Annotated in this window: 49 protein-coding genes and 5 tRNA genes (1 of these 54 only partly in view); 33 read left to right on the top strand and 21 right to left on the bottom strand. The window is 71.8% G+C overall.

Annotated elements, in window-relative coordinates:
- The 7 genes from ACGF5U_RS06790 to ACGF5U_RS06760 all read left to right on the top strand — a co-directional run.
- Positions 1–613 carry the 3' portion of a proline dehydrogenase family protein gene (locus ACGF5U_RS06790; protein WP_392710893.1) on the top strand. 314 nt of this gene lie to the left of the window's left edge, so 613 of the gene's 927 nt are visible here — the last part of the coding sequence; its start codon lies off the left edge, out of view; its stop codon occupies positions 611–613.
- 35 nt (positions 614–648) lie between these two features.
- Complete coding sequence (gene pruA, locus ACGF5U_RS06785; RefSeq protein ID WP_392710892.1) at positions 649–2,280, top strand: L-glutamate gamma-semialdehyde dehydrogenase; 1,632 nt, start codon at positions 649–651, stop codon at positions 2,278–2,280.
- Positions 2,281–2,530: 250 nt separating this feature from the next.
- Positions 2,531–3,598 carry a S1 family peptidase gene (locus ACGF5U_RS06780; protein WP_392710890.1) on the top strand — a complete coding sequence of 356 codons (1,068 nt, stop codon included), beginning with the start codon at positions 2,531–2,533 and terminating at the stop codon, positions 3,596–3,598.
- Positions 3,599–3,672: 74 nt separating this feature from the next.
- A complete protein-coding gene (locus ACGF5U_RS06775; RefSeq protein ID WP_392710889.1) occupies positions 3,673–4,218 on the top strand; it encodes a GNAT family N-acetyltransferase in 546 nt (181 codons plus the stop codon).
- A gap of 258 nt (positions 4,219–4,476) precedes the next feature.
- Positions 4,477–4,611, top strand: coding sequence for a hypothetical protein (locus tag ACGF5U_RS06770; protein ID WP_392710888.1), 135 nt, complete (start codon positions 4,477–4,479; stop codon positions 4,609–4,611).
- A 157-nt stretch (positions 4,612–4,768) separates the two neighbouring features.
- Entirely contained in the window at positions 4,769–5,812 is a 1,044-nt protein-coding gene (locus ACGF5U_RS06765; protein WP_392710886.1) for a 3-isopropylmalate dehydrogenase, read from the top strand.
- 267 nt (positions 5,813–6,079) lie between these two features.
- Positions 6,080–7,171: a branched-chain amino acid aminotransferase gene (locus ACGF5U_RS06760; RefSeq protein ID WP_392710885.1), complete on the top strand. Its 1,092-nt coding sequence runs from the start codon at positions 6,080–6,082 to the stop codon at positions 7,169–7,171.
- Between the two features lie 93 nt (positions 7,172–7,264).
- Here the strand turns inward: ACGF5U_RS06760 and ACGF5U_RS06755 are convergent, their stop codons facing one another.
- On the bottom strand, positions 7,265–8,704 hold the full coding sequence (locus ACGF5U_RS06755; RefSeq protein ID WP_392710883.1) for a cytosine permease: 1,440 nt from the start codon (positions 8,702–8,704) through the stop codon (positions 7,265–7,267).
- A 157-nt stretch (positions 8,705–8,861) separates the two neighbouring features.
- Between ACGF5U_RS06755 and ureA the strand changes: the two genes are divergently transcribed.
- The 6 genes from ureA (at position 8,862) to ACGF5U_RS06725 (ending at position 16,540) form a co-directional block, all read left to right on the top strand.
- Entirely contained in the window at positions 8,862–9,599 is a 738-nt protein-coding gene (gene ureA / locus ACGF5U_RS06750) for an urease subunit gamma (RefSeq protein WP_392710881.1), read from the top strand.
- Entirely contained in the window at positions 9,596–11,317 is a 1,722-nt protein-coding gene (locus ACGF5U_RS06745; protein WP_392710880.1) for an urease subunit alpha, read from the top strand. Before ureA ends, ACGF5U_RS06745 begins: the two co-directional genes overlap by 4 nt.
- A 10-nt stretch (positions 11,318–11,327) precedes the next feature.
- Positions 11,328–12,359 (top strand): agmatine/peptidylarginine deiminase, encoded by a 1,032-nt coding sequence (locus ACGF5U_RS06740; RefSeq protein ID WP_392710879.1) that lies wholly within the window; start codon positions 11,328–11,330, stop codon positions 12,357–12,359.
- 134 nt (positions 12,360–12,493) lie between these two features.
- Entirely contained in the window at positions 12,494–13,036 is a 543-nt protein-coding gene (locus ACGF5U_RS06735; protein ID WP_392711284.1) for a TetR/AcrR family transcriptional regulator, read from the top strand.
- Between the two features lie 430 nt (positions 13,037–13,466).
- Entirely contained in the window at positions 13,467–15,107 is a 1,641-nt protein-coding gene (cimA, locus tag ACGF5U_RS06730; protein WP_392710878.1) for a citramalate synthase, read from the top strand.
- An 86-nt stretch (positions 15,108–15,193) separates the two neighbouring features.
- Positions 15,194–16,540, top strand: coding sequence for a hypothetical protein (locus tag ACGF5U_RS06725; RefSeq protein ID WP_392710877.1), 1,347 nt, complete (start codon positions 15,194–15,196; stop codon positions 16,538–16,540).
- A gap of 56 nt (positions 16,541–16,596) precedes the next feature.
- On the opposite strand, the gene ACGF5U_RS06720 is transcribed toward ACGF5U_RS06725, so the two are convergent.
- The 7 genes from ACGF5U_RS06720 to ACGF5U_RS06690 form a co-directional block, all read right to left on the bottom strand.
- Positions 16,597–17,205 (bottom strand): YceI family protein, encoded by a 609-nt coding sequence (locus ACGF5U_RS06720; protein ID WP_392710876.1) that lies wholly within the window; start codon positions 17,203–17,205, stop codon positions 16,597–16,599.
- Between the two features lie 134 nt (positions 17,206–17,339).
- Entirely contained in the window at positions 17,340–18,320 is a 981-nt protein-coding gene (locus ACGF5U_RS06715) for a hydroxyacid dehydrogenase (protein ID WP_392710874.1), read from the bottom strand.
- A gap of 143 nt (positions 18,321–18,463) precedes the next feature.
- Complete coding sequence (locus ACGF5U_RS06710) at positions 18,464–19,366, bottom strand: carbohydrate ABC transporter permease (RefSeq protein WP_392710873.1); 903 nt, start codon at positions 19,364–19,366, stop codon at positions 18,464–18,466.
- Positions 19,367–19,368: 2 nt separating this feature from the next.
- On the bottom strand, positions 19,369–20,220 hold the full coding sequence (locus tag ACGF5U_RS06705) for a carbohydrate ABC transporter permease (protein WP_392711282.1): 852 nt from the start codon (positions 20,218–20,220) through the stop codon (positions 19,369–19,371).
- 533 nt (positions 20,221–20,753) lie between these two features.
- Positions 20,754–22,091: an ABC transporter substrate-binding protein gene (locus tag ACGF5U_RS06700; RefSeq protein WP_392710872.1), complete on the bottom strand. Its 1,338-nt coding sequence runs from the start codon at positions 22,089–22,091 to the stop codon at positions 20,754–20,756.
- Positions 22,092–22,209: 118 nt separating this feature from the next.
- The gene (locus tag ACGF5U_RS06695) at positions 22,210–24,048 is read right to left on the bottom strand and encodes a beta-galactosidase family protein (protein WP_392710871.1); all 1,839 of its coding nucleotides are present in this window, start codon (positions 24,046–24,048) and stop codon (positions 22,210–22,212) included.
- A gap of 53 nt (positions 24,049–24,101) precedes the next feature.
- Positions 24,102–25,322, bottom strand: coding sequence for a substrate-binding domain-containing protein (locus tag ACGF5U_RS06690; RefSeq protein WP_392710869.1), 1,221 nt, complete (start codon positions 25,320–25,322; stop codon positions 24,102–24,104).
- Positions 25,323–25,526: 204 nt separating this feature from the next.
- On the opposite strand from ACGF5U_RS06690, the gene ACGF5U_RS06685 reads away from it, so the two are divergent.
- The 4 genes from ACGF5U_RS06685 to ACGF5U_RS06670 all read left to right on the top strand — a co-directional run bounded on the left by ACGF5U_RS06685 (position 25,527) and on the right by ACGF5U_RS06670 (position 32,477).
- Entirely contained in the window at positions 25,527–28,010 is a 2,484-nt protein-coding gene (locus ACGF5U_RS06685; RefSeq protein ID WP_392710868.1) for a polysaccharide lyase 8 family protein, read from the top strand.
- A gap of 86 nt (positions 28,011–28,096) precedes the next feature.
- Positions 28,097–30,511: a polysaccharide lyase 8 family protein gene (locus ACGF5U_RS06680; RefSeq protein ID WP_392710867.1), complete on the top strand. Its 2,415-nt coding sequence runs from the start codon at positions 28,097–28,099 to the stop codon at positions 30,509–30,511.
- Between the two features lie 163 nt (positions 30,512–30,674).
- Positions 30,675–32,258 carry an acyl-CoA carboxylase subunit beta gene (locus ACGF5U_RS06675; protein WP_392710866.1) on the top strand — a complete coding sequence of 528 codons (1,584 nt, stop codon included), beginning with the start codon at positions 30,675–30,677 and terminating at the stop codon, positions 32,256–32,258.
- A 12-nt stretch (positions 32,259–32,270) separates the two neighbouring features.
- Positions 32,271–32,477 (top strand): acyl-CoA carboxylase subunit epsilon, encoded by a 207-nt coding sequence (locus tag ACGF5U_RS06670; protein WP_392710865.1) that lies wholly within the window; start codon positions 32,271–32,273, stop codon positions 32,475–32,477.
- Between the two features lie 172 nt (positions 32,478–32,649).
- Here the strand turns inward: ACGF5U_RS06670 and ACGF5U_RS06665 are convergent, their stop codons facing one another.
- The 8 genes from ACGF5U_RS06665 to ACGF5U_RS06630 all read right to left on the bottom strand — a co-directional run bounded on the left by ACGF5U_RS06665 (position 32,650) and on the right by ACGF5U_RS06630 (position 43,264).
- The gene (locus ACGF5U_RS06665) at positions 32,650–33,231 is read right to left on the bottom strand and encodes an ATP/GTP-binding protein (protein ID WP_069978110.1); all 582 of its coding nucleotides are present in this window, start codon (positions 33,229–33,231) and stop codon (positions 32,650–32,652) included.
- Positions 33,212–33,790 carry a DUF742 domain-containing protein gene (locus ACGF5U_RS06660; RefSeq protein ID WP_392710864.1) on the bottom strand — a complete coding sequence of 193 codons (579 nt, stop codon included), beginning with the start codon at positions 33,788–33,790 and terminating at the stop codon, positions 33,212–33,214. Before ACGF5U_RS06660 ends, ACGF5U_RS06665 begins: the two co-directional genes overlap by 20 nt.
- 96 nt (positions 33,791–33,886) lie before the next feature.
- Positions 33,887–34,300, bottom strand: coding sequence for a roadblock/LC7 domain-containing protein (locus tag ACGF5U_RS06655; protein WP_006127847.1), 414 nt, complete (start codon positions 34,298–34,300; stop codon positions 33,887–33,889).
- A gap of 10 nt (positions 34,301–34,310) precedes the next feature.
- A complete protein-coding gene (locus ACGF5U_RS06650; protein ID WP_392710863.1) occupies positions 34,311–37,673 on the bottom strand; it encodes a nitrate- and nitrite sensing domain-containing protein in 3,363 nt (1,120 codons plus the stop codon).
- Between the two features lie 336 nt (positions 37,674–38,009).
- Positions 38,010–38,591: an ATP/GTP-binding protein gene (locus ACGF5U_RS06645; protein WP_392710862.1), complete on the bottom strand. Its 582-nt coding sequence runs from the start codon at positions 38,589–38,591 to the stop codon at positions 38,010–38,012.
- Positions 38,572–38,982: a DUF742 domain-containing protein gene (locus tag ACGF5U_RS06640; RefSeq protein ID WP_392710861.1), complete on the bottom strand. Its 411-nt coding sequence runs from the start codon at positions 38,980–38,982 to the stop codon at positions 38,572–38,574. Before ACGF5U_RS06640 ends, ACGF5U_RS06645 begins: the two co-directional genes overlap by 20 nt.
- A 121-nt stretch (positions 38,983–39,103) precedes the next feature.
- Positions 39,104–39,517 (bottom strand): roadblock/LC7 domain-containing protein, encoded by a 414-nt coding sequence (locus ACGF5U_RS06635; protein ID WP_392711280.1) that lies wholly within the window; start codon positions 39,515–39,517, stop codon positions 39,104–39,106.
- Positions 39,518–39,526: 9 nt separating this feature from the next.
- Positions 39,527–43,264 carry a nitrate- and nitrite sensing domain-containing protein gene (locus ACGF5U_RS06630; RefSeq protein ID WP_392710860.1) on the bottom strand — a complete coding sequence of 1,246 codons (3,738 nt, stop codon included), beginning with the start codon at positions 43,262–43,264 and terminating at the stop codon, positions 39,527–39,529.
- A gap of 574 nt (positions 43,265–43,838) precedes the next feature.
- On the opposite strand from ACGF5U_RS06630, the gene ACGF5U_RS06625 reads away from it, so the two are divergent.
- The 9 genes from ACGF5U_RS06625 to ACGF5U_RS06585 all read left to right on the top strand — a co-directional run bounded on the left by ACGF5U_RS06625 (position 43,839) and on the right by ACGF5U_RS06585 (position 47,880).
- Positions 43,839–44,021 (top strand): hypothetical protein, encoded by a 183-nt coding sequence (locus ACGF5U_RS06625; protein ID WP_392710859.1) that lies wholly within the window; start codon positions 43,839–43,841, stop codon positions 44,019–44,021.
- A gap of 125 nt (positions 44,022–44,146) precedes the next feature.
- A complete protein-coding gene (locus tag ACGF5U_RS06620) occupies positions 44,147–44,923 on the top strand; it encodes a fumarylacetoacetate hydrolase family protein (protein WP_392710858.1) in 777 nt (258 codons plus the stop codon).
- A complete protein-coding gene (gene gltX / locus ACGF5U_RS06615) occupies positions 44,916–46,400 on the top strand; it encodes a glutamate--tRNA ligase (RefSeq protein WP_392710857.1) in 1,485 nt (494 codons plus the stop codon). The genes ACGF5U_RS06620 and gltX overlap by 8 nt, the downstream gene beginning before the upstream one ends.
- Before the next feature lie 158 nt (positions 46,401–46,558).
- On the top strand, positions 46,559–47,278 hold the full coding sequence (locus ACGF5U_RS06610; protein ID WP_392710856.1) for an HAD family hydrolase: 720 nt from the start codon (positions 46,559–46,561) through the stop codon (positions 47,276–47,278).
- A gap of 90 nt (positions 47,279–47,368) precedes the next feature.
- A tRNA-Gln gene (locus tag ACGF5U_RS06605) sits at positions 47,369–47,440 on the top strand.
- Positions 47,441–47,461: 21 nt separating this feature from the next.
- Positions 47,462–47,534, top strand: a tRNA-Glu gene (locus ACGF5U_RS06600).
- Positions 47,535–47,619: 85 nt separating this feature from the next.
- Positions 47,620–47,695, top strand: a tRNA-Glu gene (locus ACGF5U_RS06595).
- An 18-nt stretch (positions 47,696–47,713) separates the two neighbouring features.
- A tRNA-Gln gene (locus tag ACGF5U_RS06590) sits at positions 47,714–47,785 on the top strand.
- A gap of 22 nt (positions 47,786–47,807) precedes the next feature.
- Positions 47,808–47,880: transfer RNA gene (locus ACGF5U_RS06585), tRNA-Glu, on the top strand.
- Positions 47,881–48,018: 138 nt separating this feature from the next.
- On the opposite strand, the gene ndgR is transcribed toward ACGF5U_RS06585, so the two are convergent.
- Positions 48,019–48,735 carry an IclR family transcriptional regulator NdgR gene (gene ndgR, locus ACGF5U_RS06580; RefSeq protein WP_031074615.1) on the bottom strand — a complete coding sequence of 239 codons (717 nt, stop codon included), beginning with the start codon at positions 48,733–48,735 and terminating at the stop codon, positions 48,019–48,021.
- A 198-nt stretch (positions 48,736–48,933) separates the two neighbouring features.
- Between ndgR and leuC the strand changes: the two genes are divergently transcribed.
- From leuC to ACGF5U_RS06560, 4 genes are all read left to right on the top strand, one after another.
- Complete coding sequence (gene leuC, locus ACGF5U_RS06575; protein ID WP_392710855.1) at positions 48,934–50,364, top strand: 3-isopropylmalate dehydratase large subunit; 1,431 nt, start codon at positions 48,934–48,936, stop codon at positions 50,362–50,364.
- 6 nt (positions 50,365–50,370) lie between these two features.
- Entirely contained in the window at positions 50,371–50,964 is a 594-nt protein-coding gene (gene leuD / locus ACGF5U_RS06570; RefSeq protein ID WP_392710854.1) for a 3-isopropylmalate dehydratase small subunit, read from the top strand.
- Positions 50,965–51,487: 523 nt separating this feature from the next.
- On the top strand, positions 51,488–51,715 hold the full coding sequence (locus ACGF5U_RS06565; protein ID WP_392710853.1) for a hypothetical protein: 228 nt from the start codon (positions 51,488–51,490) through the stop codon (positions 51,713–51,715).
- 142 nt (positions 51,716–51,857) lie between these two features.
- Positions 51,858–52,526, top strand: a complete 669-nt coding sequence (locus ACGF5U_RS06560) for an HU family DNA-binding protein (RefSeq protein ID WP_392710852.1) — start codon at positions 51,858–51,860, stop codon at positions 52,524–52,526.
- 109 nt (positions 52,527–52,635) lie between these two features.
- Here the strand turns inward: ACGF5U_RS06560 and ACGF5U_RS06555 are convergent, their stop codons facing one another.
- Together ACGF5U_RS06555 and cofC are read right to left on the bottom strand one after the other, a co-directional pair.
- On the bottom strand, positions 52,636–52,839 hold the full coding sequence (locus tag ACGF5U_RS06555) for a hypothetical protein (protein WP_392710851.1): 204 nt from the start codon (positions 52,837–52,839) through the stop codon (positions 52,636–52,638).
- 10 nt (positions 52,840–52,849) lie between these two features.
- On the bottom strand, positions 52,850–53,572 hold the full coding sequence (gene cofC / locus ACGF5U_RS06550) for a 2-phospho-L-lactate guanylyltransferase (protein ID WP_392710850.1): 723 nt from the start codon (positions 53,570–53,572) through the stop codon (positions 52,850–52,852).
- A 148-nt stretch (positions 53,573–53,720) separates the two neighbouring features.
- Here cofC and ACGF5U_RS06545 point away from each other — a divergent pair, with 148 nt between their 5' ends.
- Genes ACGF5U_RS06545 through ACGF5U_RS06535 form a run of 3 tightly spaced genes read left to right on the top strand, consistent with a single transcriptional unit; the run spans position 53,721 to position 56,663 of the window.
- Entirely contained in the window at positions 53,721–54,473 is a 753-nt protein-coding gene (locus ACGF5U_RS06545; RefSeq protein WP_392710849.1) for a lysophospholipid acyltransferase family protein, read from the top strand.
- Complete coding sequence (locus ACGF5U_RS06540; protein WP_392710848.1) at positions 54,470–55,480, top strand: NAD(P)H-dependent glycerol-3-phosphate dehydrogenase; 1,011 nt, start codon at positions 54,470–54,472, stop codon at positions 55,478–55,480. Before ACGF5U_RS06545 ends, ACGF5U_RS06540 begins: the two co-directional genes overlap by 4 nt.
- A gap of 34 nt (positions 55,481–55,514) precedes the next feature.
- Positions 55,515–56,663 (top strand): D-alanine--D-alanine ligase family protein, encoded by a 1,149-nt coding sequence (locus tag ACGF5U_RS06535; protein WP_392710847.1) that lies wholly within the window; start codon positions 55,515–55,517, stop codon positions 56,661–56,663.
- Positions 56,664–56,776: 113 nt separating this feature from the next.
- Here the strand turns inward: ACGF5U_RS06535 and ACGF5U_RS06530 are convergent, their stop codons facing one another.
- Entirely contained in the window at positions 56,777–57,259 is a 483-nt protein-coding gene (locus tag ACGF5U_RS06530) for a DUF3515 domain-containing protein (protein WP_392711279.1), read from the bottom strand.
- Positions 57,260–57,282: 23 nt separating this feature from the next.
- Complete coding sequence (locus tag ACGF5U_RS06525) at positions 57,283–57,516, bottom strand: Lrp/AsnC family transcriptional regulator (RefSeq protein ID WP_392710845.1); 234 nt, start codon at positions 57,514–57,516, stop codon at positions 57,283–57,285.
- Positions 57,517–57,671 lie beyond the last annotated feature (155 nt).

Genomic DNA, 57,671 nt, shown 5'->3' with positions numbered 1-57,671 from the left:
CCTGGAGGGCGGCCACGAGCTGGCGCTCGCCAATGTGCGCTGGGTCGTGGAGGCGGCCGCCGCGATCGGCACCACGGTCACCCTGGACGCCGAGGACCACACCACCCTCGACTCGATGTTCGCCATCCACGAGGAGCTGCGGAAGGACTTCCCGCAGACCGGCTGCGTCATCCAGGCGTACCTGTTCCGCACCGAGGACGACGCCCGCCGCCTGGCGGCGAACGGCAGCCGCGTCCGTATCGTGAAGGGCGCCTACAAGGAGCCCGCCTCCGTCGCGTACCAGGACAAGGCCGAGATCGACAAGGCGTACGTCCGCGTCCTGAGGATCCTCATGGAGGGCGAGGGCTATCCGATGATCGGGTCCCACGACCCGAGGCTCATCGCCATCACCCAGGAGCTCGCCCGGCGCGCGGGGCGCAAACTGGATGAGTACGAGTTCCAGATGCTGTACGGCATCCGCAGCGACGAGCACGTCCGGCTGGCCGCCGAGGGGCACCGGATGCGCGTCTACACGGCGTACGGCACCGACTGGTACGGCTACTTCATGCGCCGCCTGGCGGAGAAGCCGGCCAACCTGCTGTTCTTCCTCCGCTCGATGATCACCAAGGGCTGAGCCCTCCACCCCTCTCATAAGGAGTTACGGAACTCATGGACGCTGTGACCCAGGTCCCCGCCCCGGTCAACGAGCCGGTGCACGGCTACGCCCCCGGTTCGCCGGAGCGCGCGCGCCTCGAGGCCAAGCTCAAGGAGCTGGCCGAGAACCCCATCGACCTCCCGATGACCATCAACGGCGTCAAGCGCATGGGCGGCGGCGAGCGGGTGAACGTCGTCCAGCCGCACAACCACGGGGCCGTCATCGGCACCTTCGCGGGCGCCACGGAGCAGGACGCCCGGGACGCCGTCGACGCCGCACTCGCCGCCGCCCCGGCGTGGCGTGCGATGTCCTTCGACGACCGCGCCGCGATCATCCTGCGCGCCGCCGAGCTGCTGGCCGGCCCCTGGCGCGAGACGCTGGCCGCCTCCACCATGCTCGGCCAGTCGAAGACCGCCCAGCAGGCCGAGATCGACACCCCGTGCGAGCTCGTCGACTTCTGGCGCTTCAACGTCAAGTACGCCCGCGACCTGCTCGCCGAGCAGCCCCCGGCGAACTCGCCCGGCGTGTGGAACCGCCTCGACCACCGCCCGCTGGAGGGCTTCGTCTACGCGATCACGCCGTTCAACTTCACGGCCATCGCCGGCAACCTGCCCACCGCGCCCGCGCTGATGGGCAACGTGGTCGTCTGGAAGCCGTCGCCGACGCAGACCCACTCCGCCGTGCTGCTCATGGAGCTGCTGGAGGAGGCCGGCCTGCCGAAGGGCGTCATCAACCTGGTGACGGGCGACGGCATCGCCGTCTCCGAGGTGGCCCTGAACCACCCGATGCTGGCGGGCATCCACTTCACCGGCTCGACCAGGACCTTCCAGCACCTGTGGAAGACGGTCGGCAACAACATCGAGAAGTACCGCTCCTACCCGCGGATCGTCGGCGAGACGGGCGGCAAGGACTTCGTCGTGGCGCACCCGAGCGCCGACCGCGCGGTCCTGAAGACGGCGCTGACCCGTGGCTCCTTCGAGTTCCAGGGGCAGAAGTGCTCGGCGTCCTCGCGCGCGTACATCCCGGCCTCGATCTGGAACTCCGGCTTCAAGGAGGAGTTCGCGACGGAGGTCGACGGCATCAGGATGGGTGACGTCACCGACCTGTCGAACTTCATCGGCGCGGTCATCGACGAGCGGGCGTTCGCCAAGAACAAGGCGGCGATCGACCGGGCGAAGCAGGACCCGTCGTGCACGATCGTCGCGGGCGGCACGTACGACGACTCGGTGGGCTACTTCGTCCGCCCGACGGTCATCGAGTGCTCGGACCCCGAGAACGAGGTCTTCACGACGGAGTACTTCGGCCCGATCCTCGCGGTGCACGTGTACGAGGACGACCAGTACGACGCGATGCTGGAGCAGATGGAGTCGGTGTCGGCGTACGCGCTGACCGGCTCGGTCATCGCGGGTGACCGTGCCGCCGCCGCGTACACGATGGAGAAGCTGCGGTACGCCGCGGGCAACTTCTACATCAACGACAAGTCGACCGGCGCCGTCGTCGGCCAGCAGCCCTTCGGCGGCGGCCGCGCCTCGGGTACCAACGACAAGGCGGGCGCCCCGCAGAACCTGATGCGCTGGACGCTGACCCGTTCGATCAAGGAGACGCTGGTCCCGCCGACCGAGTACGGCTACCCGCACATGGGCTGACGCCCGCGCGGCCGTACGGCCGCCCCGGCCCGTTGCCCGCCCCGGCCCGCACGGGCCACCTGGCCCGTACGGCCGCCCCGGCCCGTACGGGCCGGCTCCCGGCACCGCCCCCCTCCGGCCTCCTCGCCGGTCGGGGGCGGTTCTCATGACGGCGCCGCCGCGCCCCGGCACTCTTGTGCTCATGAAGTGGTCATGCCAAGTTTCTTCGTCGGTACGTCCCCACCCGTCACCGACGAAGGAGACCCCCCGCATGAGACGCACCACCCGTGCGCGCATAGGTCTGTCCGCCCTGCTCGTCGCCGCCTCGCTCGGCATCGGCGCCACCCCCGCCGGAGCGGCGGACGCCCGGGACGCGGAAGCCGCGACCGCGTTGTCCGCGAACGTCTACGCCCTCGACGCCGCCGTCGAGCGCGAACTCGGCGCCGACAGCGCCGGCACCTACCTCGACGCCGAGACCGGCTCGCTCGTCGTCACCGTCACCAGCGAGGCGGCCGCCGAGCGCGTCCGCGCCGCCGGGGCGACCCCCCGGCGCGTCCAGCGCAGCGCCGCCCAGCTGGACGCCGCCATGGCCACCCTGGAGGCCGAGGCGAAGATCACCGGCACCTCCTGGGGCCTGGACCCGCGCACCAACCAGATCGCCGTGGAGGCCGACCAGTCCGTCTCCGCCCGCGACATGGCGAAGCTGCGCAAGGTCGCGGCCTCGCTCGACGGCGCGGTGCGCGTCAGCCGCGTACCGGGCGTCTTCCAGCGCGAGGTCGCGGGCGGCGACGCCATCTACGGCGGCGGGTCGCGCTGTTCGGCCGCCTTCAACGTCACCAAGAACGGCGTCCGGTACTTCCTGACGGCCGGGCACTGCACCAACATCTCATCGACCTGGTCGGCCACCTCCGGCGGCGCCTCCATCGGCGTGCGCGAGGGCACCAGCTTCCCGACCAACGACTACGGCATCGTCCGCTACACCACCAGCGACAACACGGGCGGCCGGGTCAACCTCTACACCGGCAGCTACCAGGACATCGCCTCGGCCGCCGACGCGGTCGTCGGCCAGTCCATCAACAAGAGCGGCTCCACCACCAGGGTGACCAGCGGCCGGGTCACCGCCGTGAACGTCACGGTCAACTACAGCAGCGGCCCGGTCTACGGCATGGTCCGTACGACGGCGTGCTCGGCCGGCGGTGACAGCGGCGGCGCCCACTTCCTGGGCTCGGTCGCGCTCGGCATCCACTCGGGCAGCTCCGGCTGCACCGGCACCGAGGGCTCGGCCATCCACCAGCCGGTACGGGAGGCGCTCGCCGCGTACGGCGTCGCCGTGTACTGAGCCGGTGGTCCGCCCGTACCCGGTCCGGCCGAATCCGGTACCCGGTACGGGCGGTCCCTGCCACAGTGGGCGGTATGACCGATCGTCTGCGTACCGCCCACACCTATGAGTTGACCCCCGCCATACTCCGGCGGATCCGCGCCTCCCTTGAAGCCGCCTTCGACGGGGACTTCGGCGACACGGACTGGGAGCACGGTCTCGGCGGCATCCACGCCTTCGTCGAGGACGACGACGGCGTCGCGGCCCACGGCAGCGTCATCATGCGCCGGGTCGTGCACGCGGGCCACGCCCACCGCGTCGGCTACGTCGAGGCCGTGGGCGTCCGTCCGGACCGCCGCCGCCAGGGCCTGGGCGGCCGCGTGATGGCGGCGCTGGAGGAAGTCGTCGACGGCGCCTACGACTTCGGCGCCCTGTCCGCGTCCGACGAGGGGGCGGCGCTGTACCGTTCGCGCGGCTGGCAGCTGTGGAACGGGCGCGTCGAGGGGTACGGCCCTGCGGGCACGCTGCACCTGCCGGACGAGGAGGACTGCACCTTCCTGCGCCCCGCGGCCGGGCGGCCGCTGCCCCGCGCCGAAGCCGGCGCCCTGCGCTTCGACTGGCGGGACGGGGATCTGCTGTGACGCCGCCGGCCCGCGGGGCCATCGTCGCGCGGTGACTCTGCGCGAACCTCGGGCCAACGTCCCGTCTCAGATAGTAGGAAGTCCGAGTAATTGTGGAGACAGAGCGGTCCGGCTCGCTTAGCTTTGTAGAAGCCGAACGTCCCGCTCGATCGAGCGAATGGCGGTCGTGAGCGCAGTGCCCCGTGCAGGCAACCCCTGCGGCCCGCTCCCCGCCCCTTCCGGCACCTTCACCTCCCCTCATTGAAGGAGTCGATCGTCATGGCCACTGCCACCGCCGTTCGCCGCGTCCGCCACACCGCCGCCCGCCCCAGCGAGACCGAGCGCAAGAACGCCGCCGCCGCCCTGCAGCGGGCCCTCGACCGCCGCGACAACGGCGGAGCCACGGGCCACTGAAGCCCCCGTCCGGCCGTCGCCGGTCCACCGCCCGGCAGCCGCCCGGCCGGCACCGGTTCCTCGCCCGCCGCGCGCCCGTACCTGCCGGTCCGGCTCTGGCGGTCCATATGGTGGACGGTGACGTGTCAGGCAATGGGACGGGGAGTAGGGTGCCGTCATGTCTCGCAGCATCGATCTCGCAGTGATCCCCGGTGACGGCATCGGCCAGGAAGTCGTGGCCCAGGGCCTCAAGGTCCTCCGCTCGGTCCTCCCGGAGGACGTGAAGCTGGAGACCAGGGAGTACGACCTCGGCGCCACGCGCTGGCACCGCACCGGGGAGACCCTCCCCGACGCGGAGCTCGACTCCCTGAAAAGCCATGACGCGATCCTGCTCGGCGCGATCGGCGACCCCTCCGTGCCGTCCGGCGTCCTGGAGCGCGGCCTGCTGCTGAAGTTGCGCTTCGCCTTCGACCACTACGTCAACCTGCGCCCCTCGAAGCTGTTCCCCAACACGGCGACGCCGCTCGCGGGCCGCCCGGACATCGACTTCGTCGTCGTCCGCGAGGGCACCGAGGGCCCGTACACCGGCAACGGCGGATCGCTGCGCACCGGCACGCCCGCCGAGGTCGCCACCGAGGTCAGCGTCAACACCGCGTACGGCGTCGAGCGGGTCGTCCGGGACGCCTACGAGCGTGCCAGCGCCCGCCCGCGCAAGAAGCTGACGCTGGTCCACAAGAACAACGTCCTGGTCTACGCCGGCCACCTGTGGAAGAACATCTTCGACCGGGTGGGCCAGGAGTACCCCGACGTCACCACCGACTACCTGCACGTCGACGCCGCGACGATCTTCTTCGTCACCCAGCCGGAGCGCTTCGACGTCATCGTCACCGACAACCTCTTCGGTGACATCCTCACCGACCTCGCCGCTGCCGTGACCGGCGGCATCGGCCTGGCCGCGTCCGGCAACATCAACCCGACGGGCGCGTTCCCGTCGATGTTCGAGCCCGTCCACGGTTCCGCGCCCGACATCGCGGGCCAGGGCAAGGCCGACCCCACAGCGACGATCCTGTCCGTCGCGCTGCTGCTGCGCCACCTCGGGTACGAGGCCGAGGCCGCCCGGATCGAGTCGGCGGTCGCCGCCGACCTCGCCGAGCGCGACGGCTCCGTCTCCCGTACGACGGACGAGATCGGCGACGCGCTCGCGGTACGCGTAGCGAGCTGACCCGCCGACTCAACCGAAGCCGCCGGGTCGCAACGCACCCGGCGGCTTCTCCTGTGCGGCCGTGGGGTGCCACCATCATTCCCTGGACCGCGGTCGCATGCGCCCGCACCCACCCGCACCTGTTTCGCCGCACCGGCCCCCGAGCGATAATCGAACGTGGGGCCGCGGCATGCGGTGATGCTCGGACGTCCTAGCAGCAGCGGCGACAGCGGCTGGAACGGCGTGAGCGCGGTCCGTCACACACAACCGGTGAAGGACACAGCACTCATGACGACGCCCACGACGATCGAGCTCAAGCCCTCCTCGAACCCGCTGTCCGACGCGGAGCGCGACGCGATCCTGGCCAATCCCGGGTTCGGCCGCCACTTCACCGACCACATGGTGACGATCAAGTGGACCGAGGGCCGTGGCTGGCACGACGCCCAGCTCACCCCGTACGCCCCGCTGTCCATCGACCCGGCCAACATGACCCTGCACTACGCGCAGGAGATCTTCGAGGGGCTGAAGGCCTACCGCCGCCCCGACGGCTCGGTGTCCATGTTCCGCCCCGAGGCCAACGCCGAGCGGTTCCAGCGCTCCGCCCGCCGGCTCGCGATGCCGGAGCTCCCGGTCGAGACCTTCGTCGCCGCCTGCGACGCGCTGGTCAGGCAGGACCAGGCGTGGGTCCCGGCGCACGGCGGCGAGTCCTCGCTCTACCTGCGGCCCTTCATGATCGCGACCGAGGTCGGGCTCGGGGTGAAGCCGGCCAACGAGTACCTGTTCATCGTCATCGCATCGCCGGCGGGCGCGTACTTCCCCGGTGGCGTCAAGCCGGTCTCGGTCTGGCTCTCCGAGAACTACGTCCGCGCCGTCCCCGGCGGCATGGGCTTCGCCAAGACCGGCGGCAACTACGCGGCCTCCCTGCTGGCCCAGGCCGAGGCCGCCGAGAAGGGCTGCGACCAGGTCGTCTGGCTCGACGCGCTGGAGCACAAGTGGGTCGAGGAGATGGGCGGCATGAACCTGTACTTCGTGTACGGGGACAAGATCGTCACGCCCGAGCTCACCGGCTCGCTGCTCGCCGGCATCACCCGTGACTCGCTGCTGCGGCTCGCCCGCGACCTCGGGTACACGTCCGAGGAGGCCCGCGTCTCCACCGAGCAGTGGAAGCGCGACACCGAGAACGGCACGCTCACCGAGGTGTTCGCCTGCGGCACGGCCGCCGTCATCACCCCGGTCGGCTTCGTGAAGTCCGCCGGCGGCGACTGGACCCAGGGCACCGGCGAGCCCGGCGAGGTCACGCTCAAGCTGCGCAAGGCGCTGCTCGACATCCAGACCGGCGCGGCCGAGGACGTCCACGGCTGGACCCACCAGGTCGTCTGACGTCTCACGCCCAGGGCTCCCGCCCTGTCGCCGTGATCGTGAGGGCCCGGCTCGCCGATGCGCGCCGGGCCCTCACGTGTCGCCGGTCGCGCGTCAGGACGCGACCGGCGCCGTCTCCTTCTGCCGCGGGGCGCCCGGCGGGGGCACGGCCGTGTGGCGGCCGCCGAGCGTGAGTGCCGCGTACGCCACACCTCCCACCAGGCCCGACAGGATGAAGCTGCAGTCGACTCCGGCCGTCATCGGCAGCAGCGGGCCCTCGTACAACGGTGTCGACACCGCCGCGAGCCCCACCGCGGCGCCCAGCGCCCAGGACAGCGTGGCGCGCGGGTGCCAGCCGGCGCGGAACCAGTAGACGCCGCCCCGCGCGCGGCGGTTCAGCACCTGGAGGGCCTCCGCGTCGTACGCGCCGCCGCAGCGGAGGTGACCCGTCAGCGTGATGACCGCCCACGGCGTGCCGATCGCGGTCAGCAGCAGCACGAACGAGGTCATCGCGTCCTGGGCGCTCCACGCGAAGTGGCCGAGGAACACGAACGCGGTGGCGACGACCGCGACCACCAGGGTGGCGCTCGTACGGGTCGCCCGGGGGATGATCGCGTCGAGGTCGAGGCCCATCGAGTACAGCATCAGGCCAGCGTTGCCGACCGAGCCCGCGCTCGCCGCGACCAGCAGCGGCACCAGGTACCAGGGGGCCGCCGTCTCCACGAGCGGGCCCGCGTAGTCGAGCCCCGCGCGGGCGGCCAGCGCCGTGAACGTACCGAACAGCTGGGGGATCAGCAGCCCGGCGAACAGGCCCACGCAGGTCGCCTTCCACACGGTGCGGGGGCTGTGGCGCTCGGGCGAGACGTACCGGGTGTAGTCGCCGAGCAGGGTGATGAAGGCGACCGGTCCGCTCAGGCCGGCCGCCACGGCGGACAGCAGCCAGGTCGGCCAGAACGAGCCGAGCAGGTACGGGGTGTCCGGCGGCGGGGCGGTCGTGAAGTCGCCCGCGTACGCGAGCACGCCGAGCACCAGCAGGACGGTCATGCCGATCGCGAGGACCTTGCTGAGCCGCAGCAGCAGCCGGTAGCCGTACACGGCGGCGACGACGGTGCAGCCCGCGAGCAGCGCGTACACCAGGGTGTGCGCCACGGGGCCGGTCGGTACGTCGAAGAGCCTGGCCAGCGTGGCGAGCATCACGTCGCCGCCGATCCACAGCGTCAGCGCGGTGTAGCCGAGTGAGAGCAGCAGTCCGACGACCGAGCCGACGAGCCGCCCCCGTACGCCGAAGAAGGCTCCGGACGACGTGGACAGGTTGGTTCCGGTGCGCAGCGACACCAGGGCGAGCGGGGCCGTGACGACGACGCCGACGACCGTGCCGGCCACCACGGAGGTGACCGCGGGCCACAGGCCGAGCCCGAAGGAGACCGGCAGCCAGCCGAAGACGATCACGCCCAGGCACAGGTTCGAGCCGAGCAGGATCGAGATGAGGTCGCGGGGTCCGCTGGTTCGTTCCGCTTCGGGGATGGTGTCGACTCCGCGCTGTTCTATCCGCATGGGGGCTCTCCCTGCATCGCTGGTACGTGCCTCTCGGTTCGTCGTCCCGTCGCTTTAGAGCGACGCTCAATGTGACTCACTCCCGGGCTCTTGGTCAATGGTTCCGTTTCAGTAATCTCAGAGTTAGAGTGATGCTCAAACAGGAGGTGTGAACAACGTGCGACTGACCCCCACGGAACGCGACCGGCTGCTGCTCTTCAGCGCCGCCGAACTCGCCCGGGCCCGCCGCGCCCGCGGACTGCGGCTCAACGTCCCCGAGGCCACCGCCCTCATCGCGGACACCGTCTGCGAGGCCGCCCGCGACGGGCGCCGCCTCGCCGAGGCCATCGCGGCCGCCCGCTCGGCCCTCGGCCCCGACGACGTCCTGCCGGGCGTCGCCGACGTGGTCACCGAGGTCCATGTGGAGGCCGTCTTCGACGACGGCTCCCGGCTCGCGGTCGTCTCCGACCCGATCGGCGGCGGTTCGCTCGGCGCCGACGCGCCGGGTGCGGTCCTGCCGGGCCCGGCTCATGAGGAGCCCGCGCCGGCCGTACGTATCGCCGTACGCAACACCGCGTCCGTCCCCGTCAGCGTCACCTCGCACTTCCACTTCTTCGAGGCCAACCCGCGGCTCGACTTCGACCGCTCGGCGGCGTACGGGATGCGGCTCGCGATCCCGGCCGGGTCGTCCGTGCGGTTCGGGCCCGGCGAGTCGGCGGAGGTGGGTCTCGTGCCGATCGGCGGCGACCGGATCACCGTCGGGTTCGCGGGCCTGGTCGACGGCCCCCTCGACGCGCCCGGCGCCCGCGAGGAGGCACTGCGCCGCGCCGCCGCCTGCGGCTACCTCGGAGCCGAGCCCACGGAGAACACGAAGGCCGAGCCCACGAAGAGCACGGACAAGGAGGCCGGACGATGAGCCGCCCCGGAGGCCACCCCGCCGAAGCCCGCCGGCTGACCCCGCAGGAGTACGCGGCCACCCACGGCCCGCGCGCCGGCGACCGCGTAGTCCTCGGCGACTCGGGGCTCGTGGTCCGCGTCGAGTCCGACTCGCAGGCGTACGGCGACGAGTTCCTCGCCGGATTCGGCAAGACCGCCCGCGACGGACTGCACCTCAAGGCCGCCGCCGTCCGCGAGACCTGCGATGTCGTCATCAGCAACGTGCTCGTGATCGACGCCGTGCAGGGCATCCGCAAGACCTCGATCGGCATCCGCGAGGGCCGTATCCACGCGATCGGCCGGGCCGGCAACCCGGACACGCTCGACGGCGTGGAGGTCGTGGTCGGCACCGGCACCTCGATCGTCTCCGGCGAGGGCCTCATCGCCACCGCGGGCGCCGTCGACACCCACGTCCACCTGCTGTCGCCGCGCATCATGGAGGCGTCCCTGGCCTCCGGCGTGACCACGATCATCGGCCAGGAGTTCGGCCCCGTGTGGGGCGTCGGCGTCAACTCGCCCTGGGCGCTGCGCCACGCCTTCAACGCCTTCGACGCCTGGCCGGTCAACATCGGCTTCCTCGGGCGCGGCTCGTCGTCCGACCCCGCGCCCCTGGTGGAGGCCCTGGCCGAGGGCGGCGCATCCGGCTTCAAGGTCCACGAGGACATGGGCGCCCACACCCGGGCCCTGGACACCGCCCTGCGGGTCGCCGAGGAGCACGACGTCCAGGTCGCCCTGCACAGCGACGGCCTCAACGAGTGCCTCTCCGTCGAGGACACCCTCAGGGTCCTGGAGGGCCGGACCATCCACGCCTTCCACATCGAGGGCTGCGGCGGCGGGCACGTCCCCAACGTCCTGAAGATGGCGGGCGTCCCCAACGTCATCGGCTCCTCCACCAACCCCACGCTCCCCTTCGGGCGGGACGCGGTCGCCGAGCACTACGGGATGATCGTCTCCGTCCACGACCTGAAGACCGACCTGCCCGGTGACGCGGCCATGGCCCGCGACCGGATCAGGGAGGGCACGATGGGCGCGGAGGACGTCCTGCACGACCTCGGCGCGATCGGCATCACGTCGTCGGACGCGCAGGGCATGGGCAGGGCCGGCGAGACCGTACGCCGGACCTTCGCCATGGCCGGGAAGATGAAGGCCGAGCTGGGCCCGCTGGAAGGCGACGGGGACGGCGACGACAACGCGCGCGTCCTGCGCTACATGGCCAAGCTCACCATCAACCCGGCGATCGCCCACGGCCTCGCACACGAGGTCGGCTCGATCGAGGTCGGCAAACTCGCCGACATCGTGCTCTGGCGGCCCGAGTTCTTCGGCGCCAAGCCGCAGCTCGTCCTCAAGTCGGGCTTCCCCGCGTACGGGGTCGTGGGCGACCCGAACGCCGCCACCGACACCTGCGAACCGCTCGTGCTCGGCCCCCAGTTCGGTGCCCACGGCGCGACGGCCGCGGACATCTCGGTGGCCTTCGTGGCGGGCGCGGCCGCCCAGCTCGGCAACGACCGGATGCCGACACGCCGCCGCAGGGTGGCCGTCCGGAACACCCGGGGCATCGGCCCCGGAGACCTGCTCCTCAACTCCCGTATCGGAGAGGTCGCCGTGGACGCCCGTACGGGGCTCGTCACGCTCGACGGCGATCCGGTCCGCTCGGACCCGGCCGACTCCGTTTCCCTCAACCGCCTCTACTTCCTCTGAGGACGACTCCATGACGTCGCGTACGACCCCCGGCTTCCGCATGCCCGCAGAGTGGGCGCCCCACGAGCGGACCTGGATGGCCTGGCCCAGCCCCAACCCCACCTTCACCACCGCGGACGAGCTCGCCGAGGCCCGCGCGGCCTGGGCGTCCGTCGCCCGCGCGGTACGCCGCTTCGAGCCGGTGGCGATGGTGGTGGCGCCGGGCGACGCCCCGTCGGCGCGGGACCTGCTCGGCCCGGACGTCGACCTGGTCGAACGGGACCTGGACGACGCCTGGATGCGGGACATAGGCCCCACGTTCGTCACGGACGGCACGGAACTGGCCGCCGTCGACTGGGTGTTCAACGGCTGGGGTGCGGCGGACTGGGCCCGCTGGGAGCACGACTCCAAGATCGCCCGCCATGTCGCCGACGCGGCGGGCGTCCCGGTGCACCCCTCGCCGCTGGTCAACGAGGGCGGCGCGATCCACGTCGACGGCGAGGGCACCGTCCTCCTCACCGACACCGTCCAGCTCGGCCCCGAGCGGAACCCCGGCTGGACCCGCGCCCAGGTCGAGGCCGAGATCCACGCCCGGCTCGGCACCACCAAGGCCATCTGGCTGCCCCGCGGCCTGACCGGCGACTACGGCCTGTACGGCACCCGCGGCCATGTCGACATCGTCGCCGCCTTCGCCCGCCCCGGCGTCGTCGTGGTCCACACCCAGCCCGACCCGGCCCACCCCGACCACGAGCTGTGCAAGGCCAACGCGGCACTGCTGCGCTCCCAGACCGACGCCCGCGGCCGGACGCTGGAGGTCGTCGAGGTCCCGGCGCCGACGGTCCTCCAGGAGGACGGCGAATGGGTCGACTACTCGTACATCAACCACTACATCTGCAACGGCGGTGTGGTGCTGTGCGCCTTCGACGACCCCCGCGACGAGATCGCCGCCGGCATCTTCCGCCGCCTCTTCCCCGACCGCACGGTCACGCTGGTCGACGCCCGCACGATCTTCGCGGGCGGCGGCGGCATCCACTGCATCACCCAGCAGCAGCCGAGGGTATGACGCCGGAGCACCTGCCGGCCGGGCCCCGGGAGGCGCGTCTGATCAGGTACAACGTAGGGGTGAACGAACCCCGCAAGCCCGCCGCGCGGCGGCGCAACTCGGCGCCGCCGCGCGAGGACGTCCTCGCGGCCGCCATGGCGATGATCGCCGACCGGGGCCTGGAAGGGCTCACCATGGCGGCGCTCGGCCGGGAGGTCGGGATGAGCAGCGGCCACCTGATCTACTACTTCCGCACCAAGGACGAACTGCTGCTCCAGACCCTGGAGTGGAGCGAGGGCCGCCTCGGCGCCGAGCGCAGCGCGCTGCTGTCCCGGCAGGACGTCCCGGTGCGCGAGCGGCTCGCCGCGTACGTCGCCCTGTACGTGCCCGACGGGCCCCGGGACCCGCACTGGACGCTGTGGCTGGAGGTCTGGGACCGGTCCCAGAACGCGGACGCCGACGCCCGGGGCCGCCAGGCCGCCATCGAGGGCGCCTGGCACCGCGACCTGGTGGCCCTGCTCGCCGAGGGCATCTCGCGCGGCGAACTGCGCCGGGTCGACCCCGACCGGTACGGCACCCGGCTGCGGGCCCTGCTGGACGGCTTCAGCGTCCACGTCGCCGTGGGGATACCCGGCACCGGACGGGAGCAGGTGCTCGCCCACGTACAGGAGTACCTGGCCGAGTCGCTGATCCCCTGACGTCCCAGACCGGCGGGCGGCGCCCGAGCCCCATCGACGTCCGTCCCGAGCCCGGCCGCGGCGCCCGCGCCCCCTGACGTCCCGGGCCCGGCCGCGGCGCCCGAGCCCCATAAGCGCGCGAACCGCCCGGCCTGCCCGCATGGTGAGATCCGTGCCCCGGCCCGCGAGACGGTATGGCAGACTGCCACCGTGCTCGCTTCCACGATGATTATCGGCAGCAGCGCGCCGGTCCGCAGTGACCGCTGAACCGCGACCTCACCCCGTCGCGGCAGCGGACACCGTGTCCCAGACCCGCGCGCAGACCTCTCGCACCCGCGAGAGGTTTTTTCGTTTTCCGGCCCCACCACGGCGGAGACGGACCGCGCGCGAAAATGGGGGCAGGTGGATCCAATCCTTCATGGAGCCACATCCGACAGGAGCCTAGACAGTCATGACCACGGAGAACGACGGCAGTTCTCGCCCCGAGTCGCGTGCCGACTCCCGTGTCGACGACAGCTTCCACGTCTTCGACACCACGCTGCGCGACGGCGCGCAGCGCGAGGGCATCAACCTCAGCGTCGCCGACAAGCTGACCATCGCCCGGCACCTGGACGACTTCGGCGTGGGCTTCATCGAGGGCGGCTGGCCCGGCGCCAACCCGCGCGACACCGAGTTCTTCGCCCGCGCCCGGCACGAGATCGCCTTCAGGAACGCCCAGCTCGTCGCGTTCGGCGCGACCCGCAGGGCCGGCGGCAAGGCGGCCGAGGACCCGCAGGTCAGGGCCCTGCTGGAATCCGGCGCCCCGGTGATCACGCTGGTCGCCAAGGCCCATGACCGCCATGTCGAGCTGGCGCTGCGCACCACGCTGGACGAGAACGTGAGCATGGTCCGCGACACCGTCTCCTACCTGCGCGAGCAGGGCCGCCGGGTCTTCGTGGACTGCGAGCACTTCTTCGACGGCTACAAGGCCAACCCCGAGTACGCCAAGGCGGTCGTCCGCGCCGCCGCCGACGCGGGCGCCGACGTCGTCATCCTCTGCGACACCAACGGCGGCATGCTGCCCGCGCAGGTGCAGGCCGTCGTCGCCACCGTCCTCGCCGACACCGGGGCGCGCCTCGGCATCCACGCGCAGGACGACACCGGCTGCGCCGTCGCCAACACCCTCGCGGCGGTCGACGCGGGCGCCACGCACGTGCAGTGCACCGCCAACGGCTACGGCGAGCGCGTCGGCAACGCCAACCTCTTCCCGGTGGTCGCCGCGCTGGAGCTGAAGTACGGCAAGAAGGTCCTGCCCGACGGCTCCCTGAAGGAGATGACGCGGATCTCCCACGCCATCGCCGAGGTCGTGAACCTGACCCCCTCCACGCACCAGCCGTACGTCGGTGTCTCCGCGTTCGCCCACAAGGCCGGGCTGCACGCCTCCGCGATCAAGGTCGACCCGGACCTGTACCAGCACATCGACCCCGAGCGGGTCGGCAACACCATGCGGATGCTGGTCTCCGACATGGCGGGCCGCGCCTCCGTCGAGCTCAAGGGCAAGGAGCTCGGCATCGACCTGGGCGACGACCGCGAGGTGGTCGGGCGGGTCGTCGAGCGGGTCAAGGAGCGCGAGCTCCAGGGCTACACCTACGAGGCGGCCGACGCGTCCTTCGAGCTGCTGCTGCGGGCCGAGGTCGAGGGCAAGCCGCTCAGGTTCTTCCGCACGGAGTCGTGGCGGGCGATCGTCGAGGACCGCCCGGACGGCACCCACGCCAACGAGGCGACCGTGAAACTGTGGGCGGCCGGCGAGCGCATCGTCGCCACCGCCGAGGGCAACGGCCCGGTCAACGCGCTGGACCGGGCGATGCTGGCCGGCCTGGAGCGGATCTACCCGCAGCTCGCCAAGTTCGAGCTGGTCGACTACAAGGTCCGGATCCTGGAAGGACGCCACGGCACCGAGTCGATCACGCGGGTGCTGATCACCACGAGCGACGGCGACGGCGAGTGGTCGACGGTCGGCGTCGGCGAGAACGTGATCGCGGCGTCATGGCAGGCGCTGGAGGACGCGTACACCTACGGACTGCTGCGCGCGGGAGTGCGCCCCACCGAGTAGACCGGTCCGGCGGAGCGGTACGCCCCGCCGAGGCCGGAACGGGAGCAGCCTGTCCCCTTCGCCCCGTTTGGAGTAACTTCGATGGTATGAGGGCGAGGCCGCTCGCGCTGCTGTCGGCCGTGGTGGGTCTGACGCTGGCGCTCCTTCTCTCCCTGGCCCCGGGTGCGGGGGCCAGGGCGACGGGTCTCGACGGCGTGGCCCAGGCACTGAGGCAGGGCCCGGTGTACGTGCACCCGCAGGCCGCCGACCAGTTGCCGGGACCGGCCGCCGACGCGTTGGAACGGAAGATCCTCGACGCGGACAAGCCGGTCATGGTCGCGGTGCTCCCGGCGACGGCCGAGTTCCCGAAGGACGGCCTGCTCCAGGACCTCCGCACCCTGACCGGTGTCACCGGCGTGTACGCGGTACGGCTGGGCGACGCGTTCGACGCGGGCGCCGACCGGGTCGTGCTGCCGAACCGGGCGGTGGAGAACCTGGTCGCGGCGGTGCACCAGCCGGGCGTGGACGCGGTGACCGAGCTGAACAACTTCGTCGACCAGGCCCTGCCGCAGGCGCGCGGCACGGCGCCGTCGACCTGGTCCGGCGTCCCGGACGACCCCGTCCCGGTCGGCGGCCTGGTCACGCTGGCCGCCCTGCTGGCGGCCGGAGGCGCCGGGGTGTACGCGGTCACGGCACGCAACCGCCACCGCAAGCGGGCCGAGGAGCGGGACGCCCTCGAGCGGCTCCGGGTCGTCGTGGACGAGGACATCACCGCGTACGGCGAGGAGCTGGACCGGCTGGACTTCCACCCGGCCGAGGCGGGTGCCGACGACACGATGCGCGCCGACTACGAACGCTCCCTCGACGCGTACGACAAGGCCAAATCCCTGATGGGCGGGGCCCGGCATCCCGGAGACGTCCGGGGTGTGACCGAGGCCCTGGCGGACGGCCGCTTCTCGCTGGCCGTCCTTGCCGCCCGCCGCGAGGGCCGCCCGCTTCCCGAGCGGCGGGCACCCTGCTTCTTCGACCCGCGCCACGGCCCGTCGGTGACGGACCTGCCCTGGTCGCCACCTACGGGCGCGCCCCGGGACGTCCCGGTCTGCGCGGCCGACGAGGCCCGCCTGAGGGCCGGCGAGAACCCGCTCGCCCGCACGGTCGACACCGACCTGGGCCGCCGCCCCTACTGGGAGGCCGGCCCCGCCTACGGCCCCTGGGCCGGCGGCTACTACGGCGGCGCCCTCCTGCCCGGTCTGCTCATGGGCACCATGCTCGGCTCGATGCTCGCCACCCCGGCCTACGCGGCGCAGTACGGCGGCGAGGGCTACGAGTCCTTCGCGGGCGGCGACTTCTCCGGCGCCGACCACAACCCCTCCGACTTCGGCGGCGACTTCGGAGGCGGCGGCGACTTCGGCGGAGGCGGCTTCGGCGGCGGAGACTTCGGGGGCGGGTTCTAGCGGGCTTCCGGAGGCGGTCGCCCGCCGGGGCTGATGCGTGGGGGCCGGGCGGCGGATCAGGCGGTGGTGCGGATGGCGGAGATCTCGAAGGCCAGCTTGATCTTGTCGCTGACCAGGACACCGCCCGTCTCCAGGGCCGCGTTCCAGGTGAGGCCCCAGTCGGAGCGGAGGATCTCGGCCTTGCCCTCGAAGCCGACGCGCTCGTTGCCGAAGGGGTCCCTGGCCGAGCCGTTGAACTCCAGGTCGATGGTGACCGGGCGGGTCACGTCCTTGATCGTGAGGTCGCCGGTGATGCGGTAGTCCGTGCCGCCCAGGGCCTCGGCCGAGGTGGAGCGGAAGGTCATCAGCGGGTACTGCTCGGCGTCGAAGAAGTCGGCGCTGCGGAGGTGGCCGTCGCGGTCGGCGCTGCCCGTGTCGAGGGAGGCGATCCGCACGTCGATGGAGGCGGACGAGGCGGCCGGGTCCGAGCCGTCGAGCCGCAGGGTGCCCTCGTGGTCGGTGAAGGTGCCCCGGACGTTGGTGACCATGGCGTGCCGGGCGGTGAAGCCGATGCCGCTGTGGGACGGGTCGATGGCGTACTCACCGGTCAGCGCGGCCAGCGCCGGGTCGACGGCGGCCGGAGCGGCGGTGGCGGTGGCGGACGAGGTGCGGTTGAAGAGGCCCATGACGTGCTCCTTGAGTGGGGTGATCCGAAGAGGTTGTTTAACCTTCAACGACATCCACCATAGGCCCATGTGGTTCGGATTTCAACTACTTCTCTCTATTCCGCGCGGACCGGGCCCGGCCGGGGCCGGAGGCGTCAGGCCGAGCGGGCCAGCGCCTCCGCCCGCACCGGATCCGCGAACGGCAGCCCCCACCCGTACCGCTCCAGCTCGTCCAGCGCCGCGTGCGCCATACGGACCAGCTCATTGCCGAGCGAGCCCGCGATGTGCGGCGTCAGCAACACGTTCGGCAGGTCGTACAGCGGCGAATCGGCGGGCAGCTCATCCGGCTCCGTCACGTCCAGGACGGCGTTCAGACGCCCCGAGACCAGCTCGGCCGTCAGCGCGGCCGTGTCCACCAGCGAACCCCGCGCCGTGTTGACGAGCGTCGCCCCGTCCGGCAGCAGCGCCAGCCGGTCGCGGTCGAACAGGTGGCGTGTCTCGGGCAGTTCGGGCGCGTGGATCGTCACCACGTCGCTGGACAGCACCAGGGTGTCCAGGCTCACCGGCCTGGCCCCCAGGCGGGCCGCCTCGTCCGCCGGAACGTACGGGTCGTACAGCAGCACCCGCAGGTCGAACGGGCGCAGCAGCTCGATCACCCGCCGCCCGATCCGGGACGCCCCCACGACACCGACCGTACGGCGGTAGTTGCCGGCCCCGGCCATCAGGTCGAGCGGGTCCGGCCGGCGGCGCCGCTCGCGGTAGACGCGCCGGGCGTCGAGTACCCGCTTGCCGCTGAACAGGATCGCGGCGACCGTGTACTCGGCGACGGGCAGCGCGTTGGCCGCCGCCGCCGACGCGACCGTCAGCCCGCGCTCCCAGCACGCGTCCGTGATGTGGTGCTTCACGGAACCGGCGGCGTGCACGACCGTACGCAGCCGGGGCATCCGGGCCAGCGCGTCCGCCGTCAGCGGCGGGCACCCCCACCCGGTGAGCAGCGCCTCCGCTCCGGCGAGCGCGCCGGCGTGCCCTGCGGCCGCGAAGTCCCGTACGACGAGCGCCGGGTCCGTGTCGGCGACGGCGACGAGCCGGTCCAGCGCGGCCTGGTCGAACAGCGCGTCCCGGACCGACGGATCCATCGCGAGGACCGTGCGGGGCCGCCGATAGGCGGCGGGGGAGGAGGGAGAAGGGGAAGGTGAGGGAGAAGGCGAGGGAGAAGGGGAGGGAGAGGAAGAAGGGCTGGAAGAAGGGCTGGAAGAAGGGGAGGGGGTGGCTGCGGATGTCATTTGACGGCTCCCGCGGTCAGGCCGGAGCGCCAGTAGCGCTGAAGCGCGACGAAGGCGGCGGCGAGCGGCACGATGGACAGCAGTGACCCGGTCACGACGAAGGCGTAGAACTGCGGTTCCTGCGCGAGTGACGCGTTCCAGTTGAACAGACCGAGCCCCACCGGGTAGAGCGACGCGTCGTTCAGCATGACCAACGGCAGGAAGAAGTTGTTCCAGCTGCCCGTGAAGGAGAACAGGAAGATGGTCATGAAGGCGGGCGACAGCATCGGCAGGGCGACGGAACGGAACGCGCGCAGCTCGCCCGCCCCGTCGATCCGGGCCGCCTCCAGGGTCTCCATCGGGACGTAGCTCTCCGCGAAGACCCGCCCGAGATACACCCCGAAGGGGTTCACGAGCCCGGGGATCAGGACGGCCGCGTACGTGTTGACGATGCCCGCCTCGGACGCCATCAGGTACATGGGCAGCGAGATGACGGTGTGCGGAACCAGGATGCCGAGCAGTACGAGCCCGTACAGCTTCTCCTTGCCGCGAAAGCCGTAGACCGCGAACGCGTATCCGGCGAGGAGCGACAGCAGCGTGGACGCGAGGGAGCCGAGGAGCGAGTACAGCATGCTGTTCGCGAGCCAGCGGCCGAAGATTCCGTCCTGGTGCGTGAAGAGGTCGCCGAGGTTGGTGAGGAGGTTGAACTCGGCGAGGCGGAAGCCGGGGCTGCCGAACAGATCGCCGTTGTTCTTGGTGGCGTTCAGCAGCAGCCAGCTCAGCGGCATCAGCGTGTAGACGGCCACGAGGGCCAGCAGGGTGTTGACGACGACCCGGGACGACCAGCCGGCGGAGCGGGACGCCCTGGGGGTCGTCCGGGAGGACGTGGAGGTGGACGTGGCGGTGGACGTGGCGGTCATGGTCACGCCTCCTTCCAGCGGTTGCCCAGCTTGGTGATGAGGAACGACAGGGCCGCGCCCAGCACGGCGAGCAGCAGGGAGGCGGCGGCCGCGAGGCCGTAGTCGTGGCGGGTGAACGCGGCCTGGTAGATGAACATCACCGGGCTCCAGTCCTGGGAGATCGAGGCGGCACGGGAGCGCAGCACCTCCGGCTCGTTGAAGAGCTGGATCGCGCCCACGGCGGTGAACAGCATGGTGAGGACGACCGAGGAGCGGATGGCGGGAAGCTTCACGGACCAGGCCGTACGCAGCTGACCGGCGCCGTCCATGACGGCCGCCTCCAGCGTCTCGCGCGGCACGGCCTGCAGGGCGGCGTAGAAGATCACCATGTTGTAGCCGATCCACTGCCAGGCGGCGGCGTTCACGAGAGAGAAGAGCACCGCGTCCGGGCCGAGGAAGTCCCAGTCGGCACCGGCGTACGCCAGCAGATCGACGACCGGACTGAGCCCGGGAGTGTAGAGGAATCCCCAGATGATCGCGGCGATCAGCCCCGGCACGGCGTGCGGCAGGAAGAACGCCAGCTGGAAGAACCGCTTGGCGCGGGCCATCGCCGAGTCGACCAGCAGGGCGAGCGCGAGCGCGCCGCCCACCATGACGGGGATGTAGATCACGCAGTACAGGGCGACATGGCCGAAGCCGCGCCGGAAACCGGGGTCGGCGAAGGCCCGCAGATAGTTGTCGACGCCGACGAAGAGGGTCTCCGTGCCGCCGAACCCGAGCCCGGACGCGGCCTGTTCACGGAACAGGCTCATCCAGACGGCGTAGCAGATGGGCGCGACGAGCGTGCCGAGGAAGAGGACGAGGAACGGCGCGATGAAGAGCGCGGGCACGCCCCGCCGCCGAGCCCGCCGGCCGGCCTGCGGCGCGGTCGGGCGGTTGGTCCGCCGGTCGGTCCGCGGCTCGGTCCGCTGCCGGGTCGGGGACTCGGGCCGCCGTCCGGTCTGCCGGTCGGTCTGCGGCTCGGTCCGCTGCCGGGTCGGGGACTCGGGCCGCCGTCCGGTCTGCCGGTCGGTCTGCGGCTCGGTCTGCCGGTCGGACCGCCGCCGGGTGCGCGGCTCGGTCTGGGACTCGGTCCGCCGCCGGGGCTGCTGCTCGGTCTGGGGGCGCTCCCCGGGCGGTGTGAGTGGGGGTGGTTCGGGCGCGCGGGACGGCGCGTCCTGTGGGGCGGCGGGCGCCTCGGGGGAGGCGGGTGCCTCGGGGGAGGCGGGGGCCGGGGGGTGTTCCGGAGGTGTGCTCCCGGCGGGGCGGGCCGGGGGGTGCCGGGTGGTCATCGGCGAGGCTCCTTCGGTGGCTCCGGGCCGCCGGGGCTGGGCGCTCCGGCGGGCTCCGGGAGGGGCGGCGGCGGGTGTCACTTCGCGAGCTTCAGCCCCCGGTCGGTGATGGCCTTCTCCGCCGCCGCCTGGCCCGCCTCGAACGCGGCCCAGAACTCACCGGACTTCTGCGCCTTGCCGAACTCGGCCTGCATCGTCATGGTCGTGGAGTTGTGCACCGGGCTCCAGCTCCACCCGTCGGCGATGTTGGGCACCTGCGCCGATGCGACCGCGTAGATGTCCTGGCCGCCGAAGAACGACGCGTCGAACGTCGACTTCGCGGTGGCGCGGAGCTTCTCGGCGGCCGGCAGGGCACTGGACGTCCCGGCCGCCAGCCTGGCCCGCACGGCGGCGGGGTCGGTGGTGGCCCAGGTGATGAACTCCGCGGCCGCCTTCGCCTTAGGACTGTCCTTGGTGATGGCGAAGGCGGAGCCGCCGACCGCGCCGGTCGCCGGTGTGCCCCAGTGGGGGAGCGGCGCCTCTGCCCATGTGCCGCGCTGCTTGGGGTAGGTCGTCTTGATGGAGCCCGCGCTCCAGGACGCGCCGATGAGGGCGATGGCCCTGGAGTCGGTGACGGCCTTGGTGGCCTCCGGGCTCCAGCCCTTGTGGTTGAGGACGAGGTCGTTCCTGACCAGGTCCTTCCAGTAGTCGGCGACCTTCCTGGTGGCGGGGTCGGTGATGTTGACGCGCCAGGCGTCGCCGCTGGTGCCGTACCAGCGGGCGCCGGCCTGCTGGGCGAGGCCCGCCCAGGTGGCGGTGTCGTCGCCCCAGAAGCCGAGGAGCCGCGCCTCGCCCTTGGAGGCGGACTTCACCTTCTCGGCCGCGGTGCGGAACTCGGCCCAGGTCGTCGGCGCGGTGATGCCGTACTTCTCGAACAGGTCGGTGCGGTAGTACAGGGTCTGCGGGCCGACATCGTAGGGGGCGGCCCAGGTCTTCCCGCCGAGGTCGACCAGCGCCTGTACGGATTCGGGCGCGTATCCCCGGACCGTGGCGCCGAGTTCGGCGGACGCGTCGCGCAGCAGGCCCTGGGTGACGAGGTCGGGGATGGCCTGGTACTCGACGTTCACGACGTCCGGGGCGTTGCCCGCCTTCACCGCCTTGGCGACCTTGTCGTAGCCGCCGTTGAGGCCGGCGGGTATCTCCGCGAACGTGACCCTGATGTTCGGGTGGGTCTCGTTGAACGCGGCGGCCATGTCCTTGGTGCCGGGCATCCAGGACCAGTACGTGATCTCGACGGGCTTGTCGGCGGTGCCGGTTCCGGCGTCGCCGCCCGTACGGTCGCCGTCTCCCGTACCGCCGCCGCAGGCGGTGGCCAGGACGGCGAGGGCGGCGACGAGGACGGTGGCGGACAGACGGCGGGGCGGGTGCGTCAGCATGCGCTGCTCCTACACGGAGGGCCTACGGAAGGCATGAGCGGCGGGGGTGACGCACATCTTTCGACCAGAAGCGATCAGAGTCAATAGCAAAAGAACAAACGATCTGGATTTTGTTCGTTCATGAGCGATCGTTCGATCCCAGGTCCGGGGTTTCCCGCAGCTCCACGGCCGCGCTCCCGGCCGGGTCCGCGACCCCGTCCAGCTCCAGGACGACGATCTCGTTGCGGCCGGGGCGCAGCAGCGGCCACGGCAGGTACAGGGTCCGCTGCGGCCCCCGCTCCTCCCAGTAACGGCCCAGGCAGAACCCGTTGACCCACACATAGCCCTTGCGCATCCCCGGCAGGGCCAGGAACGTGTCACCCGGCTCGGCCACCTCCAGGACGCCCCGGTGGAACACCGGCCCGACCCCGCCCGAGGCCCTGCCGCCCGGCCCGGCCCCGCCCGGGGCCCCGTCGCCCGGCGCCCCGCCCCACGGCACGCGCTCCGGCGTACCGTGCCCCAGCTCCACCGCCCGTGCCGTCCAGCCGTGCAGCAGCTGCTGGGTGTGCAGGACCCGGCGGACGCCCTTGCGGTCCCCGAGCCCCGCCCCGTAGTTGACCCGGCCCATGGACTCGACCAGCAGTTCCAGCCGCGCCCCGCCCGCCGGGGCGGCGACCCCGTCCAGCACGTCGGCCGCGTCCCGCTCCAGCACCCCGGCGGGCCGACCGTCCACGAAGACATGGGCCCGGTCGGCGAGCCCCCGCACCGCGAGCGGGTACGGGCCGCGCGGGCCCGGGATCCTGCTCTCGTACAGCACCAGCCCGTGCCCGATGCCCAGCTCTTCGAACGACGGCGGTTCGGGCGCGGTGACGGGCGGCGCCGCCAGCGCGTCCAGGGCGTCGAACAGCGCGACCGCGTCGGGCAGTTCCACCCGGCATGGCGGCAGCAGCGGCGCGGGCGGCTCCGGCTCGGGCAGCGGCCCGTCCGCGTACGCCCGCAGCACGTCGCGGAAGGCCCGGAACTTCTCCGTGACCGCGCCCCGCTCGTCGAGGGGCGCCCCGTAGTCGTACGACGTCACGGTGGGCCGGTAGCCCTCGCCGGTGGCGTGGTCGGCGGTGTTGGCCCCGGCCCAGGTGGCGAAGTTCGTGCCGCCGTGCGCCATGTAGATGTTGACGGACGCCCCGGACGCCAGCGTCTCCGCGAGCGCGCCGGCCGCGTCCGCCGGGTCGCGCACGACATGGTCCGCGCCCCAGTGGTCGAACCAGCCGCACCAGAACTCCATGCACATGGGCGGGTCGTGCGGCCGTATCCGCCTCAGCCCCGCGAACGCGTCGGCCGGCCGGCCGCCGAAGTTCACGGTCGCGAGGGTGCCCGGGAGGGTGCCGCCGGTCAGGAAGAAGTCGTCGGGGCCGTCGGAGGTGAACAGCGGCACGTCGACGCCGCGGTCGCGCAGCCCGGCCGCCAGGTGCTCCAGGTAGCCGGTGTCGGTGCCGTAGGAGCCGTACTCGTTCTCCACCTGCGCCATCAGCACGGGGCCGCCCCGGGTCACCTGGTGCGCCGCGACGAGCGGGATCAGCCGGTCGAACCAGCGGTCCACATGGGCGAGGTACGCCGGGTCCTGGCAGCGCAGCGCCCGTACCTCCCGGTCGGCGAGCAGCCACCAGGGCAGGCCGCCGTTCTCCCACTCGGCGCAGATGTACGGCGAGGGCCGCACGATCGCGTACAGTCCGGCGTCCCGCACCGCGCGCAGGAAGCCGTCCAGGTCGGCGATGCCGGTGAAGTCGTACTGCCCGGGGCGCGGCTCGTGGAGGTTCCACGGGACGTACGTCTCCACGGTGTTGAGGCCCATGGCCCGCAGACCGCGCAGCCGCTGGGGCCACTGCTCGGGCAGTACGCGGAAGTAGTGCAGGGCGCCCGACAGCAGACGCAGGGGACGCCCGTCGAGGGAGAACCCCCCGGCGGAGAGGGAGAACGGCATGAGGGGCTCCGGAGTGCGTGGACGTACGGGAAGGCCGCCCGCCCGGCGGGGGGTCAGGCGCCGGCCGTGCCGGACGCGCCGGGCGTACCGGACGTGCCGGACGCGCCGGACGCGGATGGCCCGGACGTGCCGGGCGTACCGGACCGGCCGGACGTGCCGGAGGACGCGCGGACGTGCAGTTCCGGCAGGATCGCCAGCCGGTGACGGGCCCTGCGCGGGTCGGCGATCCTGCGGTCCAGGAGCTCGACGGCCGCGGCGCCGACCGCGTGCTTGGGCGGGGCGATCGCGGTGAGCGGGATGTCCGCGAGGGACGCCACCTCGTCGTCGTACGCCACGAGCGCGATGTCGCCCGGCACGTCGACGCCGCGCGCCCGCAGCCGCTGGAGCAGCACGATCGCGTCGTGGTCGTTGTGGATGAGCGCGGCGTCCAGCCGCCCGTCGGCCACGGCGTCCGCGAACGCGCCGAGCAGCCGCTCTCGTTCGGCGGCGTCACCCGCGGGCGGCGGCAGCCGGAACGGCCCGGCGCCCGGGGCGTCGAGCCCGGCGGCGGCGAGCCCGGCGCGGTAGCCGTCCAGGACGAGGGCGCCGTGCGGGCTGTCGTCGCGCAGCATGAGCCCGATGTGCCGGTGCCCCGCGTCCGCGAGGTGGCGCACGCCGAGCCCGGCGCCGTACACGTGGTCCGTGACGACGCGCTCCGCGCCGGAGGCGTCGGCGCCCGGCCTGCGCTCCACCAGCACGTACGGGACGGCCAGTTCGGCGAGCCACGGCAGGGCGGCGTCCGGGTCGCACGGGGTGATCAGCAGCCCGTCGATCCCGTCGGCGAGCATCTGGCGGGCCTGGGCCCGCTCCTCGTCGGGACTGTACTGGGAGATGCCCAGGACGAGCCGGACGCCGCGCTCGCCGGCCGCCTCCCGGGCGCCCTTGATCACTTCGGGGTAGTAGTAGTCGGCGGCCGGGACGATCAGCCCGAAGACCGGCTCCCGCCCGGCGGGGCCGCGAACCCCGGGCGTGCCCGCGGACTCGGTGCCCGCGCGGCCGGCGGGGACTCCGGCGCCCGACGGCACCACGGCGGTACCCGTCGTCTCCGCCCCGGTCCGGGGCGCCACGGCCCCGCCGTGCACCCGCACCACGAGCCCCCGCTCGGCCAGGCTCTCGACGTCCCGGCGGACGGTGACCGGCGAGACCTGGAGCTCCTCGGCGAACTCGGTCACCCGCAGCGATCCCCGCTCCCGCAGCCGGCGCAGGATCGCCTGGTGCCTCTCTTCGGCGTGCATGTGGTCGTGAACCCCTTCTCCCTCGGCTGAGCTGGAGTCTAACCCCCGACTGATCGTCCGTGAACGTTTTTGCTCGAACAATCATTTTCTCGGGAGAACGCGCGGCGCATTGACTCTTTCTGTGTCTCCGTGAGAGAAACCGCTCACCCACGCGTGGTCTGGGATTCAACGACACGCCCCCGTTCCTCCGGAGGTTCCTCCGTCATGTCCTCCGCACTCCCGCCCCTCTCCCGCCGTGCGCTGATGCGCTCCGCCGCACTCGCCGCCACCGCCGCCACCGCCCTCCAGCTCGGCATACCCCGGGCGACCGCCGCGACCGGCTCCGCCGCGACCGCCTCCTCCGCGACTGCCACCGCCTCCTCCGCCACCGGCGCCGACGCCTACGACGCCCTGCGCGCCCGGTGGCGCGACCTGATCCTCGGCACCGGCTTCAGCCCCGCCACCGAGCCGTACGCCGGCAAGCTCGCCGCCCTCGGCTCCACCGCCGCCGCCCTGCGCGCCTCCATGGCCCCGGCCGACGGCTCCCTGTGGCCCGAACTTCCCTACGCCGACCCGGAACCCGACACCGACGCCGAGTCGTACACGTACAGCGGCAACCTCGGCACCAGCTACCACCGGCTGCGCACCCTCGCCGAGGCGTGGGCGCAGCCCGGCACCGGCCTCACCGGCGACCCCGGCCTCCTCGCCGACCTGCTCGCCGGGGTCGACCACCTCCACGCCCAGGCGTACAACGCCTCCCGGGCCCGCTACGGCAACTGGTACAACTGGCAGATCGGCATCCCGCAGGCCCTGCTGGACATCTGCGTCCTCGTCCACGACCACCTCGGCGCCACCCGGATCGCCGGCACCTGCGCCGCCGTCGACCACTTCGTCCCCGACAGCGCGGTCGCCACGTACAGCGGCACGTCCACCGGCGCCAACCGTGTCGACCTGTGCCGGGTCCTCGCCCTGCGCGGGGTCGTCGGGAGGACCCCGGCCAAGCTCGCCCTCGCCCGTGACGCGCTCTCACCCGTCTTCCCGTACGTGACCAAGGGCGACGGCCTGTACGCCGACGGCAGCTTCATCCAGCACACCTACGTGCCCTACGCCGGGTCCTACGGCGCCGTGATGCTCGGCGGGCTCTCACTCCTCTTCGCCCTGCTCAAGGGCTCCGCGTGGGAGGTCACCGACAGCGGCAGGCAGATCGTGTTCGACTCCGTCGAGAAGGCCTACGCGCCCTTCCTGTTCAACGGCCTCGCCATGGACGGCGTCTCCGGCCGGGCCGTCAGCCGGGGCGTGCAGAACTCCGACACCCGGCGGCTGCGCCAGGACGACCATCTGCGCGGGCACGCCGTCATCGCCTGTGTGGCACTGCTCGGGCAGAGCGCCTCCGCCGCCGAGAAGGCGCGCTGGGACTCCATGGTCAAGGGCTGGATCGCCCGGGACTACTTCAGCCCGGTCCTCACCAGCCCCGTCCTCGGCGTCTCGCAGCTCGCCCGGCTCAAGGCGGTGGCGGACGGCCCCGGCACACCTGCCGCCGAACCCGTCGGCCACCGGCTCTTCCCCGGCATGGACCGGGCCGTGCACCGCCGCCCCGGCTGGGCCGCCGCCGTGTCCATGGCCTCGAACCGCGTCACGTACTACGAGAACGGCAACGGCGAGAACCTCCGCGCCTGGCACACCGGCTCGGGAATGCTCTACTGGTGGGGCTCCGACTTCGCCAACGGCCAGTACAGCGACGACTTCTGGCCCACCGTCGACCCCTACCGCCTCCCCGGCACCACCGCGTCGCGCAAGCCGCTCGCCGACGGCGAGGGCGGCCCCTGGGGCGCCGCCCGCCCCGACGCGCGCTGGGTCGGCGGCGCCACCGACGGCACGTACGCGGCCGTCGGCCAGTACCTCAGGGGCCTGTCGTCCACCCTGCTCGCCAAGAAGTCCTGGTTCTTCCTCGACGACGCGATCGTCTGCCTCGGCGCCGGCATCCACGGCCGGGACGGCACCGGCGTCGAATCGGTCGTGGACAACCGCAACCTGGGCCAGAACGGCGCCCACGGCTTCACCGTCGACGGTTCCGCGCAGTCCACCGCGCCCGGCTGGAGCGCGACGCTCACCGGGGCCCGCTGGGCGCACCTGGCGGGCTTCGCCGGGTACGTCTTCCCGGGCGGCGCCACCGTGAACGCGCTGCGCGAGGCCCGTACCGGCGCGTGGTCGGACATCAACAAGGGCGCGTCGACCACCCCGGTCACCCGGCGCTACCTCACCCTCTGGTTCGACCACGGCACGGACCCGACCTGGGCCACGTACGCGTACGTCCTGATGCCGGGCGCGACCGCCGCGCGGACCGCCGCCCGGGCCGCCGACACCGGCTGGCTCGACGTCCTCGCCAACACCAGCGAGCACCAGGGCGTGCGCGTGCCGTCGCTCGGCCTCACCGGGGTCAACTTCTGGTTCGGCGGGACGGTCGGCGCCGTGACGGCGGGCGCGCCCGCGTCCGTACTGATCAGGGAGACCGGGACCACCGCCACCGTCTGCGTCTCGGGCCCGCTCCGCGACGGCGCCGCCATCGACCTCACCTGGGACCGGCCGGTGCCGGAGGTGATCGCCCGCGACCCGGCGGTCGATGTGCTGTCGACGGGCTCCGCGCTGCGGCTGCGGATCACGCCGGGAACGCTGGGCACCGTCCACAGGGCGGTGGTGCGACTCGGCTGATCCTCGTCTGTCGCCCCGCCCGCCGCGTCCCCCACGCTCCTCTCAGGTCGTCCCCGCGCCCCGCGCCGTCCCCCAGGAGGTCCCCCGTGCCGCCGACGGAGCCCGACTGGTCCCGCCGCACCTTCCTCACCGCCACGTCCACCGCGGCCCTGGGATTCGGTGCGGCATCGCCCCCCACCGCGGCCGCCGCCCCGCCCCCCACCGCGGCCGCCGCCCCGCCCGCCGGCCCGTCCGCCGCCCCGCCCGCCGGCGGGGCAGCCGACCCGTACGAGACCATGCGCCGGCGCTGGCTCGACCTGCTGCTCGGCACCGGCTACGACCCGGCCGCCGAACCGTACGCCTCCCGCCTCGCCGAGACCGGGGACCTCGCCACCCGGTTCGAGGCGACCATGACGCCCACCGACACCTCCCTCTGGCTCGGCCACCCCTTCGACCCGCCCTCCGGCATCACCCGGAGCTACCACCGCCTGTGGACCATGACGCAGGCATACGTCCAGCCGGGCACCGGCCGCACCGGCGACCCCGGGCTCCTCGACGCCGTCCGCACCGGCCTCGACCACCTCTCCGCCCGCGTCTACAACCCCTCCACCACCCGCTACGGCAACTGGTGGGAGTGGCAGATCGGCAGCCCGCGCCTGCTGACGGACATCGTCGCCGCGCTGTACGGGCGACTGACACCCGAGCGGATCGAGGCCGCGTGCGCCGCCGTCGACCACTTCGTCCCCGACACGGTGCTCGGCGACTACAGCGGCACATCCACCGGCGCCAACCGCGTCGACCTGTGCCGCTCCGTCGCCCTGCGCGGCGTACTCGGCCGCAGGCCCGACAAGCTGGCCCTCGCCCGCGACGCGCTGTCGCCGGTGTTCCCGTACGTCACCAGCGGCGACGGCCTGTACGCCGACGGCAGCTTCGTCCAGCACACCTGGGTCGCCTACACCGGTACGTACGGGCAGGTCCTCCTCGACGGGCTCGCCCGGCTGTTCGCCCTCCTCGCCGGAACCGCGTGGGAGGTCACCGACCCGGCCCGGCGGATCGTCCTGGACAGCGTCGAGCGCGCGTACGTCCCCCTCCTGCGCAACGGCCTGATGATGGACAGCGTCAGCGGCCGCGCCATCAGCCGGGGCGTCCTCCGCAACGACCCGCGCGGCACCCTGCGCGGCGACCACTACCACGGACAGGGCGTCATCGCCGCGATCGCCCTGCTGGCCACCGTGGCGAGCCCCGCCGAACGCGACCGGTGGCACGCGCGCGTGAAGGGCTGGATCGAACGCGACACCGTCAGCCCGGTGCTCACCGCACCGCGGTTCGACGTCGCCGACCTGGCCCGGCTCCACGCGGTCGCCGCCGCACCCGTGCGGGCCGCGCCCGAACCGGTCGGCCACACCCTGTTCGCCGCCATGGACCGGGCCGTGCACCGCCGCCCCCGCTGGGCGGCCAACATCGCCATGGCCTCCGACCGCATCGCCTCCTACGAGTGCGGCAACGGCGAGAACCCGCGCGGCTGGCACACCGGCGCCGGAATGCTCTCCTGGTGGGGCCCGGGGGAGGGCACGGCGGGCGACGCCCAGTACACCGACTGGTTCTGGCCGACCGTCGACTGGTACCGGCTGCCCGGGACGACCGTGTCCACCAAACGGCTCGCCGACCGGGAGGGCGGCGAATGGGGCGCGCACCGACCCGACGTGCGCTGGGTCGGCGGGGTGACCGACGGCGAGTACGCCGCGATCGGCCAGCACATCCGGGGGCTCGGCTCCACCCTGGAGGCCCGCACGTCCTGGTTCTGCGCGGACGACGCCGTCATCTGCCTCGGCGCGGGCATCCGTTGCTCCGACGGCGTACCCGTCGAGACCGTCGTGGACAACCGGAACCTCGGCGAGGCCGGCACGGCCGCGTTCACCACCGGACACCGCTGGGCGCACCTGGAGGGCCACGGCGGCTGGGTCCTGCCCGGCGGAACGGCCGCGCTGCGCACCCTGGGCGAGGACCGCACCGGGGCGTGGCGCGACATCAACACCACGTCCAGCGCCGAGCGGCGCACCCGCCGCTACCGGACGCTCTGGCTCGACCACGGCACCGACCCGGACGGCGCCTCCTACGTGTACCTGCTGATGCCGGGCGCGAGCCGCCGCACCGTCACCGCGCGCGCGGACGACCCCGACTGGGCGCGGGTCCTGGAGAACACCGCCGCCCGCCAGGCCGTCACCGTGCCGTCGCTCGGCCTGACCGCCGTGAACTTCTGGCAGCCGGGCACGGTGGGGCCGCTCACCGCCACCGCGCCGGCCAGTGTCCTGCTGCGGCGGCGCGGCCTCGAGGTCGGCCTCCACATCAGCGAGCCGCCCCGCACCGGGCGGCCGCTGGAGATCGCCTGGAACCGTCCCACGCACCGGGTCACGGCCCACGACCCGACCGTCGAGGTGCTCGCCACCGGGCGTACGCTGCGGCTGCGGATCACCCCGGGTACTGCATGCGCGGGTCATCGGTGTGTCGTGGCCCTGACCTGAACACCCACCCCCTGTTGTGAAGACCCCACAAGGCGGAAAGGTGTTGAGCTGGTAGTTCGGCTGCACCACCCAATGGTTCTGTTGAAGCCTCACAGCAGATGGGTCCGGAGACTGTACAGAGTCGACGGCGGGAATACCTTGGTCGGCTCCGTAGGGTCGATGCATGACCGTTGTGGACGAAACCCAGGGCGAGCCGACGGACGCCCGTGGGCGTGTGGCCGAACTCCACGCCCTGCGCGAGCAGGCCCTGCGCGGCCCGAGTGACCGGGCGACCGAGGCGCAGCACGCCAAGGGCAAGCTGACCGCTCGTGAGCGCATCGAGCTGCTGCTCGACCCGGGCTCGTTCAAGGAGGTCGAGCAGCTGCGCCGGCACCGCGCGAGCGGGTTCGGACTGGAGGCGAAGAAGCCCTACACGGACGGTGTCATCACCGGCTGGGGCACGGTCGAGGGCCGTACGGTCTTCGTCTACGCCCATGACTTCCGCATCTTCGGCGGCGCGCTGGGCGAGGCCCACGCCACCAAGATCCACAAAATCATGGACATGGCCATCGCGGCCGGTGCCCCGCTGGTCTCCCTGAACGACGGCGCCGGCGCCCGTATCCAGGAGGGCGTCTCCGCGCTCGCCGGGTACGGCGGCATCTTCCAGCGCAACACCCGCGCCTCGGGCGTCATCCCGCAGATCTCCGTGATGCTCGGCCCCTGCGCGGGCGGCGCGGCCTACAGCCCCGCCCTGACGGACTTCGTGTTCATGGTCCGCGAGACCTCGCAGATGTTCATCACCGGCCCCGACGTCGTCAAGGCCGTCACCGGCGAGGAGATCACCCAGAACGGACTCGGCGGCGCCGACGTCCACGCCGAGACCTCCGGCGTCGCGCACTTCGCGTACGACGACGAGGAGACCTGCATCGCCGAGGTCCGCTACCTGCTGTCGATGCTCCCCTCGAACAACCGCGAGAACCCGCCGGTCGTCCACTCCGAGGACCCCGCGGACCGCAGCGGCGACGTCCTGCTCGACCTCGTGCCCGCCGACGGCAACCGCCCGTACGACATGCACAAGGTCATCGAGGAGATCGTCGACGACGGCGACTACCTGGAGGTCCACGAGCGCTGGGCCCGCAACATCATCTGCGCCCTCGCCCGCCTCGACGGCCAGGTCGTCGGCATCGTCGCCAACCAGCCGCAGACCCTGGCCGGTGTCCTGGACATCGAGGCGTCCGAGAAGGCCGCCCGCTTCGTCCAGATGTGCGACGCCTTCAACATCCCGATCCTCACGCTGCTGGACGTCCCCGGCTTCCTGCCCGGTGTCGACCAGGAGCACGGCGGCATCATCCGCCACGGCGCCAAGCTGCTGTACGCGTACTGCAACGCCACCGTGCCCCGGATCTCGCTGATCCTGCGCAAGGCCTACGGCGGCGCGTACATCGTCATGGACTCCCAGTCCATCGGCGCCGACCTCACCTACGCCTGGCCCACCAACGAGATCGCCGTCATGGGAGCCGAGGGCGCCGCCAACGTGATCTTCCGCAGGCAGATCGCGGACGCCGAGGACCCCGACGCCATGCGCGCCCGCATGGTCAAGGAGTACAAGGCCGAGCTGATGCACCCCTACTACGCCGCGGAGCGCGGACTGGTCGACGACGTCATCGACCCGGCGGAGACCCGTGAGGTCCTCATCCGCTCGCTCGCCATGCTCCGCACCAAGCACGCCGACCTGCCGTCCCGCAAGCACGGCAACCCGCCTCAGTAAGAGGAGCGCCCTGTGTCCACACCCACCGCCGAATCCCTCCTCCGCGTCGAGAAGGGCCACGCCGCGCCCGAGGAGCTGGCCGCGATCACCGCGATCCTGCTGGCCCGCGCCAACGCCCGGCCCGCCGCCCCGGCCGCACACCGCACCCGCTCCACCGCCGGCTGGCGCCGCCTGGAGCGTCAGTCCGGCTTCCGCGCGGCCCACTCCTGGCAGGGCTGACACCGCCCCGCCCGTACGCGAACCGCGGCACGACGCCGAAGGCCCCGTCTCGTCCGAGACGGGGCCTTCGCGCTTCCCCCGCACGTCCGGCGGCGGCGACGGCACGGCGGACGCCTCGGGCCCGCACACCCTGTGGTGTGCGGGCCCGAGGCGGGAACGTGCGCGGCGGGACCTACCGGAGGCGGGCCATGAGCGCGTGCTCGACCAGGGTGATGAGCGCGCTCTTGGCGTCCGCGCGGTGGCGGGCGTCGGTGGTGATGATCGGGGTGTCCGGGCCGATCTGCAGGGCCTCGCGCACCTCGTCCGGCGTGTACGGCTGGTGGCCGTCGAAGCCGTTGAGGGCGATGACGAACGGCAGCCCGCTGTTCTCGAAGTAGTCGACGGCGGGGAAGCAGTCGGCGAGCCGCCTCGTGTCGACCAGCACGACCGCACCGATGGCGCCGCGGACCAGGTCGTCCCACATGAACCAGAACCGGTCCTGTCCGGGCGTACCGAACAGATAGAGGATCAGGTCCTGGTCCAGGGTGATCCGGCCGAAGTCCATGGCGACGGTCGTCGTCGTCTTGTCACCGGTGTGGGTGAGGTCGTCGATGCCCGCGGACGCAGACGTCATGACGGCCTCGGTACGCAGCGGGTTGATCTCCGAGACGGCGCCGACGAACGTGGTCTTGCCCACGCCGAAGCCGCCCGCCACCACGATCTTCGCGCTGGTGGTTGAGCGGGCTGCACCGCCGCTAGAGCTTGCGAAGTCCACTGAGCACCCTTTCGAGCAGTGTCACGTCTGGCTGGCCGCCGGCGGCCTCGTCGCCGCCGGGCTGGTGGATGGCGACGAGTCCGGCCTCCGCCAGGTCGGCGACGAGGATCCGGGCAACGCCGAGGGGGATGGAGAGAAGCGCCGAGATCTCGGCCACCGACTTGATCTCGATGCAGAGTCGGCAGATCCGCTGGTGCTCGGGCAACTGCCCGTGCAGCCGCGACGGATCGGCCGTGGTCGACACCAGCGCCTCGATGGCGAGCTGGTACCGGGGCCGGGTCCGGCCGCCCGTCATGGCGTACGGCCGGACCAGCGGATTGTGGTTCCCCGACGCCGACTTGGGCGCCGGAGCGCGCCGCCGCCCCTGGGCCGGCTGGGAGTGCGGCGCCTGCGGCTGCTCGTACGGCCTGTCGTACGGCGGCTGCGGCGGCTGCTGGTAGGGCGGCTGAGGACCTTGTCTGCTCGGCGAAGAGGGGAAGTTGAAGCGGTTCTGGGCGTTGTCACCCTGCGACTGATGAGCACCGTCATAAGGCTGGTGTCCGCCTGGGGGTGTAGCCACGTTTCCTCCTCCGACTGCAGGTCGCCGGTCCATGTCCCTGTGGAGCCGCGCCACCGCACCCTATGGTGCGGTGGCGAGAAACGCACGGTCTGTCTGTTAGTTGAGAAGACTTCCCTGGAGTTCCGCGCGCAGATCCGGGGTCAGGACACTGCCCGCGCGGTCGACGAGGAGGGCCATCTCGTAACCGACGAGACCGATGTCGGCGTCGGGGTGGGCGAGGACGGCCAGCGACGAGCCGTCCGAGATGGACATGATGAAGAGGAAGCCGCGCTCCATCTCCACCACGGTCTGGTTGACCGCGCCGCCCTCGAAGATCCGGGACGCCCCCGCGGTCAGCGACGTCAGTCCGGAGGCGACGGCCGCAAGCTGGTCGGCACGGTCACGGGGGAAACCCTCGGACATCGCCAGCAGGAGTCCGTCGGCGGAGACCACCACCGTGTGCGACACACCAGGGGTGTTGTCCACGAAGTTGGTGATCAACCAGTTCAGATTCTGCGCCGCCTGGCTCATCGGGCTCACACTAACGCTCCTGGTTGTAGGTACTACCCGGGCCGAGGCCCGATCCGTTCGTGTCCGTTCCCGCGTTGCGCCCCTGCTGGACACCGCGCCGCAGGTTGCTCAACCTGCCGCGCACGTCCTCCGGGGCGCGGGAGACCTGTGGGCCGCCCTGCGGAGTCTGTGCTGCCGTGCCCTCGACCAGGTTGGCCTTGGGGACCCGCCGCGGCAGCCCCGAAGAGGTGACACCGCCGGCCTTCGGCTCCTTGAGCTTCCTGGCCTGCTGCCAGCGCTCGTCGTTCGTCGAACGCCAGTCGTCGGTGTCGCCCGCCTCGCCGGCGTCAGTCGGCGAAGCCTCCTGGGCCTGCGGCTGGACCGGCTGCCCGGCCTGCGACGGGGTCTGCTCCTGTCGCGGGGCCTGCGGCCGGCCGCCACGGCGCGGAAGGCCGGCGTCGGTCAGCTGGTGGTCCGTGCCGGCGTCGGCACCCGGACGGTCGAAGCCTACGCTGTCGCGGTCGTTCGCGTCAGCGCCCCGGGCGGATTCCGATTCGGCTCCGAAGCCATTGGCGTAGCCGCCGGAGTAACCACCCTGGCCGGCCCACTCGCCCTGGTGGGGCTGCGGGTCGAACGGGGTGGAGTAGTGGGACTCCTGTGATTCCTGGGACGGAAACGCGGATTCCGCATATGCCTGCTCAGCGTACTCGCCGGTGGACTGGTCGCCGCCCGCGTACTCGTCGCCGGTGCCGTACCCGTCGTAGCCGGAGCCCTGGCCGTAGCCCGGCGACTGCTGGTCGTAGCCGGACCCCTGCTGGTCGTAACCGGACTGCTCGTAACCCGGCTGCTCGTAGCCGCCCTGGTCGTAGCCGGAGCCCTGGTCGTAACCGCCCTGCCCGTAGGCCGCGTGCTGGTCCTGCTGCCCGTAGCCCTGCGCGTCGTACGCGTCCTGCTCCGGCGCCTGCCCGTAGCCCTGCTGCTCGGCCTCGTCGCGGAACAGCGGCCGGTCCTGGCCGTCAGGAGCGCCCTGGCCGTCCTGGGACGGCTGACCGCCCTGCACCTGGGCGCCGAGCTGCGCACGGCGCTCCTCGCGCATCAGCGAGCGGTTCACGGGGTCCAGCGTGGTGCCCTGGCCCTGCTGCTCGTACCGCGAGTCGTCGAAGCCGAGCTCGGCGGCGGTCCGCATCGGGGCGGTCTCGTACGCCGGCTGCGCGGGCGCGATCTGCTGCTCCGGAATGATCTGCGAGACGGTGAAGTCGTCGTGCGGGGCCGACTCGCCACCACCACCGTGGGTGATCGCGTCCGGCAGCATGATCAGCGACGTCGTACCCGCCTGCTCGCCGGAGGGGCGCAGCTGGACCCGGATGCCGTGCCGGTCGGCGAGGCGGCCGACCACGAACAGGCCCATGCGCTGCGAGACGGCGGCGTCCACCGTCGGCGGGTTGGCCAGCTTGTGGTTGATGTCGGCGAAGTCCTCGGCGGTCAGGCCGATGCCCTTGTCATGGATCTCGATCATGACGCGGCCGTCGGGCAGCCGGGTCGCCGTCACCCGCACCTTGGTCTGCGGCGAGGAGAACGTGGTGGCGTTCTCCAGCAGCTCCGCGAGCAGGTGGACGAGGTCGGTCACGGCCTGGCCGTGGATCTCCGCCTCCGGGACGCCGGACAGCTCGATGCGCTCGTACTGCTCCACCTCGGAGGAGGCGGCGCGCATGACGTCGACCAGCGGGACCGGCTGGTCCCAGCGGCGGCCCGGCTCCTCGCCGGCCAGAACCAGCAGGTTCTCGCCGTTGCGGCGCATACGGGTCGCCAGGTGGTCGAGCTTGAAGAGGTTCTCCAGCTGATCCGGGTCGGCCTCGTTGTTCTCCAGGTCGGTGATCAGGGTCAGCTGGCCCTCGATCAGCGACTGGTTGCGCCGGGACAGGTTGGTGAAGATCGCGTTGACGTTGCCCCGCAGCATGGCCTGCTCGGCGGCGAGCCGGACCGCCTCGCGGTGCACCTGGTCGAAGGCGCGGGCGACCTCGCCGATCTCGTCCTGCGAGTCGATCGGGATCGGCTGCACCCGGGTGTCGACCCGGCCGGGCTCGGTACGGGAGAGCTGGTCGACCAGCATCGGCAGCCGCTGCTCGGCGATGCCGAACGCGGCCGTGCGCAGCTCGCGCATCGAGCGGCTCATCTGGCGCGCCATGAGACCGGCCAGGATGAAGGCGGTCAGCAGCGCGATCACGACGATGCCGCCGTTGACGAAGGCGTCGGTCTTGGCCTCGTCGGCGACCCGCGAGGCCTCGTTCACGGCCTTGTCGACGAGTCCCTGCTCGATCTCCGTGTAGCCCTCGAACTTGGCCGTCGCCGCGCCCATCCAGGTCTCGGGCGTGATGTCCTGGCTCTTGAGGCCCTTGACCTCGTCGGCGTCCTTGCTCTTGCCGATCGCCCCGGCCATGCCGGTGAAGACGGAGCCGTCCTGGCCCTTGGGCGGGTTGAGGCCCGCCTGCTGGAGCCGCTTGGCGCCCTCGGTGGCCTTGCCGGTCATGATCTGGCGGAGCTTGTCCTCGTCCTCCTGCGTACCGCCGGAGACGTACTCGAGGAGGGCGATCTGCTCCAGGTAGTTGTACGAGTTGAAGGCGACCGACTGCTGGGCGAAGACCGCGTCGTCCTTGCTGGGCCGGACGAGCAGGTGCATACCGATCGAGCGCTGCAGCGACTCGGCGGCCTTGGCGAGCTGGATGGCGTAGAGGGTCCGGCCGAAGCTGGTGACGTTGCCGGTGCCGAGGCCGAGCTCGTTGGAGAACTCCATCAGGGAGTGCTGGACCTTGACGTAGCCCTCTTCGGTCATGACCGGGTCGAGGGCCTTGGTGTACGCGGCCTCGCGCAGCTTGGTCAGGCTCGGCTCCTCCGCGCGGAAGAGCTTCAGACGACGCTCCAGGCCCTGCCCGGACGGCATGTCCAGGACGGCGGCGTCGAACTTCTCCTTGGCGGCGTCCGTCTTCGCGTACGCCTCCGTCACGACGGAGGCCTCACGGTCGCCGGCGTTGCGGGCGCTCAGCAGCGGCTGGGCCGTGAGGTCGCGCTCGTCGAGCAGTGCCTGGCCGTACTCGGACGCGGCGCGCACGACGATGGCCGTCTTCTCGGCCTCCTGTGCCTCCTGCCAGGTGTCGATCGACCCCTTGACCTGGAATCCGCCCATCACGAGGCCGACCAGCACGGGTATGAGGAGGATGGCGTTCAGCCGGGTGGGCACACGCCAGTTGCGCGGGGACAGCTTGCTGGAGCTGCCGGTCCCGGCCGAGCCGGCCGGGGGTGTCACGGGCGCGTCCGCAGGCGGCGCCGCTGTGCGCGGCGGCGGGGTGAAATTGCCCCGCGCCTGCTCCTCCGCGGCGCTCTTCTTGCTTCGCCTCACTCGACCAACAACCTCTCGGCGTCGGCACCTACGTTGTGCCGTTCTCTGTTCAGGGCCGTACTACTCGGGAGTTCGTGCATTGCAGCATGTGAAGCGGCCACGTTCCAAACAGCGAATTCGGGCCATGACCTGCGGCGGAGCCCTCAGATAAAACGGGCATAAAGAGCGAGGGGTGTCAAAACGCGGGCCTCATGTGAGCACAGTGGCACCAGACGGATGCGTCTCGTGTCCGTCGTCCCGCAATTCTCTGTCGAAACGTTATGAACGTCGGGGCGGACCGTGTCTAAGGACACAGTCCGCCCCTGAATGCCTACGACAACTGCCGTATAACCACGTCTACTTGAGGCGGGCCATCAGCGCGTGCTCGACCAGCGTGATCAGCGCGCTCTTCGCATCCGCACGGTGTCGGGCGTCGGTCGTGATGATCGGGGTGTCCGGGCCGATCTGCAGCGCCTCGCGCACCTCGTCCGGCGTGTACGGCTGGTGCCCCTCGAAGCCGTTGAGGGCGATGACGAACGGCAGCCCGCTGTTCTCGAAGTAGTCCACGGCCGGGAAGCAGTCGGCGAGCCGGCGGGTGTCGACGAGGACGATCGCCCCGATGGCCCCGCGGACCAGGTCGTCCCACATGAACCAGAACCGGTCCTGTCCGGGCGTACCGAACAGGTACAGGATCAGGTCCTGGTCCAGGGTGATCCGGCCGAAGTCCATCGCGACGGTCGTCGTCGTCTTCCCGCCGGTGTGCGTCAGATCGTCGATCCCGGCGGAGGCGGACGTCATGACCGCCTCCGTACGCAGCGGGTTGATCTCCGAGACGGCGCCGACGAACGTGGTCTTGCCCACGCCGAAGCCGCCGGCCACCACGATCTTCGCGCTGGTGGTCGACCTGGCAGCACCGCCGCTAGAGCTTGCGAAGTCCACTGAGCACCCTTTCGAGCAGTGTCACGTCCGGCGTACCGCCGGCCTCTCCATTGCCTGGCTGGTGGATCGCCACCATGCCCGCCTCCGCCAGGTCGGCGACGAGGATACGGGCCACACCGAGCGGCATCGACAGCAGAGCCGACACCTCGGCCACGGACTTGACCTCACGGCAGAGGTGGCAGATCCGCTGGTGCTCGGGGAGCAGCCCGGCGAGCAACGCCGGATCGGCCGTGGTCGACACCAGCGCCTCTATGGCGAGCTGGTACCGCGGCCGGGTCCGCCCGCCGGTCATGGCGTAGGGGCGGACCAGCGGCTGGTCGCCTTCGTCCCCGTATGCCGCGTCGCCGAGCGACGCGCCGTACGGATCGTGAGAGGCGGGGGGCGGGGTCATGAATCCTCCGGGCGTGACAGCACGTGGTCTGCATGCCGTCTGACTGGGCCGGTGGGGGGCCGGTTGGGGCGGCCGAACGGTTGACAGTTCGCGAGGGGTACGGAGGGGGGAACGTACCGTCTCAGTGGAGCAGGCTGCCCTGGAGCTCGGCGCGGAGGTCCGGGGTGAGGACGCTGCCGGCCCGGTCGACCAGCAGCGCCATCTCGTAGCCGACAAGGCCGATGTCGCACTCGGGGTGCGCGAGCACGGCCATCGAGGAGCCGTCCGAGATGGACATGATGAAGAGGAAGCCGCGCTCCATCTCCACCACGGTCTGGGTGACCGGCCCTCCTTCGAAGATCCGGGACGCCCCGGCGGTCAGGGACGTCAGTCCGGAAGCGACCGCCGCCAACTGGTCGGCACGGTCACGGGGGAATCCCTCGGACATGGCGAGCAGGAGTCCGTCGGCGGAGACCACCACCGTGTGCGACACCCCAGGGGTGTTGTCCACGAAATTGGTGATCAACCAGTTCAGGTTCTGTGCCGCCTGGCTCATCGGTCTCAACTAACGCTCCTGCTGGTGAGAAGGGCCGATATCGAAGCTGCCAGTGGTCGAGTTCCCCGCCTGGCGGCCCTGCTGGATGCCCCGACGGAGGTTGGTCAGCCGGCCGCGCACGTCATCGGGCGCACGCGAGACCTGCGGACCGGACTGGTGGTTCTGCTCCTGCGCGGTACCGGGCACCAGATTGGCACGCGGTACGCGCTTGGGCAGACCCGACGTGGTGATGCCACCCGCGGCGGGCTTGCGCACCCGCTCCGCCTGCCGCACCAGCTCGTCGTTGGGGGACGTCCGCCACGAGCCCGTCGCGGACGCCGCGTCGGAACCCTGACCGGGCCGCGCGGGCAGCGACGGAGCGGACCGCTCCTGCTGCGGCTGCTGCGGTACGACCGGGGTCGGCACCGTCTGGTCGTGCCGGGGGAACCGGTCGGCGGGCTGGGCGGGACGCTGGTCGCCCTGCCCGTTCCGGCCGGCCGGAGCGCCCTGGCCCGGCAGGTCGGCCCGGCCGGGCGCCTGCGGCGCGGCCTCACCCGGCCGGCCGCCCTGGCCGTGGTGGAACCAGTTCGTCTCCAGCGTGTCGTACAGCGGCGTCCGGCCGTCGCCCGCACCGGCGGGCGGCAGCTCTCCGGCGCGCGGCTGCGACGGCAGGCTTCCGGCGGGCCTGCGCGGCCCCGGGGCCGGGGGCCGGCCCTGGTTCCGGTCCTGCTGGACGGGCTGCGGGGCCGGCGGCTGCGGCGGCGTGGGCTGCGGGGCGCCGAAGTCCGGGCGCGGGAACGCGGCGGTGGACGCCGGGTCCCCCTGCCCGCCGTTCCTGTCCGGGCGCGGGCCGCCGAAGTCGGGGCGCGCGAACTCCGCGGTGGAGCCGACACCCTGCTGCTCGGCCGACGGGCGGGCGTAACGGCCGGTGGAGTCGGGCTCCTCATGGCCGCGCGGCGCGTCCAGCGAACCCCGGGCACCGGGCGCCTGCTCGGCCGCCCAGCCGGTGGTCTGCGGGCGCTGCGGGGCGCCGTCGCCGGGGAGTTCGGCGCGCGAACCGCCGGTGGGCGGAAGCTGCTGTCCGTGCTGGCCCTGCTGGCCGTTCTGACCGGCGGGGCCGCCCTGCCACACGTCGGACCGCGTCGGGATGCCGCCCTGCGGGGCACCGGGGCCGCCCTGGCCGCCACGGCCCGCGGGCGCGCCGTACGCGCCGCCGGCACCCTGGGGCTGGCCGCCCTGGCGCTGCGGGTCCTGCGGCGGCCGGCCGCCCTGCGGCTGACCGTGCTGGCCCTGCTGCTGGCCCGGCTGGCCGTGCTGCTGACCCGGGTGACCCTGCTGGCCGTGCCGCGCCTGGGGGCCCTGCGGCCCGCCCGGCCGGCCGTTCGCGTCGTCCCGGCCCGGCAGCGCCGCCCGAGCACCCGTGCCCGCACCGACCTGGTTGCGGGCCGCCGCGGCGCCCGCACCGAGCCGCCCGGCGGCCGGGCCGCCGGAACCGCCCGGAAGACCGGGACGTCCACCGGCCGCACCGGCACCGCCGGCGAGGCGGCCGCCGGCCTGCGAGCCCTGCGGCGCGCCGCCCTGGCCGCCGGGGCCCTGCTTGCCGGGAACCGGCTTCTTGCCGCCCTGCGCGACATCCACGGGCAGCATGACGAGCGCGGTCGTGCCGCCCGAGTCCGAGGGGCGCAGCTGGATACGGATGCCGTGTCGCAGGGACAGGCGGCCGACCACGAACAGACCCATGCGGCGGGAGACGGAGACGTCCACGGTGGGCGGCGACGCGAGCCGCTCGTTGATCGCGGCGAGGTCCTCGGGGGAGAGGCCGATGCCGGTGTCGTGGATCTCGACGAGCACCCGCCCGTCGGGCAGCGCGTGACCGGTGACGCGCACCTTGGTCTGCGGCGAGGAGAACGACGTGGCGTTCTCCAGCAGCTCGGCGAGCAGGTGCACGAGGTCGTTGACGACCCGGCCGGCGACCTCGGTCGGCGGCACGGAGGCGAGTTCGATGCGCTCGTACTGCTCCACCTCGGACGCGGCGGCGCGCAGCACGTCGACCAGGGGGACCGGGCGGGTCCACCGGCGGCCGGGCTCCTCACCGGCGAGGACGAGGAGGTTCTCACCGTTACGGCGCATACGGGTGGCGAGGTGATCGAGCTTGAACAGCGACGACAGCTGGTCCGGGTCGGCCTCGCGGGACTCCAGCTCGGAGATGAGCGACAGCTGACGCTGGATGAGGCCCTGCGAGCGGCGCGACAGGTTGGTGAACATCGCGTTGACGTTGCCCCGCAGAAGGGCCTGCTCGGCGGCGAGGCGGACCGCCTCGCGGTGCACGTCGTCGAAGGCCGCGGCCACCTTGCCGATCTCGTCGCGGGAGTGCACACCGACCGACTCGACGGAGGTGTCGACGTCCTGCGGGTCCGACTCCGAGAGCTGCTTGACCAGCTCGGGCAGCCGTTCCTGGGCGACCTTGGTCGCGGTGTCCTGCAGTCGCCGCAGCGACCGGATCATGGACCGGGCCACCACGAAGGCGCCGATGAGGGACACGCCGAGGACGACCAGGATCAGCGCACCGTTGATGATGGCGTCGCGCTGCGACTCCTGGCGCAGCTCACGGGCCTTGCTCTCCATCTCGCCCAGCAGCGTGGCCTCGATGGTGTTCATGGCCTGGATCTTGGTGTCGGCCTCGTCGGTCCAGTCGAGGAAGGACCGGGCGGGCTGCTGCTCCATGCCGGTCTCACGGCCCAGGACGCGGTCCGAGTACGACTGGGCGGACTGGATCGACGGGTTGCTGCCGCCGAGCGGGGCCATGAGCTCCGCCGGGTCGCCGCCCGCCGTCTCGTAGATCGCCGCGAACGACTTCAGCGCCGCGCGCTCGTTCGTCTGCGCGGCGGAGCCGTAGAGCCGGTCGTTCGGGTTGAGCTTGCCCTTCTTGTCGCCGGACTTCGGCAGGGCGGCGGCGATGATCGCGCGCTGGATGGAGGCGTACTCCTTGGCGGCCGAGAACGCGGCAAGCGCACGCGTGCGCTTGATCATCTCGGGGTTGCTGGTCGCCTGCGCCATGTCCTGCGAGAGGCTCAGCAGGGACTCGATCAGACGGCTGTACGCCTCGACGGTCTGCGAGTTCTGGACGCCGTCCTTGTACGCGTCGGACCGGATCGAACCGATGGTCACGACCTGCGTGGCGATCTGCTGGACGTTGGAGCGGATGCTCTGCAGCGCCTCGTCGCCCTGCACGTCACCGATCTGCTCGGTGGCCTTCAGGAACGCGATCTGCGCCGAGTTGGTCTTGTCCCGGGGACCCTTGACCTTGAAGTCGTTGACCGGGAAGTCGTTGGCCAGCGGACCTGCCGACAGGTCGCGCTCCTCCTGGAGCGCCTGGGCGAGGGTGGTCGCCTCCTTGGTCAGCCTGGTGAGCAGCTGCATGTGGTCCAGCTGCTCCATGTCGTTCATGGACTCGTTGATACGGAGTCCACCGAGCGACGTGGCGGCGACCACGGGCAGGGCCAGCAGGGAGACCAGGCGGGTGCTGATGCGCCAGTTGCGCAGGGCTATTCGTGAGCCGGTGTCCGTCGGGTCCTTGGACTTCTTCGGCGCGGCGGCCGGCTCGGGCTTGCCCGGAGCGGCACCCGCGCGTGCGGCGCGGTCACCGCCGTCGCCGGCCGCTGCCGTGCCCTGGCTCTGGGTGTGCTGGGGCGAGGAGCCGCGGTCGGTCCCGCCGCGCGGCTCCTGTTCCGCCGCAGCGCTGCCATCCCTCTTGAAACGTCCCTGCACTAGCGTCGCAACCTCTGGACCAGGCGTCCCTCCACGAGATGAAGGGACGGTGTCGGCGTCGTGGAGCGCGATTGCGCTCCATGGGTGGTCGTGAGTGACCGGCGCTGTTCCCCCCTTCCCACCGCCGCTACGGCGCTGCGTTGCGCCCTTGCGCGCCGGTCTCGAACCCGCGGCGGTGCGTGGAATTCCAGCACAGTGCCGGATCTCCAACAAGGGCCGCGGTGGGGCCCGCCGATGCCATCACGGTTCGTGAGGGCGGTGTCACGGCATGTAGAAGGTGATCAGGGAGGAATCGGGCGTTCCCTCACGAGTCGCTTACGGGGGTGGGGTGTCCCAGTCGAGATGATCAGCAGCGGAATGGCGTGTTCCAAGCCGCAATGTCCGTTTCTGCCCAACCGTACGGTCGTCTGAAATGCCGGAATTGCCTGCCTGTTCGTGAGGAAACTCACATACAGAACGACGCCTCTTCGCGGTAATGGCGGGGAATCCCATGTTTAGCCTGACGCTTTACAGGGATGGGCAATCCGTCAACCGGCGCACCCCCGCGCCCCGACCCCGAGGTCTGAACCCACCGATGAAGACGACGATGACGATCCGCAGCATCGCGAACCCCCGCCGCATCACCCTCGCCCACCTGGACGACGCCGCCGAACTGGAGCGGGGCGCGCGACCGGACCACTCGGAGGATCTGCCCACCGCCACGGCCAACCCGCGCCGCACCACTCTCATGGACGCCCCGGTCACCGCCGCGCACTGAGCCGCGGCACCGCGACACCCGGCCGCGACGGTCCGCCGGACCGCAATGCGGCAGGTCGGGCGGCCCGCCCGCGTTAGCCTGGAGCGTCAGACTCCAGCCAGCGTAAGTAGGGGGCGCGGCATCCCGTGCGCATCGCCAGATTCTCCATCGACGGCAATGTCGCCTTCGGCGCGGTCGAGGGCGAGGGCCCAGACGGCCTCGTCCTCGACATCATCAAGGGTATTCCGTACGCCGACTTCGAGCTCAGCGGCACCAAGGTCCCGCTGAGCAAGGTCCGGCTGCTGCCGCCCGTGCTGCCCAACAAGGTGGTGGCCATCGGCCGCAACTACGCGGAGCACGCCGCGGAGCTGGGCAACGCGGTCCCGGACGTACCCGTCGCCTTCTTCAAGCCCACCACCTCCGTGATCGGCTCCGGCGACGCCATCGAATACCCCTCGTTCTCGAACGAGCTGCACCACGAGGCGGAGCTCGCCGTCGTCATCGGCCGCATGTGCCGCGAGGTCCCGCGCGAACGCGTCAAGGACGTGATCTTCGGCTACACCTGCGCCAACGACGTCACCGCCCGCGACGCGCAGGCACGCGAGAAGCAGTGGGCCCGCGCCAAGGGCTTCGACACGTCCTGCCCGCTCGGCCCCTGGGTGGAGACCGACCTCGACCCCGCCGACCTCACGATCCAGTGCACGGTCAACGGCGAACAGCGCCAGCTGGGTCGTACGAGCGACATGATCCGCTTCATCGAGGACCTGGTCGTCCACATCACCGAGGCCATGACGCTGCTCCCCGGCGACGTCATCCTCACCGGCACCCCCGCCGGGGTCGGCCCCCTCACCGTCGGCGACGAGGTCGCCGTCACCATCGAAGGCATCGGCACTCTCACCAACAAGGTGATCAAGCGTGGTTAACACCCCCGACCCCACCGTCCGCGTACGGTTCTGCCCGTCCCCGACGGGCAACCCGCACGTGGGCCTGGTCCGCACCGCCCTGTTCAACTGGGCCTTCGCCCGGCACCACGGCGGCACCATGGTCTTCCGCATCGAGGACACCGACGCGGCCCGCGACTCCGAGGAGTCCTACCGGCAGCTCCTCGACTCGCTGCGCTGGCTCGGCCTCGACTGGGACGAGGGCCCCGAGGTCGGCGGCCCCCACGCGCCGTACCGCCAGTCGCAGCGCATGGACGTCTACCAGGACGTCGCCGCCAAGCTCCTCAAGGGCGGGTACGCGTACCACTGCTACTGCACCCCTGAAGAGCTGGACCTGCGCCGCGAGGCCGCCCGCGCCGCAGGAAAGCCGTCCGGCTACGACGGCCACTGCCGCGACCTGAGCGCCGAGCAGATCTCCGCGTACGAGGCCGAGGGCCGCGCCGCCATCGTCCGCTTCCGCATGCCCGACCAGCCGATCACCTTCCGCGACCTGGTCCGCGGCGAGCTGACCTTCACCCCGGACAACGTCCCCGACTACGGCATCGTCCGCGCCAACGGCGCGTCGCTGTACACGCTGGTCAACCCGGTGGACGACGCGCTCATGGAGATCACCCACGTCCTGCGCGGCGAGGACCTCCTGAGCTCCACCCCCCGCCAGATCGCCCTGTACAAGGCGCTGATCGAGCTGGGCGTCGCGAAGTCGGTCCCCGAGTTCGGCCACCTGCCGTACGTGATGGGCGAGGGCAACAAGAAGCTCTCCAAGCGCGACCCGCAGGCGTCCCTCAACCTCTACCGGGAGCGCGGCTTCCTCCCCGAGGGCCTGCTGAACTACCTGTCGCTCCTCGGCTGGTCGTTCTCGGCGGACCAGGACGTCTTCACGATCCCCGAGATGATCGAGAAGTTCGAGATCGCGGACGTCAACGCGAACCCGGCCCGCTTCGACCTGAAGAAGGCCGAGTCGATCAACGGCGACCACATCCGCATGCTGGACGAGAAGGCGTTCGTCGCGGCGTGCGAGCCCTGGCTCCAGGCCCCGCACGCGCCCTGGGCGCCGGAGGACTTCGACCGCGCGGCCTGGGAGCGGATCGCCCCGCACGCCCAGACCCGCCTGACGGTCCTCTCCGACATCACGGCCAACGTCGACTTCCTCTTCCTGCCGGCCCCGGTCGAGGACGAGGCGTCCTGGCAGAAGGCGATGAAGGGCGACCCGGTCGCCCTGCTCACCACGGCCCGCGCCAAGCTGGAGACGGCGGACTGGACGAGCCCCGAGGCCCTCAAGAACGCCGTGCTCGCCGCCGGCGAGGAGCACGGTCTGAAGCTGGGCAAGGCCCAGGCCCCCGTCCGCGTGGCCGTCACCGGCCGCACGGTCGGCCTGCCGCTCTTCGAGTCCCTTGAGATCCTCGGCAAGGACCGCACGCTGGCCCGCGTCGACGCGGCCCTGGCCAAGCTGACCGCGTAACCCCGCACACCCCCCGAGGGGCGGCGCTCCCCACCCCCGGGGACCGCCGCCCCTTCGCCATGCCCGACCCGCCGCCGCGCCCGCCCCCTCCCGCCGAGACCCCGCCGGAGCCCGCCCGGACCCCCGGCAGGGGGCCGTCTCGGCGGTACCGTCGGGGCATGGTGATCCGCGCCGTCCTCTGGGACATCGACGACACGATCTTCGACTACGCGAGCGCCGACCGTGCCGGTATGCGGCGCCATCTGCGGGACGAGGGGCTGAGCGGGGCGTTCAGCGGCGTGGAGCAGGCCATCGCGCGCTGGCGGGAGGCCACCGCGCTGCACTGGGCGCGGTTCGCCGCCGGGGAGACGACCTGGGAGGAGCAGCGGCGCGACCGGGTGCGCACCTTCCTGGGCACGCCCGTGAGCGACACCGAGGCGGACGCCTGGTTCGCGCGCTACCTGGCGCACTACGAGGCCGCCTGGGAACTCTTCCCCGACACCCTGCCCGTACTGGACGTCCTCGCCGCCGAGTACCGCCACGGCGTGCTGTCGAACTCGTCCCTGCACAACCAGGACCGCAAGCTGCGCGTGCTGGGCGTACGCGACCGGTTCGAGGCCGTCGTCTGCGCGGCCGAGCTCGGCGTGTCCAAGCCCGAGGCGGCCGCGTTCCACGCCGCGTGCGAGGCGCTGGGCCTGCCGCCGGCCGAGGTCGCGTACGTCGGCGACCAGCCCGACATCGACGCCCGGGGCGCCACGGAGGCGGGGCTGCGCGGGGTGTGGCTGGACCGTCTCGGCCTCGGCGGCCGCCCCGAGCTGCAGAGGATCACGAGCCTCGACCAGCTCCCCGGACTGCTGCGCGGGGATACCCGTTTTGGAGCGCCGGAGACCTTCGGGTAATGTTCTTCCTGCGCCGAGGGGAGCGGGCCGAAAGGGCCGGGATCCGGAAGCGCAAGCCGAACAAGATCTCCCTCGGGGGTTGCGTTCTGGTGGCCTATGGTGTAATTGGCAGCACGACTGATTCTGGTTCAGTTAGTCTAGGTTCGAGTCCTGGTAGGCCAGCTCGCAGAGCTCATCTGCAAAGCCCCCGTTGTGTAGCGGCCTAGCACGCTGCCCTCTCAAGGCAGTAGCGCCGGTTCGAATCCGGTCGGGGGTACAGATCCATCCCGTGGGATCATCAGGGTCGCTCCCGGTGGTACCAAGGTGACAACATCCGGCTCAGGCCGGATGGGATCGCTAGGGCCCCCGTTGTGTAGCGGCCTAGCACGCCGCCCTCTCAAGGCGGTAGCGCCGGTTCGAATCCGGTCGGGGGTACCAACTGGTCTCAACCACCAGTGGCCTATGGTGTAATTGGCAGCACGACTGATTCTGGTTCAGTTAGTCTAGGTTCGAGTCCTGGTAGGCCAGCTGGATCATGAAAATGATCCATGCCCCCGTTGTGTAGCGGCCTAGCACGCCGCCCTCTCAAGGCGGTAGCGCCGGTTCGAATCCGGTCGGGGGTACAACAAGAGAAGCCCTCCCCAACAGGGGAGGGCTTCTTCGTCGTGCCCGGCACGGGGCGGACACAACTCCGGCCCACCGCTGCGGCGTTGAAGCGGTGAGCCGGAGTTGGCAGCAGGAACATGGACATCACGACCCGGTCAGCCGGACCGGCGCAGCGCCTCCGTCAGGCGGCCGGCCGCGTCGATGACCGCCTGGGCGTGCATACGCCCCGGGTGGCGGGTCAGTCGCTCGATCGGGCCCGACACCGACACGGCGGCCACCACGCGGTTCGAGGGGCCCCGTACGGGCGCCGACACCGACGCCACACCCGGCTCCCGCTCACCGATCGACTGGGCCCAGCCGCGGCGCCGTACGCCCGACAGGGCCGTCGCCGTGAAACGGGCGCCCTGCAGGCCCCTGTGCAGCCGCTCCGGCTCCTCCCAGGCCATCAGGATCTGCGCGGAAGAGCCGGCCTTCATGGTGAGCGTGGAGCCGACCGGCACGGTGTCCCGCAGACCGGACAGCCGCTCGGCCGCGGCGACGCAGATACGCATGTCGCCCTGGCGCCGGTACAGCTGGGCGCTCTCGCCCGTCACATCGCGCAGATGCGTCAGTACCGGCCCCGCCGTGGCCAGCAGCCGGTCCTCACCGGCCGCGGCGGCCAGCTCGGCCAGTCGCGGGCCCAGGATGAACCGGCCCTGCATGTCCCTCGCCACCATCCGGTGGTGTTCCAGTGCCACGGCAAGGCGGTGTGCCGTGGGTCGTGCGAGCCCGGTCGCCGCGACCAGCCCGGCGAGGGTGGCCGGACCGGACTCCAGAGCGCTCAGAACCAGAGCTGCCTTGTCGAGAACGCCGACGCCGCTAGAGTTGTCCATGCAACGATACTCACGTCTCACTCTGTGAAACGCAAGTTCAATTTTCCCGGGATCTTGCCAACCTGTAGGGGCGGCCCGCGACCAACGGGTCCGCAGTCGGCGTCCGGCACGTGGGACACGTGGGTCACGTGTGGTGCGGACGCAGGCCCCACACATCTCTAGATGCGCCGGCGCACCAGGCCGGCCGGAGGGAAAGCGATGGGTAGGACACTCGCGGAGAAGGTCTGGGACGACCATGTCGTCCGGCGCGCCGAGGGCGAGCCCGACCTCCTCTTCATCGATCTGCACCTGCTGCACGAGGTGACCAGCCCCCAGGCCTTCGACGGTCTGCGCAAGAGCGGCCGGCAGGTGCGGCGCCTCGACCTCACCATCGCTACCGAGGACCACAACACCCCCACCCTCGACATCGACAAGCCCATCGCCGACCCGGTCTCCCGCGTCCAGCTGGAGACCCTGCGCAAGAACTGCGCCGAGTTCGGTGTCCGGCTGCACCCGCTGGGCGATGTCGAGCAGGGTGTCGTCCACGTCGTGGGACCGCAGCTGGGACTGACCCAGCCCGGCACCACCGTGGTCTGCGGCGACTCGCACACCTCCACGCACGGCGCCTTCGGCGCGCTCGCGTTCGGCATCGGCACCTCCCAGGTCGAGCATGTGCTGGCCACCCAGACGCTGCCCATGGCCCGCCCCAAGACGATGGCCATCACCATCGAAGGGGAGCTGCCCGACGGCGTCACCGCCAAGGACCTCATCCTGGCGATCATCGCGAAGATCGGCACCGGCGGCGGCCAGGGCTACGTCCTGGAGTACCGGGGCTCCGCCATCGAGAAACTCTCGATGGAGGCCCGGATGACCATCTGCAACATGTCCATCGAGGCCGGCGCCCGCGCGGGCATGATCGCCCCCGACGACACCACCTTCGCCTATCTGAAGGGCCGCGCCCACGCGCCCGAGGGCGAGGACTGGGACGCGGCGGTCGCCTACTGGAAGACGCTGCGCACCGACGACGACGCCGTGTTCGACGCGGAGGTCGTCATCGACGCCGCCGAGCTGGCCCCGTTCGTCACCTGGGGCACCAACCCCGGCCAGGGCGCGCCGCTTTCGGCGTCCGTCCCCGACCCGGCTTCGTACGAAGACGCTTCGGAGCGCCTGGCCGCCGAAAACGCCCTGAAGTACATGGGGTTGACCGCCGGGCAGCCGCTGCGGGACATCAAGGTCGACACCGTCTTCGTAGGCTCCTGCACCAACGGGCGCATCGAGGACCTGCGCGCCGCCGCCGCCGTCCTGGACGGCCGCAAAGTCGCCGACGGCGTGCGCATGCTGGTCGTTCCCGGCTCCGTCCGCGTCGCCCTCCAGGCCGTCGACGAGGGCCTCGACAAGGTCTTCACCGGCGCCGGAGCCGAATGGCGGCACGCGGGCTGCTCCATGTGCCTGGGCATGAACCCCGACCAACTGGCGCCCGGCGAGCGCTCCGCGTCCACCTCCAACCGCAACTTCGAAGGCAGGCAAGGCAAGGGCGGCCGCACCCACCTCGTCTCGCCCCAGGTCGCCGCCGCCACCGCGGTGCTGGGCCACCTGGCCTCCCCGGCCGACCTGTCCGACGCCGTCGTCACCACTCCCGCGGGGGTCTGAGGAGCCATGGAAGCTTTCACCACGCACACCGGCCGCGCGGTTCCGCTGCGCCGCAGCAACGTCGACACCGACCAGATCATCCCCGCGCACTGGCTGAAGAAGGTCACCCGGGACGGCTTCGAGGACGGGCTGTTCGAGGCCTGGCGCAAGGACCCCGAGTTCGTCCTCAACCGGCCCGAGCGGCAGGGCGCCACGGTCCTGGTCGCCGGCCCCGACTTCGGCACCGGCTCCTCGCGCGAGCACGCCGTCTGGGCCCTGCAGAACTACGGTTTCCAGGCCGTCGTCTCCTCCCGGTTCGCCGACATCTTCCGGGGCAACTCGCTGAAGAACGGCCTGCTCACGGTGGTCCTCGACCAGAAGACCGTGGACGCGCTGTGGGAGCTGACCGAGGCCGACCCGCAGGCCGAGATCACCGTCGACCTGGTCGCCCGGCAGGTCCGCGCCGAAGGCGTCACCGCCGACTTCGAGCTGGACGAGAACGCCCGCTGGCGGCTGCTCAACGGCCTGGACGACATCAGCATCACGCTCCAGAACGAGCAGGACATCGCCGCGTACGAGGCGAAGCGCCCCTCGTTCAAGCCGCGCACCCTGCCCGTCTGACCCTTCCGCCGCGCCCTTCCCGGGGCGTGCGCCCCCGGCGGGCCCCGCTCCCGCCCCGCGACACCCGGTGCCCCCGGCCGAACCCCGGCCGGGGGCACCGCCGCGTCCGGGCTCGCGTGCCGTGTCCGCGCCGGATCCGTGCCGTGTCCGCGCCGGATCCGTGCCGTGTCCGCGCCGGATCCGTGCCGTGTCCGCGCCGGATCCGTGACACCGGCCGGACCGGAGGCCGTCGCTCTCGCACGCGTATGCCGTCCATCGCGCGTTGGCGTGAAACTGCCCCTCCCGGCGGCCGTTCGACCCGCCGCGCGGCCATCCGGCTGACATGGCCCGAAGTCGTGCGACGGCCCGTCCGAGGCCCTTCCCAAGGGGCCGCCTGAGCGGTCAACCGCGTTTGCGACCAGGGGATTTGGGCACCCGCACCGTGTCGGAGCCAGGGCGGTGAGCCGAGCCCCGAAAGCCTGTGGGAGCAAGCCAGTTACCCCCTACGGAGGCGACAACTCGCCCCAGATGGCACAATCGGCGCATGGAACGCGACAGCCAACTCGAGCTCTACGAGGCCGTCGCCGCCCGGCTGAAAGAAGCGCACACCCGTGTGCGCGCACTGCAAGTCCCGGAGGGCGTAAGGATGGCGCTGTCCCGGAAGCTGTTGGTCGTCACGGCAGCGGCGAAGCACGATCTCGCGGACGCCGCAAGGCGTCTGGACCGGTTGATGAAGGACCTCGACGAGGGCCGATTCCCTGAAGGGGACTGACACCCGAACTCCGACGGAAGCCGACTTCGTTGCGGCACTAGGGTGATTAGCCCGTTTCGTGTTTGATTTGCGGTATATATCTGCCTAACGTGCGAAAAAGCTTGAACACTTTCGTTCCGGCAATGTCTCCGAAGGGGAAGACGTGAACAAGGCGCAGCTCGTAGAAGCGATTGCCGACAAGATGGGCGGCCGTCAGAACGCCGCGGACGCCGTCGACGCGGTACTCGACGCCATCGTCCGTGCCGTGGTCGGCGGCGACCGGGTCTCGGTCACCGGCTTCGGCTCGTTCGAGAAGGTCGAGCGTCCGGCCCGGTACGCCCGCAACCCCCAGACCGGTGAGCGGGTGCGGGTCAAGAAGACCTCCGTGCCGCGCTTCCGCGCAGGTCAGGGCTTCAAGGACCTGGTCAGCGGCTCGAAGAAGCTGCCCAAGGGCGGCGAGGTCGCCGTCAAGAAGGCGCCCAAGGGCAGCCTTTCGGGCCCCCCGCCCACCATCTCCAAGGCCGCGGGCAAGAAGGCCGCCGCCAAGAAGACCACCGCCGCGGCGAAGAAGGCCGCCGCGAAGAAGACCACGCCCGCCGCCAAGAAGACCACCGCCGCGGCGAAGAAGACCACCGCCAAGAAGGCCGCACCGGCCAAGAAGACCACCACGGCCAAGGCCGCACCGGCGAAGAAGACCACCGCGGCGGCCAAGAAGACCACCGCGAAGAAGACCGCCCCGGCGAAGAAGGCCACGGCGAAGAAGGCGCCCGCCAAGAAGACCACGGCGCGCAAGACCACCGCCAAGAAGACCACCACCGCGCGCAAGAAGTAAGCCGCGCACGGGCAAAGGGCCACTCACACGCCGGGCCGGGCTCCCCTCAGGGAGCCCGGCCCGCGGTGTGTCGGCCCCCGGCGGCGCACAGCACCCCCGGCGGCGGCGCTCACAACGTCTGCAACGTCACCAGGGTGATCCGCAGGGAGTCGCCCCGCCCCTCCGTCTCGATCCGCACCCGCTGCCCCGGCCGCAGCAGGAGCAGCCCGCCCGCGTCGAAGGCCTCGCGGCCGAAGTCCACCGGGGTGCCGTCATCGAGCAGCACACTCCCGGTGCGGGAATCGGGGTCGTACGTGTACGCGGTCGCCTGCATGCACCGCAGCCTAGCGGCCGCCCGGGGCGCTCGCGCCGCCCGGCCGCCCCGCCCGGCACCGTCCGGCCGTGTGCGGACCCACTCCCAGCGCCAGCGCCGCCCGCAGGTCGTCGCCCGTGTCCACGTCCTGCCGTACGGAAGCCACCCCCGCCAGCAGGATTTCCACCGCGCCCGACGACAAATGCCGCCGGCGCGACGCACCTCCGAAAGCCGGACGCAATTCAATTCCGGGGCCGGCCGTCAGTAATGTCGTACCGATTTCGGCGGCATCCGTCAGAAAAGCTCGCGGAAATCGCCCCGCCGCCGCCAGGACCCGGGCCAGTTCCCCCGGCCGCAGCGCCGGCAGATCGGCGTTGAGGGCCGCGACCGGCGCCCCCGGCCGCCGCTCCCTGGCCCGCTCGGCCCCGTACGCCAGTGCGGCGTTGAGCCCCGCCGCCGGACGGTCGGGGACGGCACTGGCGCCCAGCGCGGCCAGTGTGACGGCGGCCACCCGGTCGTCCGTGACGACCACCACATCCCGTACCGCCGGGCAGGCGAGCGCCGCCGCCACCGTGTCCTGGGCGAACGCCAGCGCGAGCCCCGGCCGCTCCCCGGGGCCGGCCGCCGAGGCAAGCCTGCTCTTCGCCAGGGCAAGGGGTTTCAGGGGAATCACCACTGACCAGGGGCCCGTGCCGGCCGCCGGCGCGACGAGGCCGACGGCGTGGTCCGCGACGCGCTCTCCGTCCTTGTGCATCCCGCACATTGTGGCGCGGCCGCGTCGCGGGCAGGGGCGCCGCCACCGGAACCGGGGCGTACGGTGTTCTCGACAGACCAGGGGCCTGGGGCGACACTTGACCCCCGGCAAGACGAGATCCACAGCAGTCCCACAGGAAGGTGCGCGAGTGTCCCGCCGCAGAATCGGCTTCTGGTACCGCCTGGCGGCGGTCATCGCAAAACCGCCGCTGGTGGTTCTGTTCAAGCGGGACTGGCGGGGAATGGAGCACATTCCGGCCGAAGGCGGATTCATCACCGCCGTCAACCACAACTCGTACCTGGATCCCCTGTCGTACGCGCACTTCCAGTACAACACCGGACGGGTTCCGCGTCTCCTGGCGAAAGCCGGACTCTTCAAGGCCCCGTTCGTGGGGATGATGCTCCGCGGTACCGGGCAGATCCCCGTCTACCGCGAGACCACCAACGCCCTGGACGCCTTCCGGGCCGCGGTCGCCGCCATCGAACGCGGCGAGTGCGTCGCCTTCTACCCCGAGGGCACCCTCACCCGCGACCCGGACATGTGGCCCATGGCGGGCAAGACAGGCGCCGCCCGCGTCGCCCTCCTCACCAAGGTGCCGGTCATCCCGGTCGCCCAGTGGGGCGCCAACCTGGCGATGCCGCCGTACGCCAGGGAGAAGAAGCTCCGTCTCCTCCCCCGCAAGACCCTGACGGTGCTGGCAGGACCGCCCGTCGACCTCTCCCGGTTCTACGACCGGGAACCCACCCCCGACCTGCTGCGCGAGGCGACCGAGGAGATCATGGCCGCCATCACCGCGCTGCTGGAGGAGGTACGGGGCGAGAAGGCCCCCGACAAGCCGTACGACCACCGCAGGGCCCGGCTGGAACAGCGCCGCAGGGCCGCAGGGGAGGAAGCCAAGTGACACGCCCCGTCAAGGCAGCCGTCTTCGGAACCGGCTCGTGGGGTACGGCCTTCGGCATGGTGCTCGCCGACGCCGGCTGCGACGTGACCCTCTGGGGCCGCAGGCCCGAGATCGCCGAGGCCGTCAACACCACCCGGACCAACCCGGACTACTTCCCCGGGGTCGAACTCCCGGCGTCGGTCCGCGCCACCACCGACCCGGCCGAGGCCGCCGCGGACGCCGACTTCACCGTACTGGCCATCCCCTCGCAGACGCTCCGCGGCAACCTCGCCGCGTGGGCGCCGAAGCTCGCCCCCCACACCGTCCTCGTCTCCCTGATGAAGGGCATCGAACTCGGCACCGCCAAGCGGATGAGCGAGGTCATCGGAGAGGTCGCCGAGGTGCCCCAGGACCGCGTCGCCGTGGTCACGGGACCCAACCTCGCCAAGGAGATCGTCGCCCGCATGCCCGCCGCCGCCGTCGTCGCCTGCGCCGACGAGGCCGTGGCGCGGCGCCTCCAGGCGGCCTGCCACACCCCGTACTTCCGCCCGTACACCAACACCGACGTCGTCGGCTGCGAGCTCGGCGGCGCCGTCAAGAACGTCATCGGGCTGGCCGTAGGCATCGCCGACGGCATGGGCCTCGGCGACAACGCCAAGGGCTCGCTCATCACCCGCGGCCTCGCCGAGACCACCCGCCTCGGCCTCGCCATGGGCGCCGAACCGCTGACCTTCTCCGGACTCGCGGGCCTCGGCGACCTGGTCGCCACCTGCTCGTCCCCGCTGTCGCGGAACCACACGTTCGGTTTCAACCTCGGCAAGGGCATGACCCTGGAGGAGACCATCGCGGTCACCAGGCAGACCGCCGAGGGCGTCAAGTCCTGCGAGTCGGTGCTCGATCTGGCCCGCCGCCACGGCGTCGACATGCCCATCACGGAAACGGTCGTCGGCATCGTCCACGAGGGGAAGCCCCCGATGGTGGCGCTCAAGGAGCTGATGTCGCGCAGCGCCAAGCCCGAGCGGCGCTGACGCCGCCCCTACGAGCGGGTACGCTCATCGCGATATGAGCAGCGAGAACCTCCCCACCAGCCCCGGGCGTAAGCCGCGCGTGGCCGTCGTCTTCGGCGGACGCAGCTCCGAGCACGCCATCTCCGTCGTCACGGCCGGCGCCGTCCTGCGCGCCATCGACCGGACGAAGTACGACGTGCTCCCCATCGGCATCACCACGGACGGCCGCTGGGCGCTGACCGCCGACGCGCCGGAGCGGATGGCCATCGCCGACCGCGCGCTGCCGAGCGTCGCCGACCTCGCCGAACCCGGCGATGGCAGCGTCGTCCTGTCCGCCGACCCCACCAGTCGCGAGGTCCTCTACACGGAGCCCAGCTCCGTACCGAAGGCACTCGGCGAGGTCGACGTCGTCTTCCCGGTGCTGCACGGCCCGTACGGCGAGGACGGCACCCTGCAGGGCCTGCTGGAGCTCGCCGGTGTGCCCTATGTCGGCGCCGGGGTCCTCGCCTCGGCCGTCGGCCAGGACAAGGAGTACATGAAGCGGGTGTTCATCTCCTTCGGGCTGCCCGTCGGCCCGTACGAGGTGATCCGCCCCCGCGAGTGGGAGCAGGACCCCTCCGGCGCCCGCGCCAGGATCGTGGACTTCGCGGCGGAGCACGGCTGGCCGCTCTTCGTGAAGCCCGCCCGGGCCGGCTCCTCCATGGGCATCACCAAGGTCGACGACATCTCCGGTCTCGAACCGGCGATCGAGGAGGCCCGCCGGCACGACCCGAAGATCCTCGTCGAGTCGCTGCTCACGGGCCGCGAGATCGAGTGCGGGGTGCTGGAGTTCGAGGACGGCCCGCGCGCCAGCGCCCCCGCCTGGATCCCGCCCGTCACCGACCACGACTTCTACGACTTCGAGGCCAAGTACATCGACTCCGCGTCCGGTGTCGTGCCCGCGCCGATCACGCCCGAGCAGACCGAGGAGGTCCAGCGGCTGGCGATCGCCGCGTTCGACGCGGCGTCCTGCGAGGGCCTGGTCCGCGCGGACTTCTTCCTCACCGACGACGGCGAGTTCGTCATCAACGAGATCAACACGATGCCGGGCTTCACCCCGATCTCCATGTACCCGCGCATGTGGGAAGCGAGCGGCGTCGACTACCCGGAGCTCATCGACCGGCTGATCCAGGCGGCGCTGCGCCGCCCGACCGGCCTGCGCTAGCCCGACCGGCCCGCGCCGGCCGGACCGGTCCGCGACGCACACAGAGACCGAAGGCGACGCCCGCGGCCTGCGCGGGTGTCGCCTTCGGGGCGGCCGGAGGTTCGACGGAGCGGTCAGAGGCTCGACGGCACGGTCTTCTCGACGGGGCCGGCGAAAGCGGTGAGCGGGCCGGCGTCATGCGCGAACCGCTCGTCCAACGACACCTCCACGTACGCCGTGCGGTACGTGGTGGTGAACCGGGGGCCGGTGCCCTCCCGCCGCTCCAGCAGCCAGTCGACGCCGTCGGCCTCGACGGCCTGCGCCTGCGGATCGCTCATCCGGTCGGGCCGGGGGACCCCGCAGCGCAGTACGATCGCCCCGTCCCCCCACCCGGCGGTCAGCTCGGAACCCGGCTCCGGATCACTCCGGTCGAGTCCCGCGACGGTCTTCGGAAGCTCCTGGTACAGCGCGCGGCAGACGGCGGCCACCTCGGCCGACGGGCTGGGAACCGCGACCGGCGCCTGCGCGTCCGTGGGGAGGCAGCCCGCGGCCGCCAGCACCACGACGGTGGCAGCGGCGGCAGCGGCGGGCAGGCGGACAAGCCGGTGGGAAGACATCACCGGCCCAGGGTAGACGGGGGCTAGAGGTGGACGACCGGGCAGGTCAGAGTACGGGTGATGCCTTCCACTTGCTGGACCTTGGCGACCACCATCCGGCCGAGATCGTCGACCGTGTCGGCCTGTGCGCGCACGATCACGTCGTACGGACCCGTCACGTCCTCGGCCTGGATCACGCCGGGGATCTTCGAGATGAGTTCGGCGACCGTCGACGCCTTGCCCACCTCGGTCTGGATAAGGATGTACGCCTGTACCACGGAACCTCCAGGGCGGCCACGAGATTCATCCTGGGCTGGGAAGACCCAGGGAAGAAAGGGACGCCACGGTACCGCGTCGTCACGGGCCGCGGGGAGACCTGCGCGGCCCGGGGCGCCCGCAGCGTGGCGCACGCACGACAGAAGTTGACGGTCTC

Origin of the sequence: Streptomyces sp. NPDC047886 (genome assembly GCF_043204435.1) — a bacterium.
In the GTDB taxonomy this organism is placed as follows: domain Bacteria; phylum Actinomycetota; class Actinomycetes; order Streptomycetales; family Streptomycetaceae; genus Streptomyces.
The sequence above is the reverse complement of the archived record's forward strand: the minus strand, read 5'-3'. Positions and strand labels throughout refer to the sequence as shown.

Coding starts and splice junctions, on each gene's coding strand:
- pruA (WP_392710892.1), top strand. CDS start 649: ATGGACGCTGTGACCCAGGTCCCCGCCCCGGTCAACGAGCCGGTGCAC.
- ACGF5U_RS06780 (WP_392710890.1), top strand. CDS start 2,531: ATGAGACGCACCACCCGTGCGCGCATAGGTCTGTCCGCCCTGCTCGTC.
- ACGF5U_RS06775 (WP_392710889.1), top strand. CDS start 3,673: ATGACCGATCGTCTGCGTACCGCCCACACCTATGAGTTGACCCCCGCC.
- ACGF5U_RS06770 (WP_392710888.1), top strand. CDS start 4,477: ATGGCCACTGCCACCGCCGTTCGCCGCGTCCGCCACACCGCCGCCCGC.
- ACGF5U_RS06765 (WP_392710886.1), top strand. CDS start 4,769: ATGTCTCGCAGCATCGATCTCGCAGTGATCCCCGGTGACGGCATCGGC.
- ACGF5U_RS06760 (WP_392710885.1), top strand. CDS start 6,080: ATGACGACGCCCACGACGATCGAGCTCAAGCCCTCCTCGAACCCGCTG.
- ACGF5U_RS06755 (WP_392710883.1), bottom strand. CDS start 8,704: ATGCGGATAGAACAGCGCGGAGTCGACACCATCCCCGAAGCGGAACGA.
- ACGF5U_RS06745 (WP_392710880.1), top strand. CDS start 9,596: ATGAGCCGCCCCGGAGGCCACCCCGCCGAAGCCCGCCGGCTGACCCCG.
- ACGF5U_RS06740 (WP_392710879.1), top strand. CDS start 11,328: ATGACGTCGCGTACGACCCCCGGCTTCCGCATGCCCGCAGAGTGGGCG.
- ACGF5U_RS06735 (WP_392711284.1), top strand. CDS start 12,494: ATGGCGATGATCGCCGACCGGGGCCTGGAAGGGCTCACCATGGCGGCG.
- cimA (WP_392710878.1), top strand. CDS start 13,467: ATGACCACGGAGAACGACGGCAGTTCTCGCCCCGAGTCGCGTGCCGAC.
- ACGF5U_RS06725 (WP_392710877.1), top strand. CDS start 15,194: ATGAGGGCGAGGCCGCTCGCGCTGCTGTCGGCCGTGGTGGGTCTGACG.
- ACGF5U_RS06720 (WP_392710876.1), bottom strand. CDS start 17,205: ATGGGCCTCTTCAACCGCACCTCGTCCGCCACCGCCACCGCCGCTCCG.
- ACGF5U_RS06715 (WP_392710874.1), bottom strand. CDS start 18,320: ATGGATCCGTCGGTCCGGGACGCGCTGTTCGACCAGGCCGCGCTGGAC.
- ACGF5U_RS06710 (WP_392710873.1), bottom strand. CDS start 19,366: ATGACCGCCACGTCCACCGCCACGTCCACCTCCACGTCCTCCCGGACG.
- ACGF5U_RS06700 (WP_392710872.1), bottom strand. CDS start 22,091: ATGCTGACGCACCCGCCCCGCCGTCTGTCCGCCACCGTCCTCGTCGCC.
- ACGF5U_RS06695 (WP_392710871.1), bottom strand. CDS start 24,048: ATGCCGTTCTCCCTCTCCGCCGGGGGGTTCTCCCTCGACGGGCGTCCC.
- ACGF5U_RS06690 (WP_392710869.1), bottom strand. CDS start 25,322: ATGCACGCCGAAGAGAGGCACCAGGCGATCCTGCGCCGGCTGCGGGAG.
- ACGF5U_RS06685 (WP_392710868.1), top strand. CDS start 25,527: ATGTCCTCCGCACTCCCGCCCCTCTCCCGCCGTGCGCTGATGCGCTCC.
- ACGF5U_RS06675 (WP_392710866.1), top strand. CDS start 30,675: ATGACCGTTGTGGACGAAACCCAGGGCGAGCCGACGGACGCCCGTGGG.
- ACGF5U_RS06655 (WP_006127847.1), bottom strand. CDS start 34,300: ATGAGCCAGGCGGCGCAGAATCTGAACTGGTTGATCACCAACTTCGTG.
- ACGF5U_RS06640 (WP_392710861.1), bottom strand. CDS start 38,982: ATGACCCCGCCCCCCGCCTCTCACGATCCGTACGGCGCGTCGCTCGGC.
- ACGF5U_RS06635 (WP_392711280.1), bottom strand. CDS start 39,517: ATGAGCCAGGCGGCACAGAACCTGAACTGGTTGATCACCAATTTCGTG.
- ACGF5U_RS06625 (WP_392710859.1), top strand. CDS start 43,839: ATGAAGACGACGATGACGATCCGCAGCATCGCGAACCCCCGCCGCATC.
- ACGF5U_RS06610 (WP_392710856.1), top strand. CDS start 46,559: ATGGTGATCCGCGCCGTCCTCTGGGACATCGACGACACGATCTTCGAC.
- ndgR (WP_031074615.1), bottom strand. CDS start 48,735: ATGGACAACTCTAGCGGCGTCGGCGTTCTCGACAAGGCAGCTCTGGTT.
- leuC (WP_392710855.1), top strand. CDS start 48,934: ATGGGTAGGACACTCGCGGAGAAGGTCTGGGACGACCATGTCGTCCGG.
- leuD (WP_392710854.1), top strand. CDS start 50,371: ATGGAAGCTTTCACCACGCACACCGGCCGCGCGGTTCCGCTGCGCCGC.
- ACGF5U_RS06565 (WP_392710853.1), top strand. CDS start 51,488: ATGGAACGCGACAGCCAACTCGAGCTCTACGAGGCCGTCGCCGCCCGG.
- ACGF5U_RS06555 (WP_392710851.1), bottom strand. CDS start 52,839: ATGCAGGCGACCGCGTACACGTACGACCCCGATTCCCGCACCGGGAGT.
- cofC (WP_392710850.1), bottom strand. CDS start 53,572: ATGCACAAGGACGGAGAGCGCGTCGCGGACCACGCCGTCGGCCTCGTC.
- ACGF5U_RS06535 (WP_392710847.1), top strand. CDS start 55,515: ATGAGCAGCGAGAACCTCCCCACCAGCCCCGGGCGTAAGCCGCGCGTG.
- ACGF5U_RS06530 (WP_392711279.1), bottom strand. CDS start 57,259: ATGTCTTCCCACCGGCTTGTCCGCCTGCCCGCCGCTGCCGCCGCTGCC.